The sequence below is a fragment of the Geothrix rubra genome, assembly GCF_030268065.1.
In the GTDB taxonomy this organism is placed as follows: Bacteria; Acidobacteriota; Holophagae; order Holophagales; family Holophagaceae; genus Geothrix; species Geothrix rubra.
In genome coordinates this window covers 1-55983 of the sequence record NZ_BSDD01000005.1, presented here as the reverse complement: position 1 = coordinate 55983, position 55983 = coordinate 1, and the positions used below count along the sequence as shown (strand labels likewise).

Annotated in this window: 51 protein-coding genes, 1 tRNA gene and 1 pseudogene (1 of these 53 only partly in view); 30 read left to right on the top strand and 23 right to left on the bottom strand. The window is 70.1% G+C overall.

What is annotated here, in order from left to right; translation table 11 throughout:
* A protein-coding gene (locus QSJ33_RS12610; protein WP_285726692.1) for a class I SAM-dependent methyltransferase crosses the window boundary here: on the bottom strand, positions 1-557 show its 5' portion. Its footprint begins 142 nt before the window's first position; 557 of the gene's 699 nt are visible here — the first part of the coding sequence; it begins with the start codon at positions 555-557; the stop codon falls past the left edge of the window.
* Between the two features lie 204 nt (positions 558-761).
* On the opposite strand from QSJ33_RS12610, the gene QSJ33_RS12605 reads away from it, so the two are divergent.
* Positions 762-2546 carry an acyl-CoA dehydrogenase family protein gene (locus tag QSJ33_RS12605; protein ID WP_285726689.1) on the top strand — a complete coding sequence of 595 codons (1785 nt, stop codon included), beginning with the start codon at positions 762-764 and terminating at the stop codon, positions 2544-2546.
* Positions 2547-2606: 60 nt separating this feature from the next.
* On the opposite strand, the gene QSJ33_RS12600 is transcribed toward QSJ33_RS12605, so the two are convergent.
* The 3 genes from QSJ33_RS12600 to QSJ33_RS12590 form a co-directional block, all read right to left on the bottom strand.
* Complete coding sequence (locus QSJ33_RS12600) at positions 2607-4526, bottom strand: DUF6600 domain-containing protein (RefSeq protein WP_285726687.1); 1920 nt, start codon at positions 4524-4526, stop codon at positions 2607-2609.
* Positions 4527-4613: 87 nt separating this feature from the next.
* Positions 4614-5285 carry a hypothetical protein gene (locus QSJ33_RS12595; RefSeq protein WP_285726685.1) on the bottom strand — a complete coding sequence of 224 codons (672 nt, stop codon included), beginning with the start codon at positions 5283-5285 and terminating at the stop codon, positions 4614-4616.
* Positions 5261-6040 carry a TatD family hydrolase gene (locus QSJ33_RS12590; RefSeq protein ID WP_285726683.1) on the bottom strand — a complete coding sequence of 260 codons (780 nt, stop codon included), beginning with the start codon at positions 6038-6040 and terminating at the stop codon, positions 5261-5263. The genes QSJ33_RS12595 and QSJ33_RS12590 overlap by 25 nt, the downstream gene beginning before the upstream one ends.
* 86 nt (positions 6041-6126) lie before the next feature.
* Between QSJ33_RS12590 and QSJ33_RS12585 the strand changes: the two genes are divergently transcribed.
* The 3 genes from QSJ33_RS12585 to mobA all read left to right on the top strand — a co-directional run bounded on the left by QSJ33_RS12585 (position 6127) and on the right by mobA (position 10878).
* Positions 6127-9189, top strand: coding sequence for a sensor histidine kinase (locus QSJ33_RS12585; protein ID WP_285726680.1), 3063 nt, complete (start codon positions 6127-6129; stop codon positions 9187-9189).
* 82 nt (positions 9190-9271) lie between these two features.
* Positions 9272-10318 (top strand): GTP 3',8-cyclase MoaA, encoded by a 1047-nt coding sequence (gene moaA, locus QSJ33_RS12580; RefSeq protein WP_285726679.1) that lies wholly within the window; start codon positions 9272-9274, stop codon positions 10316-10318.
* Positions 10315-10878 (top strand): molybdenum cofactor guanylyltransferase, encoded by a 564-nt coding sequence (mobA, locus tag QSJ33_RS12575; protein WP_285726677.1) that lies wholly within the window; start codon positions 10315-10317, stop codon positions 10876-10878. Before moaA ends, mobA begins: the two co-directional genes overlap by 4 nt.
* A gap of 13 nt (positions 10879-10891) precedes the next feature.
* Here the strand turns inward: mobA and QSJ33_RS12570 are convergent, their stop codons facing one another.
* A complete protein-coding gene (locus tag QSJ33_RS12570) occupies positions 10892-11272 on the bottom strand; it encodes a (2Fe-2S) ferredoxin domain-containing protein (RefSeq protein ID WP_285726675.1) in 381 nt (126 codons plus the stop codon).
* 204 nt (positions 11273-11476) lie between these two features.
* Between QSJ33_RS12570 and QSJ33_RS12565 the strand changes: the two genes are divergently transcribed.
* The 10 genes from QSJ33_RS12565 to QSJ33_RS12520 all read left to right on the top strand — a co-directional run bounded on the left by QSJ33_RS12565 (position 11477) and on the right by QSJ33_RS12520 (position 20628).
* Positions 11477-11938, top strand: a complete 462-nt coding sequence (locus QSJ33_RS12565) for an RrF2 family transcriptional regulator (RefSeq protein WP_285726673.1) — start codon at positions 11477-11479, stop codon at positions 11936-11938.
* A 117-nt stretch (positions 11939-12055) separates the two neighbouring features.
* Complete coding sequence (locus QSJ33_RS12560) at positions 12056-12379, top strand: c-type cytochrome (RefSeq protein WP_285726671.1); 324 nt, start codon at positions 12056-12058, stop codon at positions 12377-12379.
* Positions 12380-12441: 62 nt separating this feature from the next.
* A complete protein-coding gene (locus QSJ33_RS12555; protein ID WP_285726669.1) occupies positions 12442-14157 on the top strand; it encodes a DUF3373 family protein in 1716 nt (571 codons plus the stop codon).
* A 61-nt stretch (positions 14158-14218) separates the two neighbouring features.
* A complete protein-coding gene (locus tag QSJ33_RS12550) occupies positions 14219-16405 on the top strand; it encodes a molybdopterin-containing oxidoreductase family protein (protein ID WP_285726667.1) in 2187 nt (728 codons plus the stop codon).
* A gap of 19 nt (positions 16406-16424) precedes the next feature.
* Complete coding sequence (locus QSJ33_RS12545) at positions 16425-16970, top strand: 4Fe-4S dicluster domain-containing protein (protein ID WP_285726665.1); 546 nt, start codon at positions 16425-16427, stop codon at positions 16968-16970.
* Between the two features lie 9 nt (positions 16971-16979).
* Positions 16980-17963 (top strand): NrfD/PsrC family molybdoenzyme membrane anchor subunit, encoded by a 984-nt coding sequence (gene nrfD / locus QSJ33_RS12540; RefSeq protein WP_285726663.1) that lies wholly within the window; start codon positions 16980-16982, stop codon positions 17961-17963.
* A gap of 14 nt (positions 17964-17977) precedes the next feature.
* Positions 17978-18568: a TorD/DmsD family molecular chaperone gene (locus QSJ33_RS12535; protein WP_285726661.1), complete on the top strand. Its 591-nt coding sequence runs from the start codon at positions 17978-17980 to the stop codon at positions 18566-18568.
* Positions 18569-18621: 53 nt separating this feature from the next.
* The gene (locus QSJ33_RS12530; RefSeq protein ID WP_285726659.1) at positions 18622-20001 is read left to right on the top strand and encodes a sigma-54-dependent transcriptional regulator; all 1380 of its coding nucleotides are present in this window, start codon (positions 18622-18624) and stop codon (positions 19999-20001) included.
* A 113-nt stretch (positions 20002-20114) separates the two neighbouring features.
* Positions 20115-20516, top strand: coding sequence for a helix-turn-helix domain-containing protein (locus tag QSJ33_RS12525; protein ID WP_285726657.1), 402 nt, complete (start codon positions 20115-20117; stop codon positions 20514-20516).
* Positions 20517-20551: 35 nt separating this feature from the next.
* A tRNA-Pro gene (locus QSJ33_RS12520) sits at positions 20552-20628 on the top strand.
* Between the two features lie 219 nt (positions 20629-20847).
* Here the strand turns inward: QSJ33_RS12520 and QSJ33_RS12515 are convergent.
* From QSJ33_RS12515 to QSJ33_RS12500, 4 genes are all read right to left on the bottom strand, one after another.
* Positions 20848-21576: a protein-L-isoaspartate(D-aspartate) O-methyltransferase gene (locus QSJ33_RS12515; protein WP_285726655.1), complete on the bottom strand. Its 729-nt coding sequence runs from the start codon at positions 21574-21576 to the stop codon at positions 20848-20850.
* 43 nt (positions 21577-21619) lie between these two features.
* Positions 21620-24019, bottom strand: coding sequence for a VIT and vWA domain-containing protein (locus QSJ33_RS12510; protein ID WP_285726653.1), 2400 nt, complete (start codon positions 24017-24019; stop codon positions 21620-21622).
* Positions 24020-24088: 69 nt separating this feature from the next.
* The gene (locus QSJ33_RS12505) at positions 24089-25096 is read right to left on the bottom strand and encodes a hypothetical protein (protein ID WP_285726651.1); all 1008 of its coding nucleotides are present in this window, start codon (positions 25094-25096) and stop codon (positions 24089-24091) included.
* Positions 25093-25680 (bottom strand): RNA polymerase sigma factor, encoded by a 588-nt coding sequence (locus QSJ33_RS12500; RefSeq protein WP_285726649.1) that lies wholly within the window; start codon positions 25678-25680, stop codon positions 25093-25095. Before QSJ33_RS12500 ends, QSJ33_RS12505 begins: the two co-directional genes overlap by 4 nt.
* Positions 25681-25741: 61 nt before the next feature.
* On the opposite strand from QSJ33_RS12500, the gene surE reads away from it, so the two are divergent.
* Genes surE through QSJ33_RS12485 form a run of 3 tightly spaced genes read left to right on the top strand, consistent with a single transcriptional unit; the run spans position 25742 to position 27283 of the window.
* Positions 25742-26491, top strand: a complete 750-nt coding sequence (surE, locus tag QSJ33_RS12495) for a 5'/3'-nucleotidase SurE (RefSeq protein ID WP_285726647.1) — start codon at positions 25742-25744, stop codon at positions 26489-26491.
* A 4-nt stretch (positions 26492-26495) separates the two neighbouring features.
* Positions 26496-26768, top strand: a complete 273-nt coding sequence (locus tag QSJ33_RS12490; RefSeq protein WP_285726645.1) for an acylphosphatase — start codon at positions 26496-26498, stop codon at positions 26766-26768.
* Between the two features lie 2 nt (positions 26769-26770).
* Positions 26771-27283 (top strand): adenine phosphoribosyltransferase, encoded by a 513-nt coding sequence (locus tag QSJ33_RS12485; RefSeq protein WP_285726643.1) that lies wholly within the window; start codon positions 26771-26773, stop codon positions 27281-27283.
* A gap of 139 nt (positions 27284-27422) precedes the next feature.
* Here QSJ33_RS12485 and QSJ33_RS12480 read toward each other — a convergent pair whose 3' ends face one another.
* Positions 27423-28079 (bottom strand): Crp/Fnr family transcriptional regulator, encoded by a 657-nt coding sequence (locus QSJ33_RS12480; protein ID WP_285726640.1) that lies wholly within the window; start codon positions 28077-28079, stop codon positions 27423-27425.
* Positions 28080-28191: 112 nt separating this feature from the next.
* Between QSJ33_RS12480 and ric the strand changes: the two genes are divergently transcribed.
* Complete coding sequence (gene ric, locus QSJ33_RS12475; RefSeq protein ID WP_285726638.1) at positions 28192-28896, top strand: iron-sulfur cluster repair di-iron protein; 705 nt, start codon at positions 28192-28194, stop codon at positions 28894-28896.
* Between the two features lie 174 nt (positions 28897-29070).
* On the top strand, positions 29071-30702 hold the full coding sequence (gene ipdC / locus QSJ33_RS12470) for an indolepyruvate/phenylpyruvate decarboxylase (protein WP_285726636.1): 1632 nt from the start codon (positions 29071-29073) through the stop codon (positions 30700-30702).
* On the opposite strand, the gene QSJ33_RS12465 is transcribed toward ipdC, so the two are convergent.
* Together QSJ33_RS12465 and QSJ33_RS12460 are read right to left on the bottom strand one after the other, a co-directional pair.
* Positions 30699-31583, bottom strand: a complete 885-nt coding sequence (locus QSJ33_RS12465; RefSeq protein ID WP_285726633.1) for an NAD-dependent epimerase/dehydratase family protein — start codon at positions 31581-31583, stop codon at positions 30699-30701. The genes ipdC and QSJ33_RS12465 overlap by 4 nt on opposite strands.
* 147 nt (positions 31584-31730) lie before the next feature.
* Positions 31731-33809 (bottom strand): sensor histidine kinase, encoded by a 2079-nt coding sequence (locus QSJ33_RS12460; protein WP_285726631.1) that lies wholly within the window; start codon positions 33807-33809, stop codon positions 31731-31733.
* On the opposite strand from QSJ33_RS12460, the gene QSJ33_RS12455 reads away from it, so the two are divergent.
* Together QSJ33_RS12455 and QSJ33_RS12450 are read left to right on the top strand one after the other, a co-directional pair.
* Positions 33808-35082, top strand: coding sequence for a DNA methyltransferase (locus tag QSJ33_RS12455; protein ID WP_285726629.1), 1275 nt, complete (start codon positions 33808-33810; stop codon positions 35080-35082). The two genes, QSJ33_RS12460 and QSJ33_RS12455, sit on opposite strands and share 2 nt — an antisense overlap.
* A gap of 1 nt (position 35083) precedes the next feature.
* Complete coding sequence (locus QSJ33_RS12450) at positions 35084-35863, top strand: class I SAM-dependent methyltransferase (RefSeq protein WP_285726627.1); 780 nt, start codon at positions 35084-35086, stop codon at positions 35861-35863.
* A 95-nt stretch (positions 35864-35958) separates the two neighbouring features.
* Here QSJ33_RS12450 and QSJ33_RS12445 read toward each other — a convergent pair whose 3' ends face one another.
* The 7 genes from QSJ33_RS12445 to rpmB form a co-directional block, all read right to left on the bottom strand.
* Positions 35959-36567: an OmpW/AlkL family protein gene (locus QSJ33_RS12445; protein ID WP_285726625.1), complete on the bottom strand. Its 609-nt coding sequence runs from the start codon at positions 36565-36567 to the stop codon at positions 35959-35961.
* 157 nt (positions 36568-36724) lie between these two features.
* A complete protein-coding gene (gene cydB / locus QSJ33_RS12440) occupies positions 36725-37750 on the bottom strand; it encodes a cytochrome d ubiquinol oxidase subunit II (RefSeq protein ID WP_285726623.1) in 1026 nt (341 codons plus the stop codon).
* 9 nt (positions 37751-37759) lie between these two features.
* Positions 37760-39079 carry a cytochrome ubiquinol oxidase subunit I gene (locus QSJ33_RS12435; RefSeq protein ID WP_285726621.1) on the bottom strand — a complete coding sequence of 440 codons (1320 nt, stop codon included), beginning with the start codon at positions 39077-39079 and terminating at the stop codon, positions 37760-37762.
* Between the two features lie 38 nt (positions 39080-39117).
* The gene (locus QSJ33_RS12430) at positions 39118-39597 is read right to left on the bottom strand and encodes an RrF2 family transcriptional regulator (RefSeq protein WP_285726619.1); all 480 of its coding nucleotides are present in this window, start codon (positions 39595-39597) and stop codon (positions 39118-39120) included.
* A gap of 158 nt (positions 39598-39755) precedes the next feature.
* Entirely contained in the window at positions 39756-40172 is a 417-nt protein-coding gene (locus QSJ33_RS12425) for a GNAT family N-acetyltransferase (protein ID WP_285726617.1), read from the bottom strand.
* Positions 40169-40864 (bottom strand): tRNA (adenosine(37)-N6)-threonylcarbamoyltransferase complex dimerization subunit type 1 TsaB, encoded by a 696-nt coding sequence (gene tsaB, locus QSJ33_RS12420; RefSeq protein WP_285726615.1) that lies wholly within the window; start codon positions 40862-40864, stop codon positions 40169-40171. Before tsaB ends, QSJ33_RS12425 begins: the two co-directional genes overlap by 4 nt.
* A gap of 116 nt (positions 40865-40980) precedes the next feature.
* Positions 40981-41172, bottom strand: a complete 192-nt coding sequence (gene rpmB, locus QSJ33_RS12415) for a 50S ribosomal protein L28 (protein ID WP_285726613.1) — start codon at positions 41170-41172, stop codon at positions 40981-40983.
* Positions 41173-41324: 152 nt separating this feature from the next.
* Here rpmB and QSJ33_RS12410 point away from each other — a divergent pair, with 152 nt between their 5' ends.
* The 4 genes from QSJ33_RS12410 (at position 41325) to QSJ33_RS12395 (ending at position 47356) form a co-directional block, all read left to right on the top strand.
* Positions 41325-42158 (top strand): DNA-processing protein DprA, encoded by an 834-nt coding sequence (locus tag QSJ33_RS12410; RefSeq protein ID WP_285726611.1) that lies wholly within the window; start codon positions 41325-41327, stop codon positions 42156-42158.
* Between the two features lie 150 nt (positions 42159-42308).
* A complete protein-coding gene (topA, locus tag QSJ33_RS12405; RefSeq protein WP_285726609.1) occupies positions 42309-44786 on the top strand; it encodes a type I DNA topoisomerase in 2478 nt (825 codons plus the stop codon).
* Positions 44787-44856: 70 nt separating this feature from the next.
* The gene (locus QSJ33_RS12400; RefSeq protein WP_285726608.1) at positions 44857-46521 is read left to right on the top strand and encodes a hypothetical protein; all 1665 of its coding nucleotides are present in this window, start codon (positions 44857-44859) and stop codon (positions 46519-46521) included.
* Between the two features lie 4 nt (positions 46522-46525).
* On the top strand, positions 46526-47356 hold the full coding sequence (locus QSJ33_RS12395) for a hypothetical protein (protein ID WP_285726605.1): 831 nt from the start codon (positions 46526-46528) through the stop codon (positions 47354-47356).
* 438 nt (positions 47357-47794) lie between these two features.
* Here QSJ33_RS12395 and QSJ33_RS12390 read toward each other — a convergent pair whose 3' ends face one another.
* A complete protein-coding gene (locus tag QSJ33_RS12390) occupies positions 47795-48796 on the bottom strand; it encodes an oxidoreductase (protein ID WP_285726603.1) in 1002 nt (333 codons plus the stop codon).
* Between the two features lie 282 nt (positions 48797-49078).
* Here QSJ33_RS12390 and QSJ33_RS12385 point away from each other — a divergent pair, with 282 nt between their 5' ends.
* A complete protein-coding gene (locus tag QSJ33_RS12385) occupies positions 49079-49504 on the top strand; it encodes a hypothetical protein (protein WP_285726601.1) in 426 nt (141 codons plus the stop codon).
* A 12-nt stretch (positions 49505-49516) separates the two neighbouring features.
* Here QSJ33_RS12385 and QSJ33_RS12380 read toward each other — a convergent pair whose 3' ends face one another.
* Both QSJ33_RS12380 and QSJ33_RS12375 read right to left on the bottom strand, forming a co-directional pair.
* The gene (locus tag QSJ33_RS12380; protein WP_285726599.1) at positions 49517-49984 is read right to left on the bottom strand and encodes a hypothetical protein; all 468 of its coding nucleotides are present in this window, start codon (positions 49982-49984) and stop codon (positions 49517-49519) included.
* A 228-nt stretch (positions 49985-50212) separates the two neighbouring features.
* Complete coding sequence (locus tag QSJ33_RS12375) at positions 50213-50569, bottom strand: antibiotic biosynthesis monooxygenase family protein (RefSeq protein WP_285726597.1); 357 nt, start codon at positions 50567-50569, stop codon at positions 50213-50215.
* A gap of 98 nt (positions 50570-50667) precedes the next feature.
* On the opposite strand from QSJ33_RS12375, the gene QSJ33_RS12370 reads away from it, so the two are divergent.
* Entirely contained in the window at positions 50668-51459 is a 792-nt protein-coding gene (locus QSJ33_RS12370; RefSeq protein ID WP_285726595.1) for an AraC family transcriptional regulator, read from the top strand.
* 48 nt (positions 51460-51507) lie between these two features.
* Here the strand turns inward: QSJ33_RS12370 and QSJ33_RS12365 are convergent, their stop codons facing one another.
* Complete coding sequence (locus tag QSJ33_RS12365; protein WP_285726592.1) at positions 51508-52335, bottom strand: hypothetical protein; 828 nt, start codon at positions 52333-52335, stop codon at positions 51508-51510.
* Between the two features lie 254 nt (positions 52336-52589).
* Here QSJ33_RS12365 and QSJ33_RS12360 point away from each other — a divergent pair, with 254 nt between their 5' ends.
* From QSJ33_RS12360 to QSJ33_RS12350, 3 genes and pseudogenes are all read left to right on the top strand, one after another.
* Positions 52590-53183, top strand: a complete 594-nt coding sequence (locus QSJ33_RS12360) for a hypothetical protein (RefSeq protein ID WP_285726591.1) — start codon at positions 52590-52592, stop codon at positions 53181-53183.
* Positions 53184-53879: 696 nt separating this feature from the next.
* Positions 53880-55340, top strand: coding sequence for a collagen-like domain-containing protein (locus tag QSJ33_RS12355; RefSeq protein ID WP_285726589.1), 1461 nt, complete (start codon positions 53880-53882; stop codon positions 55338-55340).
* 35 nt (positions 55341-55375) lie between these two features.
* Positions 55376-55983, top strand: a pseudogene (locus tag QSJ33_RS12350) (hypothetical protein); the annotation flags it as partial.

Below are 55983 nucleotides of genomic sequence, written 5' to 3'. Positions count from 1 at the left end.
GTGTAGGCGGAGGCGTCGCCGCTGATCCAGCCGCCGATGCGGGGCAGCACCCTCAGGCTGTACCAGTCGTACGCCTGCCTCAGCCCCGGCAGGACCGGGGTGCTGAACTCCAGGATGGTGAGCTGGCCGCCGGGCCGCAGCACCCGCAGGAACTCGGCGTAGGCGCGGACCCGGTCCTCCACGTTGCGGATGCCGTAGCAGATGGTGATCCCGTCGAAGGTGGCATCCCGGAAGGGCAGGCGCTGGGCATCGGCGTCGCTGGAGGCCCAGATGCGGTCGACGAGGCCCTTGCGGGCGAACTTGGGCGGCCCGAGGCGCAGCATGGCGTGGGTGAAGTCCGTGCTCACGACCTCCGCCCCGCGCCGGGCCAGGGCCACGGAGGAATCCCCCGTGCCGGCCGCCACGTCCAGGAAGCGCTTCCCGGGCGCCGCGCCCGACATCCGGGCCATGCGCCACCACCACCAGAAGTCGGCGCCCCCCGAAAGGACGTGGTTCAGCACGTCATACCTTCCGGCGATGCCCGAGAACATCTGTTGGACCTGCCTGCCTTCCGGCATCGCGCCTCCCTGGAACCTCCATTGAACCAGACCCCGGGTGCGGACGCTTGGTCCAGCCCCGTCCCGCGCCGGAGGAGGGCGGCTGCAGGCGCGGCCTGGATCCCGCCACTAGCGCCTCGGGAGGACATTGACCAAAGGTAGAGGCTAGCCAAGGAATCGCCGGGCCTCCATCTTGGGACCTACCCAATCCGGAGGACATTCCCCATGAGTACGACGGCCATCGAGCACATCAAGGGCGGCAGCTTCCTGCTGACCCCCCTGGGCGACCTGCCCCAGTTCACCCCCGAGGAGTTCGGGGACGAATCCAAGGAGTTCGCCCGGGCGGCCCGCGACTTCATGCAGGGGGAGGTGATCCCCCGGGACGAGGAGATCGACAAGCTGGACATCCCGCTCACCATCAAGCTCATGAAGCAGGCCGGCGAGCTGGGCCTCCTGGGGCTCGAGGTCCCCGAGGCCTACGAGGGCATGGACGTGGACAAGCGCACCGCCATGCTCGTGCTCGAGGAGATGAGCAAGCAGGGCAGCTTCGCCGTGAGCTACAGCGCCAACACCGGCATCGGCACCCTCCCCATCGTCTACTTCGGCACCGAGGCCCAGAAGAAGACCTACCTGCCCAAGCTGGCCACCGGCGAGTGGCTGGCCGCCTATGCCCTCACCGAGGCCGGCAGCGGCTCCGATGCCCTGGGCGCCAAGGCCACCGCGGTCCTCGACGGCGACCACTGGGTGCTCAACGGCACCAAGATGTGGATCACCAACGCCGGCTTCGCCGATGTCTTCGTGATCTTCGCCAAGGTGGACGGCCAGCACTTCAGCGCCTTCATCGTCGAGAAGACCGACCCCGGCATCAGCACAGGCGCCGAAGAGAAGAAGATGGGCATCAAGGGCAGCTCCACCCGCACCGTCATCCTGGAGAACTGCCGCATCCCCAAGGACCGCCTCCTGGGGGAGATGGGCAAGGGCCACAAGATCGCCTTCGGCATCCTCAACATCGGCCGCTTCAAGCTCGGCCTGGGCAGCCAGGGCGGCATGAAGCGCATCCTGGAATACACCATCAAGTACACGAGCGAGCGGCAGCAGTTCGGGAAGCCCATCAACGCGTTCGGGCTGATCCAGCAGAAGCTCGCCGACATGGCCACCAAGATCTTCGTCGCCGAGTCCCTGAACTTCCGGACCATCGGCTACCTCGATGACGCCCTCCACGCCACGAGCTGGGACAGCCCCACCGCCGGCGCGGACAAGATGGCCGCCATCGACGAGTACGCCATCGAATGCAGCATCTCCAAGGTCTGGGCCAGCGAGGCGCTCTTCTCCGTGGCGGACGAGGCCGTCCAGGCCTTCGGCGGCTACGGGTTCAGCGCCGAGTACCCGCCCGAGAAGGCCGAGCGGGACTGCCGCATCAACCGCATCTTCGAGGGCACCAACGAGATCAACCGCCTCCTCATCGCCGGCACCCTGCTGAAGCGGGCCATGAAGGGCGAGCTGCCGCTCATGCAGTTCGGGCAGCAGGTGGCCAAGGAGATCGCCAATCCGCCGAAGGCCGGCGATTTCACCGGCCCCCTCGCCCGTCTGAAGCACGGCGTGGAGTTGAGCAAGCGCCAGTGCATGCTGGCCGCCGGCCTCGCGGTGCAGGTCCTGGGGCAGAAGCTGGTGGACAACCAGGAGGTCATGGCCCGCATGAGCAACATGCTCATGGAGATCTACGCCATGGAGAGCTCGGTCGTGCGCGCCGAGCGGATGCTGGAGAACGGCCACCGCTGGGCCGAACTGGCCCGCGACTTCACCGAGCTCTACGTCAACGAGAGCTGGCACCGCGTCCACGGCGATTCCCGCATGCTCTGCGCCGACGTGGTGGAGGGGGAGGCCCTGCGGCACGCCCTGGCCGGCATCAAGGCCTTCGCCGAGTTCCACCCCACGTCCAGCGCCCGCCTGCGCGGCCGCATCGCGAGCCAGCTCATCCAGAAGGGTTGCTACCCCATCGAGATCATCTGATCCGCTGCCGCCGTACATGCGAGGGCCCCGCATCGCGGGGCCCTCGTCGTGTCCGGGGGGTCAGCGCCGGATATCCCGGCCGCGCCCTTCCCCACCCGAGGGGCGGGGTTCGGGGGCACGCTCCCGCGGGGCCGGGGCCTCGCGGCGCTCGGGCGCCGGGGCGGGCCGGCTCTCGAAGCCCCGCTCCCGGGGGGCTGGCGCCTCGCGCCGTTCGGGCGTGGGGGCGGGCCGGCTCTCGAAGCCCCGTTCCCGGGGGGCAGGAGCCTCATAGCGGCGCTCGGGGGCGGGCGCCGGGCGGCTGTCGAACCCCCGTTCCCGGGGCGCCGGAGCGGGACGGTCCTGGTTCGGCGCCGGGCGGCTCTCGAAGCCCCGCTCCCGGGGAGCCGGGGCGGTGCGGTCGGGAGCGGGGGCGGGACGGCTCTCGAAGCCGCGCTCCCGGGGCGAGGGCGCAGGGCGGTCCTGGCCCGGGGCCGGCCGGCTCTCGAAGCCGCGCTCCCGGGGCGAGGGCACGGGGCGATCCTGGCCCGAAGCCGGTCGGTTCTCGAAGGGAACCCGCTGGGGGCCGGCCTGGACGGCGCCGGGACGCCCATCGACGCCGCGGGGCGGCGCCATGTCACGCCGGAATACGGTGCGACCGGTGGTCGCCTGGGCCTGCCGCTCGTAGGCCACCATGCGGTCCCGGTGGATTTCCGGCCGGAAGGCCGTCTGGATCTGCCCGGGGTTCCGGAACTCCGTGGGGGACACGATCAGCGGGCTCCGACGCCAGGGCGGGGTCAGGTCGCGTCCGCCTCCGGTCCAGGCCGTGCCGCCGGTGCCGCCGCCGAAGGTGCGGAGCACGTTGGCGTCCGAGTAGATGCGGCCGCGCACATTCACCACGTTGATGTAGTTCACGGACACCACGTTCCAGCAGTAGCCGCCGCCCCAGGCGCCGTAGCCCCAGTGGCAGGGGGTGTTGTAGTAGCCCAGGGGGGCCCAACCGCAGTACCCGGAGGAGTAGTTCCAGGCCACCCAGGCGGGACTGTAGTACACGCCGGGGATCCAGAACCAGCCCACCCCCACGCTCCAGTGCCAGCGGCCGTGGTGGTAGGCCACGTAGGCCCAGGGCTCGGCGGAGATCCAGGTCATGCCGCCGGAGTAGGGGGCCCACCGGCCGTCATAGTACGGCCGCCAGTCCTCGGCCACGCCGTCGGGCTGCCACACCCAGCCGTACTCGCTGGAGTTCACCCAGTGGCCGTGGTCGTCGAGCTCGTCGGAATAGTAGCGGAGCTCGGCGGGCACCCGGTCCCAGCTCTCGCCGCGGCGCACGACCAGGGCCCGGGCGCTCCACCGGTCGAAGTCGTCGCCGTCGTAGGTGTTGAAGCCGCGCACGCGGTCCAGGCTGTCCTCGGGACTGTAGACCGTGAGGCGATCCCCCGCGGCGACGGTCGTCTGGTCGCGCTGGTTGGCGAACGCCACGTGGCCGCTGTAGACCAGCAGGCGCGTGGTGCGGTCCCGCTCCGCCTCGATGCTGAAGGCGCCGTCGTCGAGGCAGGTGGCATAGCCGGAGGGGGTGTCGACGCGGAACCGGGCCTCGGAACGGCCCCCGAGCTGGATGCGGAGACGCCCGTAGTCGAGGCGCAGGAGCACCTGCTTCTCGCCCTTCTGGGTGGTGAACAGGGCCGCCACGGTGAACCGGGTCGCGCCGGCGAAGGCGATGCGGGAGCCGTCGCCCAGTTGCAGAACACCACGACCGCGGCTTTCCACCACGTCCCCTTCGCCCACCGGGGTGCCCCGGCTCAGGTCCTCGTCGAGGTCGCCCTTGCGGATGCGCACATCGCCCTCGAGGACCCTCACCATCGCGTAGCGGTCGGGGTTCTCGCCCTGGTAGCTGCCGTCTTCGCTGGCGGGGGGGGCGACCGTCGTCTGGGGCGCGGCGGAGAGCAGGGCCGCAGGCAGCAGCGCCGCCGCAAGCCATCGGGAATTGCGGAAGGTCTCGTTCATGGCCTGCCTCCATGGGCTTGGATGCCGCCTGGTCCAGGATCGGTTCCGATCAAGGGACACGCTAGGGGCGTGCCAAGTTGACGGCGCTCAGTCGTGGGGGAAAGGGGCCAGGGCCGTGCCCTTCGGTCCCGGGTCCGCCCGGGGGCCCAGCCCCGCCAGCCGGGGCAGGAGGCCGATCCAGGGGAGCGCCCAGCGGGAGGCGCCGCCCGGCTCGGCCCGACCGGCCACCACCTCCAGCCGGTCCGGGAGGAAACGCAGGGTGAGGTCCCGGCCCGGAGGCAGCGGCAGGTAGATGGTCCGCCCGGTGGCGGGGTGGATGACTGCGAGGAGGCCCTCGCCATCCTCCATCACCCAGCAGAGCCCCTGCAGGAAGGGGCGGAAGTCCTCCGAGCACCAGCGCAGGGCGCCGAGCCCCTGCCCCAGGGGCGTCTCCGCGGGGAAGCGCCAGGTGCCGGTGGCGGATGCCAGGGGCACGCCGCCATCCCGCCAGGCCCGCAGGGGCCGGCCCGGCAGCCCCTCCTGCAGGCGCACCAGGCCCCGGCCATCGACCACCCGCACGGTGCCGTCGGGGGTGATCTGCAGGGAGAGGGAGCCTTCGGAAGCCGTCGGGCCGGGGGCTCCCGGTTCCGCGGCCGCCCTCGGCGCGGGCTGCCAGGGCAGCGGCAGGACGCCCTCCCAGGGCAGCTGGGGGTGGGCCTGGGCGGCCAGGCCTGGGGCGGCCAGGGCCGCGGCCGTCAGGAGGAGGGTGCCCAGCCGCACAGGGCCTCCAGGTTGCGGGTGGTGAGGTCCGCCAGCTGCGCGGAGGGGATGCCGCGCAGGGCCGCCACCGCCTCGGCGGTGAACCGCACGAAGCCCGGCTCGTTGGGTTTGCCCCGGTACGGGACCGGGGCGAGGAAGGGGGCGTCCGTCTCCACGAGGATGCGGTCGGCCGGCGCCCAGGCGGCGACGTCGCGCACCGCCTCGGCCTTCTTGAACGTGGTGATGCCCGAGAAGCTCAGGTAGAAGCCCAGGTCCAGGGCCCGGGCGGCGAAGGCGCGGTCCTCGCTGAAGCAGTGGATGATGCCCCGCACCTCGTCGGCCCCCTCCTCCCGCAGCAGGTGCAGGGTGGCCTCGGGGGCCGAGCGGGTGTGGATCATGAGCGGCTTCCCGAGCCGCTTCGCCAGGCGGATCTGGGCGCGGAAGGCGGTCTCCTGGTCCTCCCGGGGACTCAGGTCGTAGTGCCAGTCCAGCCCCGTCTCGCCGAGGAACCGGACGGCGGGATCCGCGGCCAGCGCGGCCAGGCCGGCCTCCACTTCCGGCGTCCAGGTCCGGGCCTCGTGGGGGTGGACGCCAAGGCTGGCCTGCACGCCAGGCACCGTCCGGGCAAGATCCAGCACGAGGCGGGAATCTTCCAGGTCCGTTCCAACGGCGATGAAGCCGGTCACCCCCTCCGACCGGGCGCGAGCCAGGGTGGACTCGATGGCCCCGGGGGCCAGGTAGCTCCCGGTCAAGTGGCAATGGGCATCGACGAGCATGATCCTCCCGGCCCACCATGTTCCCACGTCCACCGGAAGTCGAGGAGGATCCCCCTTCAGCCGATAGGCCCTTCATCACAGACCCGATGCCCCACGTCCGTTCCCTCCTCCGTGCCCTCTGCTGGCTGGCCCTCGGGTGGTTCTCCCTCCCGGCCGCCGGACAGCAGCTGGCCTTCCGGCACTTCGGGCTGCGGGACGGCCTGCCGCAGAGCCAGGTCACGGCCCTCCTGGAGGACCACCGCGGCTTCCTGTGGGTGGGCACCAACACCGGCGGCGTGGCGCGCCTGGGGGCCTCGGGGTTCCAGCCCTTCGGCGCGGCCCAGGGCCTGAAGGCCCGGTTCGTCCAGGGGATGGTGGAGGACGGGACCGGCCACATCTGGGTGGCCAGCGAGAACGGCGTCTCCGAGGTCCAGGGCGACACCGTGGCCAACTACGGCCCCGATCAGGGGCTCGGCCGCTCCCCCACCCTGTCGCTGGCCCTCGACGGCTCCGGACGGGTGCTCGTGGGCAATCGCCTCGGGCTCTATCGCCAGGGCGACGGGGGCTTCGAGCCGGTGCCCCTCCCCCCGCCCTTCGCCGGCCAGCCCATCCGGTTCCTCGCCCGTGACCGGGCGAACGGCCTCTGGCTGGTGAATTCCGCCCGCCAGGTGGGCCGGTGGGATGGCCAGGCCCTGCGCCTGTATCCCCTGCCGCCGGGCCACGGGAAAAGCCCGGTCCGGGATCTCCAGGTGGATCCGGCCGGAGGGGTCTGGATCCTGCTGGAGGACGCCCTCCTCCGGATGGAGCGCGGCGCCTGGGTGCAGGAAGCCCTCCCCGCCCTGCCCCCGGCCCCCAAGATGGCCAGCCTCCGCTTCGACGCCCAGGGCGGCGGCATGCTCGTGTCCCTGGGCGGGGATGGGCTCCTCATCAGGCGGCCGGGGGCGCCGGACCGCCTCCTCACCGCCGCGGACGGCCTTCCCCGGGACCGGATCCTCGTGGCTCTCCGCGATCGGCGCGGCATCCTGTGGGTGGGCTCGGACGGCGACGGCCTCGCCGCGCAGGTGCTGCCCGGGCTGGCCGCCCTGGACGGCTCCGCGAGCCTCACCGGAAAGGATCTGGCCGCAGTCATGGCCATCCGGGAGCTGAGCCCGGGCCGGTTCCTCCTCGCCACGAGCACGGGCCTCTACCGGGTGGACGAAGGCCGGGGCATCACCGCCCGCTGGACCCGGACCCAGGGCCTCCCGGCCGACCAGATGTGGTCCCTCCTGCCGGACGGGAAGGGCGGGGTGTGGGTCGGCACGGACCGGGGTCTCGCGCACTGGCAGGACGACCGGGTGGCCCCGGCAGGCCCCCGCGAGATGGCCCGCACCAGCGTCCTCTCGCTGGTGCGCGACCGGGGCCGCATCCTGGCCGGCACCGAACAGGGGCTCTTCGTGCTGGACGGGGAGGGCCGCCTGCTCTCCCACGCGAAGCTCCCCGCCGAAGCGGGCAGCACGGAGATCGCCGACATCCTCCGGTACCGCGGCCAGCTCCTCCTGGCCTCGCCCCTCGGGCTGTGGCGCCTGGCGGGGGAACGCCTCGAGCGGGTCTACCAGGATGCCCCCTTCGCCTCCGTCACCGTGACCTGCCTGACCGCCGACGACCAGGGCCACCTCTGGGTCGGCACCATGAACGGCCTGCACGTGCTGTCCGGCGGGAAATGGACCACCTACGGCGTGGCCCAGGGACTGGGCGACGACAGCCTGAACTTCATCGCGGACCTGGGCCGCGGATGCATGGCCTTCGGCCACAACCGGGGCGTGGACATCCTCGAGGGGAGGGACCTGCACCACCTCACCCGCAGCCAGGGGCTCATCTCCGACGAGACCAACCACAACGGCTTCCTGGTGGATGCCCGGGGCCGCCTGTGGATCGGCATGATCGGCGGGGTGAACATCCTCGACCAGCCCTCCGCGTTCCGGAACCCGCCCCTGCGGCCCCCGACGGTGCTGGAGATCCGCTGGCCCGGCGGCGTCGTCGGCCTGCCCGGCGAGGTCACCGTCCCCCCCCATCCCGACTACCTCGAGATGAGCTTCGACACCGGCGAGCCCATCGCCCCGGCCCACCCGCGGTACGAGACCCTGCTCGAAGGGGTGGATCCCGGCTGGCGGCCCCTCACCCAGCAGGGCCTCCTGCTCCACTACCGGAACCTCGGCGCGGGCGCGTACCGCCTCCGCCTCCGGGTCTCGGAGGAGGGCGGCCCCTGGGTGGAGGCGGCCCCCATCCGCATCACGGTGCAGCCCGCCTGGTACGAGGCCTGGGTCGTGCGCATCCTGTTCCTGCTGCTGGTGCTGACCCTCCTCGGCGGCCTGGTCTGGCTGAGGATCCACCGCCTCGCGCGCCGGAACCAGGCGCTCGAGGACACCGTGGCGGCCAGGACGCGGGTCCTGGAACGCCAGAACCGGGCCCTGGAGCAGGCCCACGGACAGATCAAGCGGAGCCTGGAGTCCCGGCTGAAGCTCATGGACATGGTGACCCATGACCTGCGGTCCCCGCTCACGAGCATCATGCTCACGCTGGACCGGCTCCGGGACCTGGCGCCGGATCGCGGCGCGCTCATCGACATCATGGACCGCGAGACCAACCGCATCGAGACCCTGGTCCGCAACCTGCTGGACCAGAGCCGCTCCGAGGCGCTGCTCCACAGCCTGAACCTCACGCCCACGGTGCCCATGGAGGTGACCGAGGGCTTCGAGGATGTCCTTCGCCTGAAGGCGGAGGCCCGCGGCCTGGCCTTCCGCCTGGAGGTGGCGCCGGAAACCGCCCGGGTGCGCATCCACGCCGACACCGCCACGCTCCACCAGGTGATGCTGAACCTCTTCGAGAACGCCCTGAAGTTCACGCCCACGGGAGGCGAGCTGGGCATCCGCTCCACGGTCGATCCCGTGGAGGGGCTCTGGTCCCTGGAGGTCTGGGACACGGGACGGGGCCTCGATCCGAAGCAGATCCAGGACATCCTGGAGCCCTTCCGGCAGGTGAAGGCAGGGGACGCCGCCCACGGCTGGGGCCTGGGACTCTCCATCTGCCAGGACATCCTGGAGGTCCACGGGGGCCGCCTGCACATCGTCAGCGAACCCGGCAAGGGCGCCAGCTTCCGCATGGTGCTCCCGCTCCTGCCCGAGGGTCCCTGACCGGCCCCGCCGTGTGACCAAAGCCATAATCGGGAGGCCCGCCTCCGGAACGGGCGCATCCTGGTTCCCATCCGGAGCCGCCGTGGAATCCGCCTTCCCCATCCCGTCCCAGAGCCAGCCGCCGCGGATGCTGCGGCTCAAGGACGGACTGAAGGACGGCCTGGGCCGGGCCATCACGTACCTGCGCGTCTCCGTCACCGAGCAGTGCAACCTCGCCTGCGTCTACTGCAAACCCCGCACGGGTGCGATGGAGCGCGCCGAGCCCCCGGCCATGAGCCGCGACGAGGTGGTCCGGCTGGTCCGGGTGTTCACGAGCCTGGGCATCCGGAAGGTCCGGCTCACGGGCGGCGAGCCCCTCATGCGCCGGGACCTCGAGACCATCGTCGCGGGCATCAGCCCCGAGGTGGAAGGCCGCGTCCACCTCACCACCAATGGCCTGCAGTTGGCCCGCCGGGCCCGCGGACTCCGGGAGGCCGGGCTCCTCGGCGTGAACGTGAGCCTCGATGCGGCCGAGCGCTCCAGCTTCGAGCGCCTCACCCGCAAGGACGGCCTGGCGCGAGTGCTGGCCGGCCTGGAGGCCGCCCGGGACGCCGGACTGAAGACCAAGCTGAACGCGGTGGTGCTGCGGGGCTGGAACGAGGACCAGATCGTGCCCCTCGCCCGCCTCGCCCTCACCGAGGCCGTGCAGGTGCGCTTCATCGAATTCATGCCCTACCAGGGGAACGGCTGGGGCCGGGAGCAGTTCATGCCCGCCGCCGAGATCCTCGGCACCATCCAGGCGGGCCTCGGCACCGAGCTGGAGGAGGAGCCCGCCGTGGGCCTGGAGGAAGGACCGGCCCGGATCTTCCGCATTCCCGGCGCCCCGGGGAAGGTGGGTGTCATCTCCACCCTGAGCGCGGACTTCTGCGACCGCTGCAACCGCGTGCGCCTCACGAGCCGCGGCCAGCTGAAGGCCTGCCTCTTCGGCAACCAGCCCGTGGACCTGCTGGAGCCCCTCCGCAACCACGCCTCCCACGAGGAGCTGGCCCACCTCATCCGCCAGGCCCTGGTGGAGAAGCTGGACTGCCATCCCATGCGCCAGGGCCAGTTCCCGCAGCTCGACAAGGGCATGTGGCAGGTGGGCGGTTGACGGGCCTCCTGCTCCTGACCGGGGGGCAGAGCCGCCGGATGGGCGCACCCAAGCACAGCCTGCCCCATCCGGAGGGCGGCACCTGGGGCAGCCACCTCGTGCGGGTCTTCGAGGCCGTGTGCCCCGGCGGCCCCGTGGTGGTCCTGGGGGAACCCCTGCCGGACCGGCCCGACCTTCCCCGCCTCGACGATCCCCGGGAGGGCCCCGCCGTCGCGCTGCGGACCTGGTGCGCGGCCCCCGCCCCCGAAGCGGTCCGCTGGTGGATCGTGGCCTGCGACCAGGTCCGCTGGACCCCCGACCGCCTGGCGGTCTGGCTCCGACGCGCGGAGGCCGCGGATCCCGGCGCCGACCGCTGGGTGATGGCCGAGCACGGAGGGTGCCTGCAGCCCCTCGGCGGGTTCCTCGGGGGGAGCCTCCGGCCGCTCCTCGCCGGATCCTGCGAGCGTTCCCTCACGGGGCTCGCCCAGGCGGCCCCCCGCCTGGTGCTGCCGGCCGATGGCCCCGAATGGCAGGACCTCGATACGCCCGAGGAGCGGCGGGCCTTCGAAGGCGAACCCTAGCCGCCGGGTGGGCTCAGGCGCCGAGGCGCTTGCGCACCAGCCGCGCCACGGGGACGCCGCCCTTGAGGTGGCTCTCGATGATCTCCGGCACATCCGCCACCGTGACGTGGGCGTACCAGATGCCATCCGGGTACACCAGCACGGCGGGCCCGATGGCGCAGAAGCCGACCGACCCGCAGTGGAGACACTGGACCTCGCCATCAGGATTGCGCTTGGTGTAGAGCAGTCCGCCCTCGATCAACTGGGCCTTGAAGGCCTCCAGGACGGCCTCGGATCCATTGGCAGCGCAACTCTTGGACGTGCAGACGAAGACCTGCCGCTGGAGCGGGTGGGCCATGACGGGCGCCAGGGAGGCGTCCAGATCGGGGGTGGGGACCGAGCCTTGATCAGACATGGAGGGCTCCTGAAGGCAACAGCTTACCAGGGGATGAATTGAGTTTGAGTGTGTTTTCATGTGCTGCATTAATTAATATTTAATAAATATTACTTAGTAGTTATTTAATTAATAGTGATGATGGTCACGAACGACTTGACCTCGTTGCTCACCGCTTCATCCTCTATATCGAACCCGCAAGGGTCCGCAATCGGACGGATTCAGATGCTCCCCCTCTCCCAGACAGCAGGCTACGCGGTCCTGGCCCTCAGCTGCCTCGAGGACCCGGGCGGCGATCCGGCCCTGGTGCAGGATGTGGCCGCCCGCACCGGCATCCCCCGCGCCTACCTCTCGAAGCTCATGAACAGCCTCGCGCACAAGGGCCTCATCAAGGCCAAGCGCGGCAACAAGGGCGGCGTCATCCTCGCCCAGCCCGCCGGCGAGATCAGCCTCGACGTCATCGCCGATGCCGTGGACGGCGAGGCCTGGCGCAATGGCTGCCTCCTGGGCTTCAGCTCCTGCTCCGACGAGCGGGGCTGCCCCACCCACGCCTTCTGGAAGGAGGAGCGGGAGCGCATCCACGCCCACCTGAAGCAGAACACCCTCGCCGACATCGCCCGCTTCGAGCGGAGTTCCCGCACCTGGCGGCTGATGGATTCCCTCCTCCCGGACAGCGTCTCGCCCTAGCGGGCGCGCCGGCCACCCCGAACCCGCATTCCCTCCCCAACCCGGAGTCCCCGTCCTCCCAGGCCCCAAGCCACCGACGCACTCCACTTCCTCAACCCACCAGAAAGGATGTGCTCCATGCGGAACACCCTGTTGTCACTCCTCGCGCTGGCCGCGCTGGCCGCGCCGCTGTCCGCCCAGGGCAGCGAGCTCAAGGGCAAGTTCTTCTTCAAGAAGACCTGCAAGACCTGCCACGTCGCCGGCAAGCCCGGCAAGGAAGTCACCCCGCTGACCAAGACCCAGGCCCAGTGGAAGGCCTACTTCGCCGCCGACAAGCACAACAAGGGCAAGGAGAAGCTTGGCACCGGAACCGACCTCAAGCCCGAGCAGATGAAGGATGTCATGACCTTCCTCATCCAGCACGCCTCCGATTCCCCGCAGCCCATGACCTGCGGCGGCTGAGTACCGTTCGACGAATACCCCCCTCCCCTATCCCTGAATCCCCGAACCACGGAGACGAACCGATGAAATCCTCCCGCATCATGCTCGCCCTGGTCGCCGCGCTGGCGCCGGCGGCCCTGAGCGCCCAGTCCAGCGACGACGTGCACAAGCAGATCGAGGGCCTCAAGCAGCAGATCCAGGCCCTCGAAGAGAAGGCCGATGCCGCCAAGGAGATCGACGCGCGCCTGACCAAGGTCGAGACCAAGATCGCCCCCGACAACATCCAGTGGGGCGGCGACCTCCGCACCCGCTTCGACAGCGCCCAGTGGCACTTCAAGCCCTACCAGCAGTTCATGGGCTTCGCCCAGAACCCCGGCATTCCCGGGAACCCCTACCCGTTCATCCCCCTGACGCAGCAGGTCCCCGCGCAGGATTGGACCAACTCCGTCCAGTGGTCCACCCGCCTGCGCCTGACCATGGGCATCACCATCAACGAGCACGCCAAGATCATGGGCCGCCTGGTGATGTACAAGGTCCACGGCGGCTCCGATGTGCCCGTGTTCAACGGCTCCCCGAACACGGTGGCCAATTCCTTCAACTCCGGGAAGATCCCCAGCACCGACGTGCTCCGCGTGGAACGCGCCAGCCTCGTCTACCACTTCCCCCTGGGCATCCTGTCCATCGGGCGCCAGAACACCACGGACGGTCCTCCGTTCGAGGTCCGGGACGGCGGCGAGCGCGAGGCCACCCCGCAGGCCCTGGCCGTCAACGCCACCATCGACGGCATCGGCTGGAAGTTCGAGCTCGAGAAGATCGGCCTTCCCGAAGGCACCCTGCTGGGCATCTGCTACGGCGTGGGCTACGAGAGCGGCTTCGGTGGCGGCGGCCTGGTGAAGACCAACGCGGCCCCCGTGGGCTTCAACTTCACGAACGTGGATTGGGCCTCCCCCACGCAGCCGAACGCCCAGAAGGCCACGATGCAGGTCAACAGCATCGGCCCCCTGAAGGACACCACCGTCCTGGGCGCCATGTATGACATGCCCCTGCTCTTCCAGATCGGGGACGTGGTCCAGAGCGCGAACTTCTACCTGGGCTACAACCGCTTCGGCAACATGACGGACATCCCCTTCGGCACGCTCACCAACTTCCCCGTGCCCGCCATGCCCGGCATGGGCGGCATGCCCAGCGTCGAGTACGTCACCGCCACCAACAACCTGGGTGACATGGACCAGTGGACGGCCACCTGGAAGCACCGGGTCGGCGAGAAGTTCACCTACTTCATCAGCGGCGGCTACATCAAGAGCCATCCGAATGGCCGGAGCTCGCAGTATGGCGCCTACTGGACCATGAACCCAGCGGACCCGTCCACCACGACTCAGCTCGCCGGCTTCGGCGGGCTGATGGGCGACCCCATCAACAGCCACACCGCCACCGCCTACTACACCGGCATGCGCTGGGATCCCATCGAGAAGCTCGGGATCGGCGTGGAGTTCAACCACGGGTCGCCCCGCTGGTTCACCTACAGCCCCGCCACCGGCGAATACACCGAGAAGCTGGGCGCCCGCGGCGACGTGTGGGAAGGCTACATCCACTGGCGCTTCGCCAAGAACGCGGCACTGCGCCTCGGCTACATCGACTACAAGTACTCCCACGCCTTCAGCGGCTGGCAGATCGGCCCGGCCGCCATGCCCGGCCAGAGCTGGGAGGATTCGTACGACCTGAGCAAGAACCCCATGCTCCAGTACGGCTTCCCCGCGACGGTCAAGAACACCTACGCCGCCATCGAAGTGAAGTTCTAGCCACTGACCGGGGCCGGAGGCACTCCCCTCCGGCCCCATCCTCTCAACCACGGAGACCACGATGGGAACCATTCGCATGGATCGCCGGCTGTTCCTAAAGACGGCAGGCGCCACCGCCGGAGCCGTCGCCGCCACACAGGTGGGATGCTTCAAGTACTTCAAGAAGGGACGCAGCACGGCGGCCGACACCAAGGAGATCCCGACGACCTGCGAACTCTGCCCGAACAAGTGTTCGGCCATCGCCGTGGTCGAGGGGGGTTTCATCCGCAAGCTCAACCCGAATCCCGAGAACCCCAAGTCCCGCGACATGCTCTGCGCCCGCGGGAACGCGGCCGTCATGCAGGTCTATGATCCCGACCGGATCAAGCAGCCCATGATCAGGGTCGGCGCCCGCGGTGAGGGCAAGTGGAAGCCCGTCAGCTGGGATGAGGCCTTCGACTACACCGCCAAGAAGCTGGCCGAGATCAAGGAGAAGTACGGCCCCGAAGGGACCCTCTGGGCCTCCACGGAGGGCTTCCAGGAGAAGTTCTTCATGAACCTGGGGCAGGCCTTCGGGTCTCCCAACATCGTGCGCCACCCGACCCTCTGCCTGGCCTCCGTGAACCTGGCCTACGGCACCACCTTCGGCACCGTGCCCAGCTTCGACATGCTCAACAGCAAGTACGTGATCATGTCCGGAGCCAACCGCTTCGAGAGCATCATCACGCCCGACACGATGGACCTCATCGGCAGCGTGATGGAGCGCAAGGCCAAGCTGGTCTACCTCGATCCCCGCTTCACGGTGACCGCCGCGAAGGCCGACGAGTGGTACCCCATCAAGCCCGGCTCGGACCTGGCCTTCATCCTCGCGATGCTGAACGTGATCATCGCCGAGAAGCGCTACCACAAGGACTTCGTGGACACCTACACCCTCGGCTTCGACCAGCTCGCCGAGCACGTGAAGCAGTACACGCCCGAATGGGCCGAGAAGGAAACGGAGATCCCCGCCAAGGACATCATCCGCATCGCCCGCGAGTTCGCCGATGCCGGCACCCGGGCCCTCTACTACTCGGGCCGCCGGTCCTCCTGGTACCAGAACGACTTCCAGATGCGCCGGGCCCAGGCCATCCTCAACACCATCGTCGGGAACTGGGACCAGATGGGCGGCATGGTGCCCAACGCCTCCCTGCCCAAGGGCGAGTTCCTCTTCATGCCCTGGGACGACCCCAAGGCCTCCCGCGTGGACGAGGTCAAGACCAACTTCCCCCTGGCCGCCGCGAGCGATGGCGCCTACCTGAAGCTGCGCGAGAACGTCCTCTCCGGCAAGCCGTACCCCGTGAAGGGGTGGATGGTCTACAAGCAGGATCCGATGAACGCCCTGCCTGACCAGAGCAAGACGATGAAGATGATCGAGCAGATGGACTTCATTGGGGTCATCGACCTGCAGATGAGCGACATGGCCTGGTATGCCGACGTGGTGCTCCCCGAGAGCGCCTACCTCGAGCGGACGGACCCCGTGGAGGTGATGCCCGGCATCTGGCCCGCCGTGGTCTATCGGCAGCAGGTGGTCAAGCCCATCCACGACACCAAACCCAACCTCGAGATCGTCCAGGGCATCGCCAAGCGCCTGGGCCTCTCCGACTACTTCGACTACACCATCGACCAGTGGGTCGAGGCGGAGTTCAAGGACCTCCCGATCCCCATGGCCGCCGAGCACATGAAGAAGCACGGCGTCTGGGCCGCCACCGGCGAAGCACACTACGGGAAGACCCTGACCCCCGACCACCGGTTCGTGACCAAGTCCGGGAAGATCGAGATCTACTCCGAGCGCCTGCAGGAGAACGGCTACGATCCCCTGCCGGTCTACACGCAGATCGCCCAGCCCCCGGCGGACCGCTTCCGACTGATCCTCGGCCGGGTGGGCTACTTCACGCACGCCAACCAGTCCAACAACGTCTGGCTGCACGAGTTCATGCCGGAGAACGACCTCTGGATCAACCCCGTTCCGGCCGCCCGCCTGGGCATCAAGCACGGCGACTTCGTGAACGTCTCCAGCAGCGTCGGCACCGCCAGGATCAAGGCGCGGGTCACCGAGGAGATCCGTCCCGACTGCGTGTTCATGCTCCACGGGTTCGGCAAGAAGTCCAAGATGCAGAGCCTGGTCTACAACGTCGGCGCCAGCGACGCCGTCATCCTGGAAACCGCCTGGGACAAGGTATCGGGGAACGCCGCGTTCCACGAGACCTTCGTCAAGGTCAGCAACGCGTAGAGGGGGGTGAGACATGGCCATGAAGAAGAAGCGTTACGCCCTCGTCATCGACTCCAGGAAGTGCCTGAACTGCAAGGCCTGCGTCGTCGCCTGCAAGGCGGAGAACAAGGTCCCGGTGGGCCATTTCCGCAATCGGATCAATGAAGAGCGGAAGGGCGAATACCCGACCCTCAGCATCAACTTCGAGCCGGAGCAGTGCCACCACTGCGACCAGCCCTCCTGCGTCCGCGTGTGTCCCACCGGCGCCTCCTGGCAGCGCAAGGACGGCATCGTCCTCGTCAACTACGACGAGTGCATCGGCTGCCGCTACTGCATGATCGCCTGCCCCTACGACGCCCGGTACTTCAACGAGGAGGAGGGCGTGGTGGACAAGTGCACCTTCTGCGTGCAGCGGGTGGACAAGGGCGAAGTGCCGGCCTGCGTGGAGACCTGCCCCTCGAAGGTGCGCGTCTTCGGCGACCTGGAGGATCCCAAGAGCCGGATCCGCGAGCTGCTCGCCACGCGCCGCTACAAGGTGAAGGAACCCCAAACGGGCAACGGCCCCCAACTCTATTACCTGCTGTAGGAGGAAGCCATGCACGAAACCAATTGGGGACTCCTCATCGTCGTCTACCTCTTCCTGGGCGGGCTCTCCGCGGGCCTCTTCTTCGCCTCGGGCCTCGCCAACTACCTCAAGGTGGACGACAAGCCCGCCTATGCCCGGGTGGCCCGCATGGGCGCCCTCCTGGCGCCCTGGCCGGTGGCCATCGGTTCCGGCCTGCTCATCCTCGACCTGGGTAACTGGTACCGGTTCTACAAGCTGTTCATGCACTTCCGCTGGGAAAGCCCCATGTCCATCGGCTCCTGGCTGCTCACCATCTTCACGGTGGTCGCCTTCCTCTACCTCTACTCCTGGCTGAGCGAGGATGAGCGGAAGTGGATCTTCGGCAAGATCCCCGCCTCCTGGAAGCAGGTCCACCGCCTCAACGTGGACATCTCCGGCTGGCGCGAGACCCTCGGCATGATCGGCTTCCCCTTCTCCATCGGGGTGGGCATCTACACCGGCGTCCTGCTTGGTGCCGTGTCCTCCCGGCCCTTCTGGAACACGAACCTGGTGGCCCAGATGTTCCTCTTCTCCGCCCTCTCCAGCGGCGCGGCGGCCCTGCTGCTCGCCATGGTCCTGGACAAGAAGAACCCCATCGAGAAGCACGAGACCAAGTTCCTGGTCACCCTGGACGTGGTGTTCATCTCCCTCGAGCTGTTCATCATCCTGCCCTACCTGATCCACGGCGAGCTCTCCACCCAGGCGGTGAAGGAGGCTCTCAACCTGATCCTCGGCGGCCCCTTCACCTTCATCTTCTGGGGTCCCTTCCTGATCCTCGGGCTGCTGGTGCCCCTGGGCATCGAGGTCTATGAGCTGTTCCCCGCCATCTTCAAGGGCCGGGAATTCCACGGGAACCGCAACCTGGCCCTCACCGCCGCCGGCCTCGTGCTGATGGGGGGCTTCCTGCTCCGCTACATCTTCGTCTACGCTGGCCAGATGAGCAGCTTCCACAGCAAGATGGGGCTGCTGCAATAGAAAAGGGACATCCCATGGCGCTCGCCTTCCTGGCGGAACTCTCCGAAGTCCTCGCCGAAGTCTTTCTGGAACCGGACGCCGAACTGAACGAGAGGCTGGGGCAGCTGCTGAGCAGCGGCCCCGGCCCTTCGCTGCTCGGTCCCCTCCGCCGCATGGCCGATGCGGTCCAGGATCCCGAGACCCAGGCGGTGGAGTACGCCCGCCTCTTCATGCACAGCCGCGAGGCGGACGTCGTCCACCTCTACGGCTCCGTGCAGGCCCGGGGCTTCCTCATGGCCCCCGAGGTCCTCGGATCCCTGAAGGAGATCTACGACGGCGCCGACATCAGCCCCCAGGAGGATCTCCTCGTCCCACCGGACCACCTGGGCCTCGAGCTGGCCTGCCTCGGCTACCTCCTGGAACAGCTGGAGGACGCCGAAGAAGGCGAGGCCACCGAGCGCGAGCGCCTCACCAGCCTGGCCCGCCGGCTGCTCCGGGAGCACCTCGACCCCCTCGTCCGGGCCGTGAACACCCAGCTTCCGCAGATCCAGGCCCACCCCTACTACCTGGGCGCCGCGGAACTCGCCGAGGCGTTGCTCCGGGCCACGGAAGCCGAGCTGGCCTGATCGCGCCCACGCCCGCGCTGGACAGGGGCCTGGGGCCCGTCTAGCTTGGAATCATGCGCCCCCCCCTGACCATCCTGCTGGTGGACGACGAGCCGGGCATCCGCCGTTCCCTGGGAGAGGCCCTCAAGGACGAGGGCTACCACGTGGTCAAGGCCGAGCGGGGCGAGCAGGCCCTGGACCTGCTCCAGAACCCCGATGGCGAGGGCATCGACCTGGTGCTCCTGGATGTCTGGCTGCCCGGCCTGGACGGCCTGGAGACCCTGAAGCAGGCGCGCCTCCTGCGCCCCGCCCTGCCCGTGGTGATGATCTCCGGCCACGGCAGCATCGACACGGCCCTCCAGGCCACGAAGCTGGGCGCGTTCGATTTCCTGGAGAAGCCCATCGACCTGGACCGGCTGCTGCTGGTCACCGGCAATGCCCTGCGCCAGTCCCGCCTGGAACAGGAGAACCAGCGCCTCATGGAGGCCGTGGAGGGCGGCCGGTTCTTCCTGGCGGAGAGCCCCGCCATGAAGCGCCTGCTGTCCGACGTGCAGCTGGTCGCGCCCACCGAGGGCCGCGTCCTGCTCACCGGGGAGAACGGCAGCGGCAAGGAGGAGGTGGCCCGCCTCATCCACGCCCAGAGCGCCCGCCGGGACGCCCCCTTCGTGGAGGTGAACTGCGCGGCCATCCCCGAGGAGCTCATCGAGAGCGAGCTCTTCGGCCACCAGAAGGGGGCCTTCACCGGCGCCGTGCGCGACCAGAAGGGCAAGTTCCGCGAGGCCGACGGCGGCACCCTCTTCCTGGACGAGGTGGGCGACATGTCGCTCAAGACCCAGGCCAAGGTCCTGCGGGCCCTCCAGGAGGGCCGGGTCGAGCCCATCGGCGGCGGCGGGGCGGTGGGCGTGGATGTCCGCGTCATCACGGCCACCAACAAGGACCTGGCCGGGGAGATCGCCCGGGGCCGCTTCCGCGAGGACCTCTACTTCCGCCTGGCCGTGGTGCCCCTGCGCATCCCGCCCCTGCGCGAGCGGCCCGAGGACATCATCCCCCTGGCCGAGGGCTTCATCGCCCGCATCGCCCGCCAGTACGGCCGCCCCCCCAAGCGCCTGGGCCCCGACGCGAAGGACACCCTGCTGCGCCACGACTGGCCCGGCAACGTGCGCGAGCTGAAGAACCTCATGGAGCGCGCCGTCATCCTGGGCCGTGGCGCCGAGATCGGCCCCCGGGACCTCGGCCCCCTGGCCGTGCGCCACCTCGCCGAGCCCGATCCCTTCTCCTTCCCCGAGTTCCCCAGCCTCAAGGAGGCCCGCGACTGGTTCGAGGGCCAGTACCTCCAGCGCGAACTGAAGCTCCAGAACGGCAACATGACCCGTGTGGCCGAGCGCGTGGGCATGGACCGCTCCAACCTGTACAAGCGCCTCAAGGCCCTGGGCATCGAGCCCAGGGAGAGCTAGGTGGTCGCGACCATGCGGGTCGCGGAGCAGGCTCCAGTGGAGCCTGCGGAGCGGGGCCCTGCAGGGAGCGAATCAGGACCGGGTGGGTCCGACACGACCAGCGGAGGCAGGCCGTGAGTGACCGCAAGTGGTTCAAGATCGGAGAAGCCGCCACCCAGGTCGGGGTCTCGCCGAAGGAGCTCCGCTACTGGGAGGACGTGATCCCCGAGATCAAGGCCCGGCGCAGCCGGGGGAACCTCCGCTACTACCACGCCGACGAGCTGCCCCGGCTCAAGCGCATCAAGGCCTGGCTGGCCGAGGGCCTCACGGTGGCCGACTGCCGGGAGCTGCTCCTGCACGGCCACCTCGCCCAGCGCCTCGACCTCGGCCTGGAGCCCGACGAGGCCCCCGCCCCGCCACCCCAGAAGCCCAGGCCCACCATCCCCCGGCTCCTGCGCGCCAGTTCCGACCTCCAGCCCGCCATCCGCGCCCTCCGCACGCTCCTCGACCGCCTCTCCGCCCCGCCCCGTCCTTGACCCCCGGCCCCGACCGGGCTAGAGTCAATGGTTCACGGCGCGTGGCGCAGCCTGGTAGCGCACTACCTTGGGGTGGTAGGGGTCGGAGGTTCGAATCCTCTCGCGCCGACCAACACACCAGAGGGGCCCTCTTCGGAGGGCCCTTCTGGTGTGTTGCCCCATGGACCGGGAGGATTCGAACCTCCGAGTGGGACCGCGGAGACAGCGCGGGGCGCTGTCGGGAGCGGGACCGCGGCCGGCGCAGCCGGACGCCGTTCGAATCCCACCCGGGTGGGGCGGTTCCCGACACGGAGGGCGGCCGACCTCCGAGTGGGACCGCGACGCCGGCTCCCTACGGCTTCCCGGTCCCCTTCACCATCGGCACGAACCGCACGGGCAGGATGCTCTGCCGCTCGAGCCCGGCGGGGGTCCGCCGCAGCAGGATCAGGTCCTGCGCCCCCCAGGCCGGGCCCACGGGGATGATCATGCGGCCGCCCACCTTGAGCTGGTCCACCAGGGGCCTCGGCACCTGGTCGGGCGCGCAGGTGACGAGGATGGCGTCGAAGGGGGCCGCCTCGGGCCAGCCGAGGTGGCCGTCGCCGGCGCGCACCCGCACGTTGGCGTAGCCCAGGCGCCGCAGGTCCGCCTCCGCGCGGCGGGCCAGGGGTTCCACGATCTCCACGGAGTAGACCTCGGCGACCAGCCCCGACAGCACGGCGGCCTGGTAGCCCGAGCCCGTGCCGATCTCCAGCACGCGGTCGCCGGGCCTGGGATCCACCGCCAGGGTCATGAGGGCCACGATGAAGGGCTGGGAGATGGTCTGCCCGTAGCCGATGGGGAGGGGCGTGTCCTCGTAGGCCAGGGAACGCTGGGCCTCGGGGACGAACGCGTGCCGGGGCACCCGGCCCATGGCCGCCAGGACCCGGGGATCCCGCAGGCCCCGGGCGACGAGCTGGTCGCGTACCATGCCCGTCCGGGCCGCAGCCTGGGTCGCTTCGGAAGGCGCAGCGGGCGCCTGGGCCCGCTCCGGTCCACAGGCTCCGAGGACCAGCGCCAGGGCCGCGCCGAGGTGCCTTCGCATGGGTACGAAGGTACCCCGGCCGCGGCCCCGCGCCACCGTCCCCTCAGCGGCCTCCCGCCAGGGTGATCCGGACCTCCCCGGCCCGGCCGCCCCAGGCCTGCAGCCGCCAGGCCTCCAGCAGGGCCACGGCCCGCGCGGAGCCGGCGAAGCCCTTCTGGAAGGTGGCCGAGATCACCCGGCCGGCGGCGTCCAGCTTCAGGACCAGCACGGTGCCGGAGGGGAGGCCGGCCAGGGCCGTGCGCAGGTCCCTGCGTCCCAGCCTCGCCTGAAGTTCCTGGCGGAGGGCGGACAGGTCCGGCGCCGCCGAGGCCGACAGGGACCGGATGCGTGCCACCGGCAGCGCCTCCGGGGGCTCCCCCTCGCCGCGGCCCGCGGCCGAGGTGTCCCCGACCGCGCGACCCGGGTCCGCCTTCGCGCGGTACCGGGATTCCCGGGAAAGGGCCTGGTCCTGGGCCGCGGCCTCCACGGCCAGGGAGACCGGGGCCGGCGTCATCCTCTGCGCCGGGAGGGAGGCCAGGACGCCGCCCCCGATGGCCGCGTCGGACACGCCCTCGGGCAGGGGCAGGGGCTGGAGGACGGTGGCGCGACCGCCCGTGTTCCGCACCTGGGTGTCCACCGCCACGAAGGAGGTATAGGCGGTCAACAGATGGTAGGCCAGGCCGAGCCGGGTGACCTCGGCCTTCCGTTCCTCGTCCGCGCCGAACGGGTCGTAGTCGGCGAGCCGCTGGATGCGCTGGCGGGCCCAGAGCTGGGCGAGGGCCGGATGGGCCCGGTCCGCCACCTGCGCCACGTCGAAGGTCTGGTGCCAGGGGCCCGCGCCGGTCACGCCCGAGATCGTCACGGTCCCGCGGGCCGCGCCGGTCCACCTGCCGAGGCAGATCACGGGCCGGTCGGCGAGCACATCGGGCAGCTGGACCGGCTCGAGGTCCTTCACCGCGAAGCCGTTCGTGGTGAGCCGCACGTTCGTGAGCACGGGGGCGGACACGTAGGCGCGGAACCGCTCCGCCTCCGCGGCGGCCTGGTCGGGCCTCGTGACCACGAAGGCCTCGCCCTGCCCCGCGTGGGCCATGCCCTCGATGAGGTGGCGGTTCACGGAGGAGCCGATGCCGAAGGCGAAGAGGTTCGCGGACCCCAGGTTCTGGCGGATGAGGTCGAAGACCTGGCCATCGGCGCTGATGTAGCCGTCCGTGGACACCACGAAGGTGCGCGAGATGCCGGGCACCCGGGGCAGGCCCAGGGCCTTCCGCAGGGCGCTGGCCAGTTCCGTGCCCCCGCCGCCGTGTTGGGCGCCCACGAAGGCCAGGGCCTCCCGGGTGTGCTCCGGCGTGGCGGCCACCGAGCCCTCCGGCGACCAGAAGGCCGCGCTGCCCTCGAAGACCATCACGTTGAAGCGGTCCTGGGGCCGCAGGCCCTGGATCATCTCCTTCATCAGCCCCTTCGACACCTCCAGGGGGAAGCCCATCTGGCTGCCGGAAACGTCCATGATGAAGACGTACTCCCGGGGCGGCAGGTCCTTCGGCGCCACGCGCTTCGGGGGCTGGGCCATGACCAGGAAGGTGTTCCCGTCCTTCCCCTGGTCCAGCAGCAGACCCGACTGCACGGCGCCGCCCGCCAGCTGGTACTTCAGGATGAAGTCCCGGTTGCCGCCGTGGGCCTCCGAGGGATCCAGGCGCAGGGTGGCCCGGTCCTTGCCGTCGTAGGCGAGGGTGGTCCGGTGGGTGTCGCAGCCCATGCGGGCGATGGGCAGGCCCGCCGCCAGCGTGAGCGACAGGTCGAAGGTGGTGGCGGGCTTCTCCTCGGCGTGGGTGTAGGGATTGGCCACCCAGGCCTCGCCGGTGTCCGAGGCCGTGCCGGACCTGCCGGCGAAGCGGGGCCCCACCACCGTGGGGAAGACGAACTCGTAGGTGCCGGCCGTGGGCACCAGCAGCTCCGTGTAGCAGAGCTCCACCCGGATCTCGTCGCCGGGCAGGATGTTCGCCACGTTCATCTGGAAGACGTTGGGCCGCTGCTGCTCCAGGAGCGAGGCGCTGCGCCCCTCCTGCTTCGCCCGCTCATAGTCGGCCCGGGCCTGGCCCCGCTCCCTGATCTGGGCCCGCAGCACCCGCTCGCCGATGCGCATGGTCATGGCGTGCACCGCGCTGCGCGTGGAGCCGGGGAACACGTACAAGGCCTCCAGGGGCTTCGTGCCCGTGTTGCGGTAGACCTGGGTCACCGTCACGTCGGCCACGACGCCCGCGAGGGCCACCTGGGCGGACGTGGCCTTCAGCGGCAGCTGGTCCACGGCCGCCTCGCCCTTCACGAAGAAGTAGGGGGAGAGGGTGCGATCCCCCTTGGCCTCGGACTGGGGATCCGACGGCGGAGCCGGCGGGCGGCTGCGGGCGCCAGCCAGGGGCGACAGCCCCGTCCAGCAGGCGAGGAGAAGGGCGGGGGCGCGGTGCGGCATGGGATCCTCCCGGTGGGGCCGCGCGGAGGGCGCGGTTCAGGAGGGAATGCCGCGGGGCCCGCGTCTCTTTCAGGGCGCCGGTACCTTTTTCTCCGGCACGGGGATCCGGGTGCGGAACCCGTCCACGGGACCCTCGGCGGGGAGGCGCGCCGGATCGGTCACCGGCGCGTTCAGGATGTAGAGGTCGAGCGCCTCCCCGGGGACGGGACGGAACTCGAGCCGCCAGCGGATCCGCGGACCCTCGCGCCCCTCCGCCACGGGCCGCACCACCGCCACGCCCGCGGCCCCGCGCCGGAGGAGCAGCACCGGCTGTGCGGGGAGCGCAAGTACCGTCACCCGGAGCGACCCGTCCGCCCGGGCCGCCACGCCCCAGGCCGGCTCGGGGGCCGCCTGGGCCGCCGTGGCGCTGAGGCCCCCGGCCGCTGGAGCTGCTGGGGGCGGTGCGGAGGGGATCGCCGCCATCACCGCCTCGGCGCCCGCGGGCGCGCGGTCCGCCTTGGCCCGGGCCCGGGCGGCGTCCTCGGCCTTCGACCGATCCTCCGCCCGCTTGTCGTCGTGGGCCTCCGCGGCCCCGCCGGGGGCCAGGGCGGCGGCGGTCTCGAGAGTCCGGTTCGTGGTCGGAAGGGGCGCGGGGGCCGCCCGCTCCGGGGCGGGCGGCGTCGCCTTGCGGGCTGCCGGCGCTGGCGGTGTTGGAACGGCCGGTTCAGGGGCCTGGACCGTTGGGGCGGCGCCCTTGCCGAGGGGCGCCGGTCGGGGCGCCTCGACCCGCGGCACCGGGACCTCGCCGGGCCCGCGCAGCACGGCCAGCCCTGCCAGGCCGGCCACCAGGATGCCTGCCGCCAGGCCCAGGACGCCCGGCCGGCGCCAGAGGGGCATCCTCCGCGGGGCCAGGGCCGTCAGCAGGTGGGCCCGGGCGGCGGGGTCCGCCAGCAGCTCCCGCAGGGCCTCCTCGTCCGCCAAGGTGTCGAAGAGGTCCTGGTGCTCCAGGGCCGCCTCGTAGAGCGCCCGGCGCTCGGTCCCAGTGAGGGTGCCCGTGGCGTGCCCGCCCAGCAGCTTCTCGGCCTCCTCGCGCCTCACGGGCCCTCCCTTCCGGCCGCCGCCTCCCAGCGTCCGCCCAGCGCTTCCAGCAGCTGCTTCCGGCAGCGGTGGTCCCAGGTGTACACGGTGTTGAGGGTGGCCGCGCCCATCTGGGTCTGGATCTCCGCGAAGGTGCGGCCCTGGAGCTTGAGCCGGAACAGCTCCCGGCAGCGCTCCCCCAGGCGGGCGATGCCGCCCATGAGGCGCGTCAGCAGCTCCTTGCGCTCCAGCACGGCGGCGGGATCGGGGGCGTCCGAGGCGGGCGGGAAGGCGTCCACGTCCACCGCGTCGTACTCGCCCCGGCGGGCGGCCTTGCGGCGGGCGGCGGCCAGCTTGAAGCGCAGGATCTGGAAGGCCAGGGGCACCAGGTCCTCCGCCCGCTCCAGATGCCCGTACTTCGTGTGGAGCAGCACCAGCACCTCCTGGGCCAGGTCCTCGGCCTGGGCCCCTGCGTACCGGGATGCCGCGAAGGCCACGATCCTTTCGCGCAGGCGGACCAGGACCTCGGCCCTGGCCAGGGGCGCGGTCCCGGCCTCCGGCGCCGCCGGGGCGGACAGGGCATCGAGGGGGAGGTCGGCGTCCATGGGAGCGGCCCCATCCTCGCATCGTTCCAGGGCGTTCACCACAGCCGGGTACACTGGCGGCATGTCCGAACGCCTCATCCTCCTCACCAACGACGACGGGCTCTGGGCCCCCGGGCTGGCGGCGCTGGCGCGGGTGGCCGCCCGCTTCGGCCGGGTGGTCACCGTGGCGCCGGACCGCAACCGCTCGGCCATCTCCAGCGCCCTCAGCCTGCACAACATCCTCCGGCTCCACGACCTGGGCCAGGACCGCTTCACCTGCGACGGCACCCCCGTGGACTGTGTGCTGCTGGGCGTCTGCTCCGTACTCGACCGGCAGCCCGACTGGATCCTCTCCGGCGTGAACCACGGCTTCAACCTGGGCGAGGATGTCTTCTACTCCGGCACGGTGGGCGCGGCCTTCGAGGGCCGGCTCCAGGGCGCCCGGGCCGCGGCCTTCTCCATGCACCCCCAGGGCGACTTCGCCGTGGCCGAGCCCTGGATCGAGCGCTTCCTCCAGCGCTGGGAGGCCCTGGAGCTGCCCGCCAACCGCATCTGGAACCTCAACTTCCCCCACGGCGAGCCCAAGGGTTTCCGCCTCACGGGCCAGGACAGCCGGGCCTACCACGACATCGTGGAGAAGCGCACGGATCCCCGCGGCACGCCCTACTTCTGGATCGGCGGCGACATGGGCCCCACCTACGCGAAGAGCCCGGGTTCGGACGCCGAGGCCGTGCTGGACGGCTGGGTGAGCGCCACGCCCCTGCGCCTGGACCTGAGCTGCCCGGAGATCCTGGCCCGGGGCGCGGACTTCGAGTCCACCTTCAACGGGTGACGCCATGCGGGTGGCCTTCCGCGTCCGGGGACTGGTGCAGGGGGTCGGCTTCCGCCGCTTCGCGGAGCGGGAGGCCCATGCCCTGGGCCTGGAGGGCTGGGTGCGCAACGACCCGGATGGCGCCGTGAGCGGCGAGGCCGAGGGCCCCGAGGCGGATCTGGCGGCCTTCCGGGCCCGCCTGGCCGAGGGTCCGGCCTTCGGCCGGGTGGAGCATCTGGACTGGAGGGCCCTGGGTGTGGGATCCTCCCTTCCCCGTCCATTCGAGATCCGCAGGTAGCCATGTCCCTACACCAGTTCGTCCGCGACGTCCCCGACTTCCCCAAGGCGGGCATCCTCTTCCGGGACATCACCCCGCTGCTGGCCAACGCCGAGGCCTTCAAGCAGGCCGTGGAGGCCATGGCCCAGCCGGTGCTGAACCTCCAGCCGACCCACGTGCTGGGCCTGGAGTCCCGGGGCTTCATCTTCGGCAGCGCCCTGGCCCAGAAGCTGGGCCTGGGCTTCGTGCCCGCCCGCAAGCCCGGCAAGCTGCCCCTGCCCACCCACAAGGAGGCCTACGGCCTGGAGTACGGCGCGGACGCCCTGGAGATCCACACGGACGCCTTCGGCCCCGGCGACCGCGTGCTCATCGTGGACGACGTCATGGCCACCGGCGGCACCGCTGACGCCGCCCGCCGCCTCGTCACCCGCTCCGGGGCCCATCCCGTGGCCCTCACGGTCTTCATCGAGCTGACCACCCTGCCCGGCCGGGAGAAGGTCCAGGGCCTGCCGGTCTTCAGCGTCCTGCGGTACTGATCCCGTCCAGGGGGGACCGCCCGGCCCTGGCGGGCCGCTGCGTCCCCCCTGGGACCCCCGCGCCGGAGCTGGGCCAAGCCCGGCTCCGGCGCCGCCCCGTCTGAACGTTCCGTCGGCCCCGTCCCCGGCCGCCCGGCCCTCACGCCTCCAGGTCGCCCAGCACCCGGATCGTGGCGCCCTCCACGGCGACCAGGCCGGCGTCCCTCAGCTGGCGGAGCTGCCGGCTGAAGGTCTCCGGGGCCATGCCCAGCTGGGCGGCCTGCACCTTCTTCGGTACCCGCAGGAGGATCTCCCGGTTGGGCGCGCGGCGGGCCTCCTCCGCCAGCCAGGCCCGCAGGCGGCCGCCGGTGTCCTGGGCGCGCAGGGCCTGGAGCTGGAAGGTGAGCCGATGGTGCCAGGCGGCGAGGCTCTCCAGCATCCGCAGGCAGAGGTCCGCGTCTGAGCGCAACAGCGCCAGGAAGGCGGCCCGGGGGATCCGGGCCAGCAGGGTCCGCTCCAGGGCCCGGGCCGTGGCTGGAAAGGCGCCGCCGGCGAAGAGCGCCGCCTCCGCGAAGGACTGCCCCGGGCGCACGAAGTTCAGGGCCGTCTCGTCGCCGTCCTCCGCGGGGCGCAGGAGCTGGATGGCCCCCTCCAGCACCACGAAGAAGCCCGTGCAGGGCTCCCCCGCCACGAAGAGCACCTGCCCGGGGTCCAGGGTGCGGAGCTCCACCAGGGCGCCCACCCGGGCCAGCTGCGGGTCGTCCAGCGTCCGGAAGAGGGGCGCCTTGGCCCAGAGACCTTGGTACGGGGTGGCCATGGGCCATTGTGCCCCCACCGGACCCCGGACTCCGCATCTTGAGATCGGTCAAGGCGCCCCCGTCCCCCCGGCCGGACCCTGATTCCGTGCCCGAGGGGCCGAGGAGGATGCGATGAGTCATGCGTGGGAGAGCCGGAGCGTGGGCGAGCTGGTGCTGGAGAAGCCGAGCCGCTCGAAGGTGTTCGAGAAGGCGGGCCTGGACTATTGCTGCAAGGGGCACGAGGCCCTGGGCAGGGCCTGCGAGCAGAAGGGCATCCCGGTCGAGGAGCTCCTGGCGGCCCTCCAGGACATGGATGCGGAGGTCCCGCAGGACGAGGACCGGAGCTGGATGAAGGACATCCCGACCGCCGTGGAGCACGTCCTCCGGGTCCACCACGACTACACGAAGGAGGCCCTGCCCCGCCTGCAGTTCCTCACCGCCAAGGTGGCCAACGTCCACGGCCACGACGATCCCCGCCTCGTGGAGCTGGACCGCGCCTTCCAGGCCTTCGCCCAGGAGACCTTCGACCACCTCGCCAAGGAGGAGCAGATGCTCTTCCCCATGTTCCTGGCCGTGGCCAAGGGCGAGCGCTGGCCCATGCCCCCCACGGTGCAGATGCCCATCGCCCGCATGCTCCAGGAGCACCTGCAGCACGGGGAGAACCTCGAGCTGTTCCGGACCCTCACGGACGGCTTCGTGCCTCCGCCCGGCGCCTGCAACAGCTGGCGCGCCATGCTGGACGGCCTGGCCGAGCTGGAGTACGACCTCCACCGGCACATCCACAAGGAGAACAGCTGGCTCTACCCGGCCGCCATCGAGGCCGAGGCCCGGCTGTAGGACCCGGCCCGCCCGGCCGGAACGGGGCCAGCGGCCAGCGGCCGCGGGGCCCCGTTCCGGCCGGGTGCATTAATTCCTAATTAAAGATGGGAAATTCTTAATTGTGACCCCTGTCGCCGTCCCGCCCGGGGAGGCTGGTTCCGGGGCGTCCCGCCCCTTCCGGGGAGTCCGTCCATGAAGCTGGGAGTGGCGCTGCTGCAGGCCTTGAAGGACCGGGGCGCCGGCGAGGTGTTCGGCATCCCGGGCGACTTCGCCCTGCCCTTCTTCCGCTGCATCGAGGAGAGCGGGGTGCTGCCCCTCTTCACCTTCAGCCACGAGCCGTCGGTGGGCTTCGCCGCGGACGCGGCCGTCCGGCTGCGCGGGGGCCTCGGGGTGGCGGCGGTCACCTACGGCGCGGGGGCCCTCAACCTCGTCAACCCCGTGGCCCAGGCCTACGCCGAGAAGACCCCGCTGGTGGTGATCTCGGGGGCCCCCGGCCGCGGCGAGGTCGCGTCCGGCCTCCTGCTCCACCACCAGGCCAAGGCCCTCGACAGCCAGATGCGGGTGTTCCGCGAGATCACCTGCGACCAGGGCGTGCTCGACGACCCGGCCACGGCGCCGGAGATCATCGCCCGGGTCCTGCGCTCCTGCGCGGAGTACGCGCGGCCCGTCTACCTCGAACTGCCCCGGGACCAGGTGGACGCCCCCGTGGGACCCGTGCCCCTCCTGCCGCCCAGCCCCTTCGATCCCGAGGCTGTGGCGGCCTGTGCGGAGGAGATCCTGGCCCGCCTGGCGGCGGCGCAGCGCCCCGTGCTCCTGCCGGGGGTGGAGGTGCGCCGCCTCGGCCTGGAATCGCCCGTGGCCGAACTGGCCCGACGCCTCGGCGTGCCCGTGGCGACCACCTTCCTGGGCCGGGGCCTGATGGTCGACCAGGAGACCCCGCGCCTGGGCACCTACCTGGGCCTGGCCGGGGAGGCGGGCGTCCGGGAGGCGGTGGAGGGCGCCGACCTCGTGCTGATGCTCGGGATCATCACCAGCGACACCAACTTCGGCGTGAGCGGCCGCCGGCTGGCCCCCGGCGCCACCGTGCACGCCCTGGACCGCGAGGTCCGGGTGGGTCACCACGTCTACCGCGACCTGCCCCTGCCGGCCCTGGTGGAGGCCCTCCTGGACCGCGCCGGAGCGCGCCCCGCCCCGGCGGTCCCGGCCCCCCGGGAGCTCCCCGGGGACCTGGTGGAGGACGACGCCCCCGTGGCGCCCGAGGACATCGTGCGAGGGCTCAACGACCGCTTCCGCGCCTCCGGCCCCCTGCCCGTGGCGGCCGACATGGGCGATTGCCTCTTCTCGGCCCTGGACCTCCGGGAGACGGACCTGGTGGCACCCGGCTACTACGCCAGCATGGGGTTCGGCGTGCCCGCGGGCCTGGGCATGCAGGCGGCCACGGGCCGCCGTCCCATCGTGCTGGTGGGCGACGGGGCCTTCCAGATGACGGGCTGGGAGCTGGGCCACGCGCGGCGGCACGGCCTGGATCCCATCGTGGTGCTGTTCAACAACCGCGCCTGGGGGATGCTGGAGGCCTTCCAGCCCGGCGGCCGCTTCAACGAGCTGGAGGACTGGCACTACGCGGACCTGGCCGGCCCCCTCGGCGGCGACGGCTACCGCATCCGCACCCGGGCCGAGCTGGGCCGCGCCCTGCGCCGGGCCTGGGAGACCCGGGGCCGCTTCCAGCTCCTGGACGTGCACCTGGAGGCGGGCGCCGTCAGTCCCGCCCTCCGCCGGTTCGTGTCCGCCGTCCAGCGGCTGACGCAGGCTCCGGCCGCCTGCTAGGTCCCCAGCCCCATCTCCGCGAGGCTCGCCCGGAGGCCCGCCTCCGGATCCCGGGGCGCGACGCCCAGGTCCCGCACGAGGCGGTCGTTGCACACCCGGCGGGATTCGCGGAGGAAGGCCAGCAGGCCGGGGCTCAGCAGGTCCCGGGCCTCGGACCAGCCGACCTCCCGGGGCGGGGCCAGGCCGGCCAGGGCCGCCACCCGGGTCGTGAAGGCGGCCATGGGCTCGGGCCAGCCGTCCGTCACATTGAACACGCCGGAGACGGGCCGCTCCAGGGCCGCCTCGCAGGCCGCCACCAGGTCATCCACATGGATGCGGTTGCCGGGTCCCGAGTCCTCCGCCCGCAGCACCGGCTCGCCCCGCCGGAGGCGGTCCAGGGGCAGGCGGTGGGGACCGTAGATGGCCGCCACGCGCAGGATCGCGCAGCGGGCGCCCCGGGCCTCCGCCCAGCGCCGCGCCTGCCCCTCCGCGTCCAGGCGCTGGCGGGCGCGGTCGTCCCCGGGCGCGGGGGGCGTGGCCTCGTCCACCTCCGCGCCGCGCGTGTCCCCGTACACGCCCGTGGTGCTCACGTAGAGCAGCACCCCGGGCCGGGCCCCGCCCAGGGCCGCCAGGAAGCGCCGGAAGCGCCCGTCCGTGCCGCCGGCCCCGCCGGGCGGCACCAGGTAGACCACGGACCCGAGCGCCTCGGGCACCGGGAACGCCTCGCCCCCGTCGAGGTCCACGGCCAGGACCGGGACCCCCGACCGCGCCAGGGCCGCCGCGGAGGCCTCCGAGCGGACGAGGGCCAGCACCGGGCCCCGCGCCGCCAGGCGCCGCGCCAGCCGCGCCCCCGCGTAGCCGCAGCCCGCGAGGAGACAGGTGCCCACCGGGAGGTTCGCCATGGACCCAGCATAGCCCCCGGGTGTGAGAGGCTGGGGGCCCCGGACCGGAGCTCCCGTGCTGCCCCTCTTCAAGATCGTCCTGCTGGCCTGGCTGGTGCTGGGGCCCGTGGGGATCTGGCTGCGCCGGCGCCGGGAGCGGCGGCGGGCCTAGCCCTTCCCCTTCGGCAGCACCAGGCTGAACCGGCTGCCGGGGTCCAGGGGTTCGTAGCGGGCATCGCCGCCGTGGTCCTGGGCGATGCGGCGGACGATGGCCAGGCCGAGGCCCGTGCCCTTCCGCTTGGTGGAGAAGTAGGGCTCGAAGAGCCGCTCCCGGTCGGCTTCCGGCACGCCGGGGCCGTCGTCGGCGACGTCGAAGCGCAGGCGGTCCCCCTCGGCCTGGAGGCTGAGGTCGATGGCCCCGGGCCGGCCCTCCAGGGCCGCCAGGGCGTTGTCCACGAGGTTGATGAGGGCCCGCTTCACCATGTCGCCGTCCCAGAGGGCGCTGAGGGCCTCCTCCGGCACCTCCAGGCGCCAGCGGATGTCGGGATGATTCGGCTCGTAGAGCGCGGCCACCTGGCGCAGCAGCTCGGCGGGGTCGCAGGGAGCGAACTGGGGCACGGGCAGGCGGGCGAAGCGGCTGAAGCTGTCCACCAGGCGCGAGAGGCTGGCCACCTCGGCCAGGATCGTCTCGGCGCCCTCCTGCACGGAGGCCGCATCCAGGCGGCCGTCCCGGCCCCGCCGCAGCAGGCGCTGGGCCGTGAGCTGGATGGGCGTGAGCGGGTTCTTCACCTCGTGGGCCATGCGCCGGGCCACCTCCTGCCAGGCCGCGCGCTTCTCCGCCTGGGCCAGCAGGGAGAGGTCCTCCAGCACCGCCAGCACGCCGCCGCCCTGCAGGGGTTCCAGCACCGCCCGCACGGGACGGCCCTCGCCCTCGCCGCCCAGGCGCAGCTCCTCCTGGACGCCCCGGCGGGTCTCCCGCACCCGGGCCACCAGCTCCGGCAGCCGGCCCAGGCGGGGCAGCTGCATCACGCTGGCCCAGGTGGACTCGGCGGGGTCGAAGCCCTCCAGGCCCAGCCAGCTCAGGGCCGCGGCATTGAAGGTGCGCAGCTCCCCGTCCGCCCGCCAGCTCATGACGCCCACGGGCAGCGCCGCCAGCAGCTGGTCCTGGTAGGCGCGCTGCTGCTCCAGGCGGCCGGCCTGGGCCTCGATGGCGGCCCGGTTGGTCTTCAGGTCGCGGGTCATGGCGTTGAAGGTGCGGGCCAGGAAGGCCAGCTCGTCCTCGCCCAGCTCCGGCAGCTGCACGTCCAGGTCCCCCGCCCCCACCCGCTGGGCGGCCTTGGCCAGGGCCCGGATGGGTTCCGACAGCGACCGGGCCAGGGCCAGCCCCGACCACACGGCGAAGAAGAGGGTGAGCAGCGTCAGGAACAGGAAGGTGCTCTGGGGCAGGGTCTGCAGGGGATCCCGGGCGGCGCGGATCTGCTGGCTCTCCCGGAACCGGTGCTCCAGGGCCAGGAGGCGCTCCTGCACCTCCCGGGGGATGAACACCCCGGCGATCCAGAGGCCGTCGCCGCGGGGCACCGCCTGGAGGAGCCAGGCGCCCTCCCGCGTGGGCTGGGTGGTGGTGCCCGAGAACACCGCCAGCTCCGGGGGCGGCGGGCCGGGCAGCAGGTCGAGGGACCGCACGGTCCCCCCGCCGCCGGGCCCCAGGTAGGCCACCAGGTCCAGGCCCGCCGCGGCGCGGATCAGGGCCGGGTCGTCCGAGGGCGAGGCCAGCAGGCGCTCGGTGCCGAAATCCAGGCGGGCCCGGCTGGCGGCGCGGAGGTCGTCGGCGGCCTTCTTCCCCTCGCGGATCACCTGCTCCGTCTCGGGGCTGAACCAGCGCTCCACGTTCTTGTTGATGAAGTTCCGGCCCACGAGGAAGAGGATCAGGCTGGGCACGATGCCCACCACGAAGAGGGTGAGCACCAGGCGCGTGCGGAGGCGCGCCCCCAGGATGCCGCTGCGACGCTCGAAGTAGAGCTTCGCCACGCTGCGCGCCACGATGAAGAACAGGGTCCCGATGGCCAGGGCGTTGGCCACCCCCACAGCCATGAGCGCCCAGCGGGAGGGGGCGTCCAGGCCGGCGTCCGCGATGCGCCCGCTCAGCGCCTTGTAGCCCAGGATGATGATCACGATCAGGGCGCCGAGGCCCACCGCCACGTAGAGGCGCGTCAGCTCGGGGTGCCGCCGGGATCGGGAGGGGGCCATGCCCAGCAGGCTATCCTGGATCCTCGACGAGGGGCAGACGCGGATGACGGTGGGGATGGCGGAGGCGGAACGGCAGGCCTTCCTGGCGGGCTTCCTGCCGGCCCCGGAGGCGGCGGCCGTGTGGGACACGGTGGCGACCGCGGCCGGGCCCTACCCGCGCCTCGCCGCCGAGCTCTGGACCGCCCGCCAGCGGCAGGCCGCCAACCTCCACGAAGTGTCGTACCGCGCCTGCTACAAGCCCCAGCTCCCCCGCCACTTCATCGCGCGCCTCACGGACCCCGGCGACCGGGTCTACGATCCCTTCAGCGGCCGGGGCACCACCGCCGTGGAGGCCGCCCTCCTGGGCCGCCGCGTGGCCGCCAACGACGTGAATCCCCTCTCGCGCATCCTGGCGGCCCCCCGGCTGGCGCCGCCCGATCCCCTGGCCGTGGCCGCGCGCCTGGACCAGATCCCCCGCCGGGGCGCCGACGACGGCCTGGACCTCGCCATGTTCTTCCACCCGGACACCGTGGCCGAGATCCGCGGCCTCCGCGACTGGTGCCTGGACCGCGAGGCCCGGGGCACCCTCGACGACGTGGACGCCTGGATCCGCATGGTGGCCACCAACCGCCTCACGGGCCACAGCCCCGGCTTCTTCTCGGTCTACACCCTGCCGCCCAACCAGGCCGTCACCGCCGAGAAGCAGCGGCAGCTCAACGCGCGGCGGAACCAGGCCCCGGCCTACCGCGACACGCGGGCCCTCATCCTGAAGAAGACGCGGCAGCTCCTCGGGGGCCTGGACCAGGCCCAGCGCCGCAACCTGGCCGCCTCCGACCCGCAGCTCCTCACCGGCGACGCCCGGGCCACGCCGGAGCTGGCGGACGGCACCGTGCAGCTCACCGTCACCTCCCCGCCCTTTCTCGACGTCGTCGACTACGCCGGCGACAACTGGCTGCGCTGCTGGTTCAACGGGCTGGACGCCGAGGCCATCGGCCGGGGCCTCAGCACGCCCCGCACCGTGGCGGCCTGGTCCGGGGCCATGGCCGAGGTCTTCGCCGAGCTGTTCCGCGTCACCCGCCCCGGCGGCTTCGTGGCCTTCGAGGTGGGCGAGGTGCGCGGCGGGAAGCTGCGGCTCGATGAGGTGGTGCTGCCCCTGGGCCTGGCCGCGGGCTTCCGGGCCCACGGCGTGCTGGTGAACGCCCAGGCCTTCACCAAGACCGCCCACATCTGGGGCGTGGCCAACAACGGCAAGGGCACCAACAGCAACCGCGTGGTGCTCTTCCAGAAGGGCTGACATGGACGCCGGAACGCCCGATCCCTACGGCCGGATCCACTACCGCGGCCTCATCGCCTGGCCCGCGCGGCTGGCGCGCGAGGCGCCCCTGCTCCGCCGCGTGCTGGGGGATGCGCCCCTGGACCTGCTGGACCTGGGCTGCGGCACCGGCGAGCACACCCGCTTCCTCCAGGCCCTCGGCCACCGGGTGACGGGCGTGGACGCCTCGCCCTCCCAGCTCGCCGCCGCCCGAGAGGCCCTGCCCGCCGCCCCCGACCTGCCCCCGGCCCGCTTCGTGGAAGGCGACCTCGCGGCCCTGGCGGAGCTGGTGGATCCCGGCTTCGGGGGCGCGATCTGCGTGGGCAACACCCTGCCCCACCTCGCCACGGAGGCGGCGCTGGACCGCTTCCTGGCGGGCCTGGCGTCGCGCCTGGCCCCCGGCGCCCCCGTGCTGCTGCAGCTCCTGAACTACGACCGCATCCTCGACCGCAACGAGCGCACCTTCCCCGTGAACGTCCGGCCCGGGGAGGACGGCGAGACGGTCTTCCTCCGCCTCATGACGCCCCAGGCCGACGGCACTGTGATCTTCACCCCCGCCACCCTGCGCTACCGCCCCGGCGCCGAGCCGCCCCTGGAGCTGGTCGCGGCCCGGGAGGTGGTCCTCCGCGGCTGGCGCCGGGCGGAACTCGAAGCCGCCCTGGCCCGCACGGGTTTCACCGCGAACGACATCCTCGGCGGCATGACGGGCGAGCCCTGGAGCCCCACCGCCCAGGACCTGGTCCTCATCGCCTCCAACACCTGAAACACGAACCGCGAATGACGCGAATGGGCGCGAATTGAAAACAACCTCGTTTCATTCGCGTGCCTTCGCGCCATTCGCGGTTCCAGCTTTTCCGCTCAGAACCGGTAGCCGACGCCCACGCCGTAGAGCATGGGATCCACCTTCACGGTGGTCACCTTGGTGCCGCCGGCCTTCACGTCGCTGCGGAGCTGCACGTACTTCACGTCGAGGTTGATGAAGCACTGCTTCGCCACCTTGAAGTCCACGCCCGCCTGGGCGGCGGGGCCGACGCTGGACTTGTCCAGGTCCAGGGCCCCGCCCGCCAGCTTCACGTCGGAGATGAGCGTCAGGTTCAGGCCCAGGCCCACGTAGGGATCCACGGTCTGACCGGGGAGGAAGTGCCACTGGGCCGTGAGGGTGGGCGGCAGCTCCTTGAAGGTGCCGATCTTCGTGCCGGCCAGGGTCACGTCATGTTCCTGGGGGACGGTCAGCACCAGCTCGGCCGCCAGGTTCTTCGTGAAGAAGTAGCTGATGTCCACCTCGGGGATGGTCTTCGAGCTGACGTGGATGGCGTCGGCCGGGATGCCGGGGGCCGCGTCGGACTTGTCGGCGGGCTGGAGGGCGACGGCGCGGAGGCGCACCATCCAGGGGCCCTCCTGGGCGTGGAGCGGGGCAGAGCCCAGCAGCCCGGCGGCCAGGGCCACCGGCAGGACGTAGGTCTTCATGGGAATTCTCCTTGGAAGGCCCGGGGGCGGATCCCCCGGGGAGGGATGTCGTGGATTCAGAGACCTGAACGACGAACCGCGAATGACACGACGTCACACGAATGGAAAGGCAGACCTCGATTCGCGCCCCTTCGCGCCATTCGCGGTTCCAGCTTTTTCAGTACGCGGGCCCCTTGCGGATGCTCTCCGCCGTGAGCGTGTCGCGGAAGGTCAGGTACACCCACACCTGGTAGCCGATGACGATGGGCAGGAAGCAGAGCACCACGCCCAGCATGATCTTCAGGGTGAGCGGGCTGGAGGCGGCGTTGAAGGCCGTCACCGAGGCCGCGGGGTCCAGGCTGGAGGGCAGCAGGTCCGGGAAGAGGCCCGCCACGCCGAAGAGCACGGCGCCCAGGATGAGGGCCGAGGAGGCGAACCAGGCCTTCCACCAGGCGCCCTTCGCCGCGAAGACCCGCGTCAGCAGCAGGCCCGCCACCGCCAGCAGCGGCAGCACGAGGAGGACGGGCTTCGCCAGCACGTGCTGCCAGAGCCGCGTGCTGAACCAGGTCATCGCCAGGAAGGCCACGGCCACGACGGCCTCCACCCACCAGAGCGAGGTCGCGAAATACCCTGCCCGGGCCTGCAGGTCGCCCTCGGTGCGGGTGGCCAGCCACAGGGCGCCGTGGACCGCGAAGATCACCACGAAGAGCACGCCGCCCAGCAGGCCGTAGGGGTTCAGCAGGGTGAGCAGGTTGCCGTGGAAGAGGCCCGCGGCGTCCAGGGGCAGGCCCTGGAAGATGTTGGCGAAGGCCACGCCCAGCAGCAGGGCGGGCAGGAAGGAGCCCGCCACCAGGCAGGTGTCCCAGGTGGCGCGCCAGGGGGCGCTGTCCACCTTGTTTCGGAACTCGAAGGCCACGCCCCGCAGGATGAGCGCGAAGAGCAGCAGCATCAGCGGCGTGTAGAGGCCGGAGAACATGATGGCGTAGGCCCTCGGGAAGGCCGCGAAGGTCACGCCGCCCGCCGTGATGAGCCACACCTCGTTGCCGTCCCAGAAGGGGCCCATGGCGTTCACGAGGATGCGCTTCTCTGTCTCGTCCTTCGCGAGGAAGGGGAACAGCGTGCCCAGCCCCAGGTCGAAGCCGTCGAGCATGAAGTAGACGGCCCAGGCCACGCCCCAGATCACGAACCAGATGGTCTCGAACATCGTCGCCTCCTACTTCGCCGCCGCGGGCGCGGCCTCGGGGCCCTTGCGGGCGAAGGTGAACAGCAGGTAGAAGTCCACGGCGCCCAGCAGCGCGTAGACCAGGAAGAAGGCCACCAGGGACGTGCCCACCTGCCCGGTGGAGAGGGGCGACACCGCGTCGGAGGTCTTCATCAGGCCGTAGACGATCCAGGGCTGGCGGCCCAGCTCCGCGATGGTCCAGCCCAGCTCGTTGGCCAGGTAGGGCAGCGGGATCAGCCAGGGCAGCACCTTCAGGAACCGGGACTGCTCGGTGATGGTGTGGCGCTTGAGGAAGGCCCAGAGGCCCACGGCCAGGAAGAGGAAGGCCAGGCCCACCATGGCCCGGAAGCTCAGGAAGACCGGCAGCACCGGCGGGCGCTCGGCGGCCGGGTAGTCCTTCAGTCCCTTCACCTCGCCGTTCGTGGAGTAGGTGGCCAGCAGGCTGAGGCCGCTGGGCACGGAAAGGCCCTGCACGGCGTTTCGCTCGTGGGCGGCGTCGGGCCAGGCGATGAGGTTCATGGGCACGTTCCGGCCCGTCTCCCAGTGGGCCTCCATGGCCGCCAGCTTGGTGGGCTGGGCCTGGCTGAGGATCTCGGCGTTCATGTGGCCCTGGGCGATCTCGAAGAGCGCGAACACCAGGGTCCACACCGCGGCCACGCGGAAGGACTTCCGGAAGAACGCCGTCTCCTGCTTCCGGACCAGGTGCCAGGCGGAGATGCCCAGCACGAAGAAGCCCGCCGTCAGGTAGGCGCCGCCCAGGGTGTGGATGAACTCCAGGATGGCGAACTTCTGGGTGATGACGGCCACGAAATCCGCCAGCTCGGCGCGGCCGTGGCGCATGACGAAGCCCGTGGGGTGCTGCATCCAGGCGTTGGCCACGAGGATCCAGAACGCCGAGACGTTCGACGCGATGGCCACCAGCCAGATGGTGGTGGCGTGGGCCTTCTTCGAGAGCTTCTCCCAGCCGAAGAACCACACCGCGATGAAGGTGGACTCCAGGAAGAAGGCCGCCGTGGCCTCGATGGCCAGCAGCGAGCCGAAGATGTCGCCCACGTAGGCCGAGTAGCGGGACCAGTTCGTGCCGAACTGGAACTCCAGCGTGAGGCCCGTGACGATGCCCACGGCGAAGTTGATGAGGAAGAGCTTCCCCCAGAACTTCGTCATGCGCTTGTAATCCTCGTCGCCGGAGCGCACGTACATCGTCTCCATGATGGCGACGAGCATGGAGAGCCCCAGCGTCAGGGGCACGAACAGGAAGTGGAAGTAGGTGGCGACTGCGAATTGCAGGCGCGACAGGGCCAGGACATCCAAGGTGTCCTCCTTTCAGGGGTGGGTGTCGGGGGGTACGGCTAGGCGACTGGACAGGTGCTTGCCGTCTTGCGGACGGCGGCGTGGCGGGACAGGTGGGCGGCGAGGTGCCGCTCCGAATCGCGGGCCAGGGCGTCGAAGCGCACCCCGGCCAGGTGGGCCTCCAGGACGCGGGTGGCCGCGGCCCAGGCGTCCTGGACGGGGCAGGCGCCCGTGAAGGGGCAGGTGTGCCGGCCGTCCAGGCACTGGTTCAGGACCACGGGCCCTTCGACGGCGGCGATGACGTCCAGCAGGGAGATGGCGGCGGCGGCGCGGCCCAGGCGGATGCCCCCGCCCGTGCCCCGGGAGGTGCGCAGGATGCCCGCCTTCGCGAGGGGCCCCACGAGGCGGCGCACCAGGGCCACCGGCAGCAGGCGCAGGGCGGAGATCTCGGCGATGGACACCTGGGTGCCCTCCGGCAGCGCCGCCAGGTGCAGCACCAGCCGCGCCGCATAATCCGTCTGCCGTGAGATGCCGATCATGGAGCCCCGCAAGATGACCTGGCCAGTAACATTACCGATCCAGTCACCTTGGTCAACACCCCAAGGTCACCTATTTAAAGGAGTGTTGTATCCTTTTGTTTAATATTTTTGAAATCAATTTTTGAACGCATTGATTTTTTTGGAAATCACATGCGTTTTCAGGGCTCCCGCTGGAACAGGGCCGCGTCCTCGCCGTCGGGGTAGTAGCCCGGGCGGCGGCCGCAGGGTTCCCAGCCGCAGGCGCGGTAGAGCCGGATGGCGGCGGCGTTGGAGACGCGCACCTCCAGGAAGAGGTGGACGAGGCCCTCCTCCGCCAGGTCGCGCTGGCAGGCCTCCAGCAGCAGGCGGCCCAGGCCCCGGCCCCGGTGGGCGGGATCCACGGCGATGCGCAGCAGCTCGGCCTCGCCGGCGGCGGGCACGCGGCTCCAGCGGGCGAAGGCCACCCCGGGCACCACCCACAGGGCCTCGTGGGCGGCGGGATCCTTCCAGGCGGCGCCGAAGGCCGTGCGGTCCAGCCGCGCCACCCAGTCCGGCAGGGGCTCGCCGGGGGCCAGGCGCTGCACCGCGTCGCTCATCGCGCCACGCCCTTGCGCAGGGTCTCCGGCAGGTGGGCGGCGGCGTGGGGGAAGTTCAGCTCCGCGTCCGTCTCGCGCAGGTAGAAGGGCGTGAGGGGGTTCTCCGGCGGGCCCTGGGCCACGCGCCGGGCCACGGCCACCAGGCCCGCCAGCATGGCCGCGCCCTCGTCGGCCAACGTGATCCGTCCCGCGGGCAGCACCGCCGCCACGGCGGGCGCGAAGGCCTCCGGGGCCCACCAGGGCTCGCCCGTCACGCGGTCCGCCAGGGTGGCCAGGGGGTGCTTGGCGGCAGGCTCGGTGGCCTCGGCCTCCCAGCGCTGGTGGAAGGCCTCGCCCCGCTGGCCGTCCAGGAGGATCCACAGGGGCCCCGCCACGCCCGCCTGGCGCAGGGCCTCGGCCCGGAAGGCGAAGGCGGAGAAGCCCCAGGTGGGCAGGCCCGTGAGGCCCAGGCCCTCGGCCGTGGCCACGCCGATGCGCAGGCTCGTGAACCCGCCCGGCCCCACGCAGGCGGCCACGCCCGTGAGGTCCGCGGGCTTGCCGCCCGCCTCCGCCAGCAGGGCGTCCAGGGCGGGGATCAGCCGCTCGCTGTGCCCCCGGCCCGGGCCCGAGGTCACCCGCCGCGTCCAGGCCCGCGCCCCCTGGATCAGGGCGAGGTGGAGGATCTCAGTCGTCGTGTCGAGGGCGAGCAGCATGGGATCAGTGTAAGGGGCAGTGGGCAGTGGGCAGTTGGCAGTTGGCGGTTGGCCGCGGCGGGTCGGAACGCGAAGCGGCGGCCCGCAGGCCGCCGCTTCGGGGTGCTGCCTGGGACCTAGACCGCCTTCAGGACCTTGCCGGCCTGGATGCAGGAGGTGCAGACGCGCATGCGCTTGGGGGTGCCGCCCACGAGGGCGCGCACGCGCTGGATGTTCGGATTCCAGCGGCGCTTGGTGACGTTGTTGGAGTGGGAGACGTTGTTCCCGAACTGGGGCTTCTTGCCGCAGACTTCGCATTGACGGGACATGGGAACCTCACGGGCCAAAGGGCGGAACAGCCAAGAGAACCAGTCTAGCGGCCCATCCCCGGAACGCAAGGGGAAAGGGCGGTGCGGCCCCTCCCGCCCTTGCGTCCCGCGGCCCCTCCGGCCCAGGATGGGGACCACCTTCCCGGCACCGCATGGATCTCCGCCCCTGGGCCCTCGCCTTCACGCTGCTGGACTGGCCCGAGCGCCAGAAGGCCGCCCTCTGGGCCGAGCTGCAGGCGGACCGGGTGCCCCCGCTGCCCCCGGCCGCCGCCGACGCCCTGGCCGCCCTCCTGGCCGACCTGCCCCGGCGCCAGGCCGAGGCCGCCGAACGCGGCGCCCGGCTGCTGCTGCCGGGTGATCCCGGCGTGGACGCCCTCCTGGCGTCCCTGCCCTACCCCGTGGCCCTGTGGGTGCGGGGCACCCTGCCGCCCCCGGGTCCCCGCGTGGCCGTGGTGGGCAGCCGCCAGGCCAGCGCCCGGGGGAAGGCCCGCGCCCGGGCCTGGGCGCAGGCGCTCACGGCGGCGGGCGTGGCCGTGGTGTCGGGCCTGGCCCGGGGCATCGACGGCGCGGCCCACGAAGGGGCCCTCCAGGCCGGCGCCACCTGGGGCGTGCTGGGCTCGGGGCTGGACCACCCCTACCCGCCTGAGCACCGGCCGCTCATGGATCGCCTCGTCGCGGCCGGCGGCGGGGTGCTCACCCCCTTCCCGCCCGAGGCGCCGCCCCGGAAGTGGCACTTCCCCCGCCGCAACTGGCTCCTGGCGGCCTGGACCGAGGGCGTCCTGGTGGTGGAGGGGGCCCTGGCCTCCGGCTCCCTGGTCACCGCCCGCCTGGCCCTCGACCTGGGGAAGGAGCTCTGGGTGTGCCCGGGGTCACCGGAGGATCCCTCCGCCGAGGGGCCCAACGCCCTCCTGCGGGAAGGCGCGGCGCGGCTCTGCCGCTCCCCGGAGGACCTCCTGGAGGACCTCGGTGCGCTCCGGGTCACTTGACAAACCGCCGGCCATCGGTTCCATGCTTAGGGGCCGTTCAGGGCAGACAGCGTTTTTTCTGGCGCCCTGTGACGGCGCCTTCCGGCGCCCCCGGTTTGAGATGGAAAAGGTGTTCTGGATAGGCGGCTTAGCCCCCATAGGAGTCGTACCGTGACCAAGCTCGTGATCGTCGAAAGCCCCTCGAAGGCGAAGACCATCACCAAGTACCTCGGCAAGGGGTACAAGGTCATGGCCTCCGTGGGCCACATCCGGGACCTGCCCAAGAAGCTGGGCGTGGACATCGAGAACGGGTTCCAGGAGGAGTACGAGATCAGCCCGGCCAAGGAGAAGGTGGTCAAGGAGCTGCGGGCCGCCGCGAAGACCGCCGACGAGCTGGTGCTCGCCACCGACCCCGACCGCGAGGGGGAGGCCATCAGCTGGCACCTGCTGGAGGCCATCAAGCCCCCCAAGAGCCTCCCCGTGAGCCGGGTCCTCTTCAACGAGATCACCCCCGCGGGCATCGCCAAGGCCATGGCCGCCCCCACCGACATCAACAAGAAGCTGGTGGACGCCCAGCGGGCCCGCCGCGTGCTGGACCGCCTGGTGGGCTACAAGGTGAGCCAGGTGCTCTGGGACAAGGTGCGCCGCGGCCTCAGCGCCGGGCGCGTCCAGAGCGTGGCCGTGCGCATCATCGTGGACCGCGAGCGGGAGATCCAGGCCCACGTCCCCGTCGAATACTGGGTGGTGAAGGGCAGGTTCGCCGCCAAGCTGCCCCCCAGCTTCTGGATGAAGCTGGTGAAGCTCGGGGGCGAGGCCCTCCAGCTCGGCAACAAGGAGACGAAGCGCCGGGTGGCGGACGCCGCCCAGGCCAAGGATCTGAAAGCCAAGCTGGAGAAGGCCGCCTACACGGTGACCGGGCTCGAAACGAAGGAGAAGAAGCGGAACCCCGCCGCCCCCTTCACCACCGCCAAGCTGCAGCAGGAATCGGCCCAGAAGCTGAAGATGAGCGTGAGCCGCACCATGCAGAACGCCCAGCGCCTCTACGAGGGCGTGGACTTCGGCCAGGGGCCCGTGGGCCTCATCACCTACATGCGCACCGACTCGCCCCGCATGGCCCCCGAGGCCATCGACGCCACCCGCGAGTTCATCGCCAAGAAGTACGGGAAGGAGTACCTGCCCGCCAAGGCCCGCGTCTACACGGGCAAGGCCGGGGCCCAGGACGCCCACGAGGCCATCCGCCCCACGGACATCACCCGCACCCCCGAGAGCCTGCGGGGCCACCTGGAGCCCGACCAGTTCCGCCTCTACGCCCTCATCTGGCGGCGGACGATGGCCAGCCAGATGGAGGCCGCCCGCTTCGACGAGACCGTGGTGCAGACGGAAGCCGAGCTGGGGAAGAAGGAGACGGCCTTATTTGAAGCCAAGGGCGAGATCGAGCGCTTCCCCGGCTGGCTGGCGGTGTACCGGGCCGACGCCACCGAGGCGGACGCCGAGGCCATCGCCGATGCCGCCAAGGGCGACGAGGACGACGAGGGCGAGGAGGGCCTGCTGCCGGCCCTGAAGCTGGGCGAGCCCCTGAAGCTGGAGCAGCTCGACACCGACCAGCAGTTCACCAAGCCCCCCGCGCGGTTCAACGAGGCCACCCTGGTGAAGGAGCTGGAGGAGGACGGCATCGGCCGCCCCTCCACCTACGCCAGCATCATCGCCACCATCCAGGACCGGGACTACGTGAAGAAGCACGAGGGCCGCTTCAAGCCCACCGACCTGGGCATGACGGTCACCGACCTGCTGCTGCAGGGCTTCCACGACCTGCTGGACCCCAAGTACACCTCGGGCATGGAGGGCAACCTCGACCGCATCGAGGAGGGCAAGCTCACCTTCAAGAAGGCCATGACCGACTTCTACGGCCCCTTCGAGCAGGCCCTGAAGGCCGCCGGGCAGGACATGCAGAACCTCAAGGCCGGCGTGCCCACGGGGGAGAAGTGCCCCAAGTGCGGCGACCGGAAGCGCAAGCCCGGCATGCTGCTCAAGCGCATCGGCCGCAACGGCCTCTTCGTGGGCTGCACCAACTACGGCGCCGAGGCCGAGAAGGACCAGTGTGACTACACCGCCGACCTGGAGAAGATGGAGGAGCCGGAGGACGCGCCGGAGTGCCCGCTCTGCGGCACCACGCCCATGAACCTGCGCAAGGGCCAGTGGGGCCCCTTCTGGGCCTGCCCCAACTACCCCAAGTGCAAGGGCATCGTGAAGGCCGATCCCAAGGGCATCCCCGTGCCCCCGGACGAGCCCACGGGCGAGAAGTGCCCCAACTGCGGCAAGGGCTTCGTGAAGCGGCACGGCCGCTACGGCGAGTTCGTCTGCTGCGTGGACTACCCCACCTGCAAGACGGTGAAGAAGGAGATCCTCGCCGTCCCCTGCCCCAAGTGCGGCGGCGGCCTCAGCCCCCGCAAGACCCGCTTCGGCAAGGTCTTCTACGGCTGCGTGAACTACCCCAAGTGCGACTTCACCGCCTGGGACAAGCCCGTCCCCGTCACCTGCCCCGCGTGCAAGAACCCCACCATGGGCGAAAAGACCCGCAAGCCCCGCGGCAAGGATCCCATCCAGGTGCTCCTCTGCCCCAAGTGCGGGCATGAAGAGCCGATGGGATAAAAGCAGATACCACGACAAGCTTTCAAATCAATTGCCATATTCTCAAATAAGCGATTACAATCGAGGAAATATGAGCGAAAATCGATTTGAACAACATGCAGAGAAATTATCTCGAGATGAATTACTTGAATACTATAAAGATATAGACGATGGCACAATACTAAAAAAACTCACGGGTAGAGGTGCGAAATTGTTGAGCGCGCCCCGCGGGGCGGGCAAAAGCATGTTGTTTAAAAAAACATATTACAAATGTCTTGATTCCATTGATCACCCATTACCCGTCTACACAAATTATTCACAATATTTTAGAGTCGAGGATGCTGGTCACAACCGCCCAACAGCGTTAATAACCTTTCGCCGTTGGGTTCTAAGCAAAATAATTTTATCAAGCATCAACTCTACAGATTATCTTAACATTGCTGCTTTATCCATTTTAGAACAATTTGAAATCAATCCTACCCAATTAACGAGATTCGTCGAGTCACTCGAAGGTGGGACATTTGACGAAACCGAAATTGAATTAAGCCCGGACAAGACCTGTGAAATCTTGTTAGCTATCGCAAAAATGGCAAATAGAAAGCGCGTAATTCTGCTTTTGGACGATGCAGCTCATGCATTTACACCCGAATTTCAGCGAGAATTTTTCGATGTTTTTCGCGGATTAAACAAATTCCTTGTAAGTCCAAAAGCCGCTGTATATCCCGGTGTCACATCTTATGGCGCTAGATTTAATGTCGGACATGATGCCGAGATCATACCAGTAGGGCTTGAACCAGAAAACCAATCCTATCTTGAGCATATGATAGGACTCCTCGAAAAACGAGTTCTACCCGAAGAATTACAATTATTAAAAAAACAGGATGGCCTAATTGAACTACTCGCCTTTGCTGCTTCCGGGATTCCGAGGGCATTCATTTTAATGTGCAGTTACTATATCGACGCAGAAACCAGAAATCCGACTAAAGGCGCATCTCAAAATGGGTGGGAAGCGATCAACGAATGGAATCAATACATTGAAACGCTTTATGAGTCCATTTCTATTAAAGTGCCAAGATTTAAAAACTATATTCAATGCGGCAGTGAACTTTATAGATACTTTTTAGAAGCAATAAAAACATATAACTACAAAAACAATAAACACAGTATATATCTTGCAGTCGAAGAAAAAAATAGCGCTAGATATGACATGCTGATTCAATTCATGGAATATGCTGGGATTCTATTTAGAAGGAAGCAGATTTCTCAGGGTGAAAGCGGCCTATTTAATAGATACTTAATCCATCTGGGTCTCCAAATTCAGCATAAAACTTTGATTAAAAGCAGAGGTAGATCATATCGTCAACTTGTTGAATTTATACAACGCCCCGATAATGTAAATCATCGCATAAGTTACCTATCACTGCTCTCTGGAAAACTTGATGAACGATGCTCTTTAGAACTACCCCCCTGCCCCGTTTGCCGAACACCCAGACTAAATGGGGAAGCAAAATATTGTATGACTTGTGGATCAAGATTATCAGATACGAGCATATATTCAGAAATCATCAAACAACCAATCAATGTATTAAAAATAACTCAAAACAAAAAAGAAGCTCTATTAAGGTCTGGATATTTCAATACACTTGCGGACCTATTACCCGAAAATGCTATTGAACAATTATATAGAATTGATGGAATTGGGCGCCACTGGGCTAATGAGATCTGGCAACAAGCTCAAGAATTAACTCTGGCCTAATCATATGCCCATTCATGATCTATTCTCACCTAATACTGTTCTTCCCGAGGCCAGGGTAGAAACTACAGACTACTTTACGATTACCCCAATCCTTTACCCCTCCAGCCCAATTGATTCATACATTTCACAATCAAATGACATTATCAAATTAGCTACACCAGCCCAATTAAAAACTCACCCAAACCTTGGTGGATTAGTAATCCTTGGAATAGTATCTTTCGTAGAAAAATATGTGAGGACCATACTTAGCTCTCTCGTGGCGATTAACCAAAATTGCAGAAATAGATGCTATGATATGCAAATTCGCTTTGGTTCAATTGATTGGTATAAACATGAACAAATGGGCCTAGCACTTATAGACCGGGATCCGCTCTCTGGAAGCAAAGAAATAAAAGCAAAAATATTAAACATCATTGGCCTTGATATAAATAAAAATGAATCAGTGAAAGCTTCTCTTCAAGATTATGAAAACTTATGCGAAATTCGGCATTGTATCGTTCATGCAGCTGGGCACATAGGGGCTAACAATGCGCAAAAACTAAATTTACCTGAACCCTACAACTCATCTGTTGTCTCGGTGAATTTTGGAACAATACAGACATCAATCGCTTCCATGGAAAATTTAATTAGGTCACTCAATTTATTGATATGTGACCATGTTATTACTACCAATTTTATCCATGAAACCAATCCTATTTTTAGTAAAGATTGGTCTATTATTAATGAGGAGTTTAGTCGCACAGCTAGATTATTTTGGTGCGAATCCGATTTTGGCCCACTGGATGATATAAAAATTAAAACAACTTTCGATAACCTTCAATTGCGTTTCTTGTAAGATCAAATGTTTTATGCAGCTATGCAATTCGTAACCATAATCTCACCCCTCTTCTTCCACATAATTCCCTGCCCTACTCCTCGGACCGAACCCCGCCGTGAGCCGTTCGCTTAGGCTCCCCAGGCGTTCTGCAGGGTCGGGGTCAAGGAATTGTTGAAGCGGAGGACTTTGGAGGAGTTGAGGAAAACGGAGCAAGACAGGGCTTTATGTCCGCTTTTCTCCGCCCCACACCGCTGCCCCGCCTGCCTCCGCAGATACATGTCAGAGCGGCCCGGAATCAATCCAGAGAAAAGAAACAAAGCTGATCACCGATCAACACTGATAATAGCGGATAAACACCGATAAAAATAATGCAGGCCGTGAGGCGATTTGCCTTAATCAGTGTTCATCATGCCTTTTCGGTGTTCATCGGTGTTCCCGCCTTTTGCTTTTTTGGCCTCACCCCTCGAACCTCACCCCCGTGAGCTGCTCGCTCAGGGCCCACAGTCGCTCGGCGATCTGGGGGTCGATGGCGTGGGGGCGCACGCCGACGGTGCCGGGGGCCCCTAGCGGCAGGACGGGGGCCACGTCGCCGTCCTGGCAGTAGACGCCGCCCCGGCCCGCGAGCTGGGGGTGCGCCGCACACCACACGGAGGTGGCGGCGCCCTGCTCCACGGTCTTGAAGTCGCCGCCCTCGGCCACGGAGCGGCCCGGGGGCACAGTGCCGGGGCCGTCCGCCGCCGTGAGGCCGAAGGCCTGCCGGTCCTCCTCGGTCATGTGCTGGCCCAGGTCCGTGAGGATCACGCCGGGGTGCACGGCGAAGGCGCGCACGCCGTGGGGCTCGCCGCGCCGGTCCAGGGCCACGGCGAAGAGGACGTTGGCGCTCTTGGCCTGGCCGTAGGCCTGCCAGCGGTCGTAGGGGCGCCGCTCGAAGTTCGGATCGTCCAGGTCCACCCCCGCCCGCTGGTGGCCGCGCGAGGACAGGGCCACCACCCGGGCGCCCCCCGCCCGTCCGGCCTTGAGGAGCGCGGGCCAGAGCCGCGCCGTGAGCTGGAAGTGCCCCAGGTGGTTTGCCGCGAACTGCTGCTCGTAGCCCCGGGCGTCCCGGGCCAGGGGCGTGGCCATGATCCCGGCATTGGCGATGAGCATGGGCAGCGGCCGCCCCGAGGCCAGGAAGCCCTTCGCGAAGGCATCGATGGAGGCCGGATCCAGCAGGTCCAGGGGGGCCACCTCCACCCGGGGCAGCCCCGCCAGGGCCCCCTGGGCCTTGGCCAGGTTCCGGGCCGGCACCACCACCGTGGCCCCCGCCTCCACCAGGGCCCGGGTGGTCGCCAGCCCCAGCCCCGCCGAGCCCCCCGTCACCACCGCCACCCGCCCCCCGAGGTCGATCCCCCGCAGCACCTCCCGGGCCGTGGTCGCGGGTCCGAACCCGGAAGGCAGGGGCGTCTGGGGGCTGGGCATGGGGGCTCCTCCAAGAAACGCTTCGAGGGTACCTGGGATGCCGCCCGGCACCGGAACGCGCCAGGACCTGCGCCCTGGAATCCCATCGGGGAACAGATGAAAAACGGAACACCGATGAACACCGATCAAAGCTGATCAACACAGATAAGAACAAGGCAGGCCTTTACGCGGTTCTGTCTTGATCGGTGTTCATCATGCCTTTTCGGTGTGCATCGGTGTTCCCGCCTTTCTCCGTTTTCCGCCGCTCCCGCTAGGATGGTGCCACCCCTCCGGAGGCCAGCCATGCGGAACACCGGGATCATCCTGTCGCTGCTGGGGATCGCCCTGGGGGCGCTGGCGGTGGTGTTCTCGGTGGGCTACCAGCCGGCGCAGGGGTTCCTGGGGAGCCTGCCGGCCATGGAGGTGGTGCTGAAGCCGGGGACGCCGGTGACGCGGGCGGACGAGCCCCTCATGGCCGGCACGGCCTTCTACCACTGGGAGGACGCCGAGGGGAAATCCCAGACCAGCGCCCGCCCGCCCCTGCCCAGCACGGAGGTGCGGAAGTTCCGCGTCACCACCCAGAGCGGCAACCGCTGGAGCGACCGCCCCGGCCGCGTCCGCACGGAGCTCCAGGACCGCAAGGCCGTGCCCCTGCGCACCGTCCTCGCCGCCGCCCTCGTCCTCACCTTCCTGGGCCTGGGCATGGCCCTGCTGGGGCGGCGCCGGTAGCCGAGCCGCGGCCTACTGCAGGACGTTCTTCTTGAAGGTGGCGACGATCTGCCCGGCCACGGCGGGATAGACCTCGTCCATGCGGTGGTTGGTGGGGCCGACGCCCTCCACCTGGACCGACTCCACGCTCTCCCCGGTGGGATCCAGGATGGCGAACTCGACGACGAAGGTGCCGGTGCGCTTCTCGGCCCGGACCACCGTGACGCTCAGGTGGAAGGGGCTGTCGGGACGGACGACCTCCTTCAGCGACAGCTCCAGGGCGACGGCGAAGACCGCGACCCGCTCCGGGGCCTTCCAGCCGATCCGGCCGTCCCAGGACACGCCCTGCTCGGGCCGGAAGTCCGAGGGGAAGGCGAGGGCCAGCTGGGCGGCGTCCTTCCGGGGGACGGGGGCCTTGACCGTGTCGAAGGACGGCGCGGCGGACAGGAGGGAGCCGCCGAGGGCCAGCACGGCGAGGCGCGTACACAGGGGCCTGGTCATGGGCGGTGCCTCCCTTGACACGTTGCAAGCAGGGTTGAGGGGCTGCGGAACCGGGATGGGGGGGGAAGGTCGGATTCCCTTCCCCCGCCTATCGGCAGATCCACCGCGGGCGTGAGCGATTCCCGCCCTTTCCGCCGTCCTTTCGCACCCGCGGCCGGCGCCCCGCGCCGCGCCCGCACGCCCCCTGGATTTCCCCGGCCCGCGCCGGCCCCTGCGGCGGGTCTTCCCTCACGAGAGGCCCGCCGGCGCCGCGTAGTCGGCCCGCACCAGCTGCACGCCCCAGCCCGCCAGGGTGCCGGCCAGGTCGAGGCCCAGCTGCTGGTGGTGCGCCCGCACCGCCAGGCCCGCGGCGTCGAGGGCCTCCTGGCTGTCCCAGGCGGCGAGGGTGACCAGGTTGTAGGCGCCCTCGCCCCGCCGCTTCTCCAGCACCACGTGGCCCTGGAAGCCGGGCAGGGTGCGGAGGAAGGCCAGGTTCTCCGCCATCCGTTCCAGGAAGGGGGCCCGGGCGGCCTCGGGGAGGAGGAAGGCGTCGAGGCGGACAGCCTGGGCGGGCGTGCGGCCGGGATCGAGGGTGAAGGCGGTCATGGGGGTCTCCTTGGGGCGGGCGGATCGCGCCGCTCCCCGATGGTTGTCGTGACGGCCTCCCGGAACTTGTATGAATTCAGGAACTCCGCCCCGCTAGCATGTCCCCCATGCAGGTCCACACCTTCGCCCCGGGCGAGGCCCTCGCCCCCTTCGTCCGCGCCTTCCAGGTCCTCGAGGCGGACGCGGAGACCCTGCGGATGCTGCCCCCGGAACCGGGACTGGTGCTGGGCTTCCGCTACGCGGGGGCCTCCCGGCTGGTGGAGGGCGCCGCCCGGATCGCCGTGCCCGACCACGTGGTGACGGGCCTGCGGGCCACGGCCCGGCACATGCTCACGGACCGGGGCAGCGGCCTCGTGGTGGCCAGGTTCCGCGCCGGGGGCGCCGGGGCCTTCCTGGAGCTTCCCCTGCACCGGCTCTTCGGGGCGACCGTGGCCCTGGAGGACCTGCTGGATCCCGGCGAAGTCGCGGCGGCGGCCGCCCGCATCCGCGCCGCTGCCAACCCCCGGGCGCGGGTGGAGGCGCTGGAGGCCTTCCTTTGCCAGCGGCTGGCGCGCCGGGACTGGCGGGGGGACGCCCTCGTGGGCGCGGCCCTGCGGGCCCTCCGCGCCGACCCGGGCGGGACGCGGGTGGGCCCCCTGGCCCGCGGGCTCGGCGTGAGCGTGGACGGCCTGGAGAAGCGCTTCCGCCGCAGCGTCGGCGCCTCCCCCAAGCAGCTGGCCGCCATCCTCCGCCTGCGCGGGGTGCTCCGCGCCCACGGACCCGGGGCCTCCCTCACCCGCCTGGCCCTCGATGCCGGCTACTACGACCAGGCCCAGTTCACCCGGGCCTTCACCGCCGCCGTGGGCGCCCCGCCCCGGGCCTTCCTCCAGGGCTCCGAGTTCTGCCTGTGAGCCCAGGACGGGGCGGAAGGGCGGCCCACGACCGCCCTTCCCCGCCGCCTACTTCCCGGGCTTGGGGGTCCAGAAGGCGGGATCGCTGGCGACGGTGTCGGGGCCGGGGTAGCTCAGCTTCGGATTGAAGGCGTAGAGCTGGTTCTCCACCCCGGCGACGGTGTCGGTGAAGACCTTCTGCATGGCCTTCTGGCCCTCCTCGCCCAGGGCTTCCATGAAGGCCTTGTCGGCGGTGTCGAAGGCGTCCATCTCGCCCAGGTTCTTCAGGGGGCGGAGCACGATGTAGGTGGGCGACCAGGCGCCGGCGGCCACCTCGTAGAAGGCGAAGGAGGCGGGGTAGTGGCTCTTCCCGTAGGCGGCCAGGGCCGTCTTCACCCCCGCCTCGAAGGCCTTGCCCTGCCCCTGCTTGAGGCGGAAGGTGCGCACCCGCATGTAGCGCATCTTCCCGATCTCCACCGGCGGGCCGTAGCCCAGGTCCGGCCGCAGGGTCCCCAGGACGCTGCGGGTGCTGCTGAGCTGCTCGCCATCCTGCTGGGCGACCTTCTCCACCTCCAGCTTCAGGGCCGGATCCCGGTCCAGCTCGCCCTGCTTGGCCTCCCAGTCCGCGTAGGACCCGTAGCCCATGATGAACAGGGCCTCGGAGGGCCCGGTGAGGGCGCTCATGCCCAGGTAGTGGTCCGTGGCCTTGCCCCGGGCGAGGGCGCGGGACCAGGCGGATTCGGTGGCCTCGTGGGCGGCGCCGCGCCCGGGCTTCACCGCCTCGTGGACGAACAGCATGAGCGGGGGCGGCGGCATGGGCCCGCCCTGGGCCAGCAGGGCCGGGGCCACCAGGAAGGCCAGGCGGGAGACGAGGGAGCGGAGCGTGGTGTGCGTCATGGAAGCCCACCTCCAGAGGGCGGCCCCGAGGGTAGCCCGGGCGGGTTGTGGGAGACCAGTTAATTTTATGTTGGAACAAGCTGTATAACCCGTATTAATCCAAATAGAAACCATCCCATCCCTATTAAAAAATGACATGGATCCAGGACCAGACGGGGCCCGGGGCCAGCCGGATAAACCTGTTACCACAGGCTTGACGGGACGCAAAAGGCGTCGTGAAATTAGGTCTCATCCTCTTTTTTTGAAAGCCTCCCATGCACAAAGACAGGCGTTCTCTGGCTGCGGCCCTGGCGGTCGTTCTGGCCCTGCCCCTGGCGGGCTGCTTCGGCGGAAAGCACGACGAAGGCCACAGTTCGACGGGGTCCTTCCAGGTGCAGGTGACGCCCGCGGGCCTGGTCATCCCGGCCGGGGGCGGCGGCTTCGTGACGGTGACGGCGCCCCGGCCCCTGCCCCACTTCCTGGACTACCAGGGGCCCCTGACCCTCACGCTGGACGGCGCCCCGGCGGGCGTCACGGGAAGCGGCAGCATCGCCGCGGACCATTCCTCGGGGACCCTGGCGCTCCAGGTGGACGCCTCCGTGGCCCCCCGGACGATCCAGGGCCTGCGGGTGGTCGCCCGCGGCGGAAGCGCGGTCGCCGAGGTGACCTTCGCCCTCACCGTCGCCCCGCCCCTGCCCCCCGGCCAGATCCGGGCCGACCTGGTGCAGGCCAGCGGGCGGGCCCAGACGGGCGGGACCCTGGCCAACACCCCGGTGATCCAGGAACCCGTCGCGGCCCGGTCCGCCACGGACGCGGCCCAGGTCGTGGCCGTGCGCCACGGCTTCGACCCCACCGCCGCCTCCCACTGAGCCCCCCCGTCCCCAGCCCCTCCCCGACGAGCCGCCCATGTCCCTTCGAGCCACGTTCGTGACCCTGGCGCTGGTCGCGCTGACCCCGGGCCTCCACGCCCAGGGGGCCGCCGCCGTCGCCCCGCCCAGCCCCGCCGTGGCCACCCAGGGCCGCCTCACGGAGGCCGGCCTGCCGGTCACCGGCACCCGCAGCTTCACCTTCTCCATCCTCGACGCCCAGGCCAACGAACTGTGGAACTCCGGCCCCCAGGACGTCTCCGTGGACAACGGCCTCTACGCCGTGGAGCTGGGCGGCACGGGCATGCCCGCCATCCCGGCCTCCCTCCTGGGCACCCCCAACCTCAGGCTCCACCTGGTGATCAACGGCGTGGCCCTCACGCCCGACACCGACCTGGTGCCCGCCCTCCAGGCCCGCAGCGCCTTCGAGTTCTCCGGCCCCCTGGCCGGCGACGTGGGCGGCACGCAGAACGCCACCGTGGTGCTGCGCCTCAATGGCGTGCCCCTGGACACCACCACCGCCCCCGCCGCGGGCCAGTCCCTGGTCTACAACGGCTCCGCCTGGTCGCCCGCCACCGTGGCCGGCGCGCCCGGCCCTGCCGGTCCGCAGGGGCCCATCGGTCCCACCGGCGCGACCGGGGCCACGGGNCCCTCCAGGCCCGCAGCGCCTTCGAGTTCTCCGGCCCCCTGGCCGGCGACGTGGGCGGCACGCAGAACGCCACCGTGGTGCTGCGCCTCAATGGCGTGCCCCTGGACACCACCACCGCCCCCGCCGCGGGCCAGTCCCTGGTCTACAACGGCTCCGCCTGGGCCCCCGCCACCGTGGCCGGCGCGCCCGGTCCCCAGGGGCCGCAGGGGCCCATCGGTCCCACCGGCGCGACCGGGGCCACGGGACCCCAGGGCCCCATCGGCCTGCCCGGCATCGCCGGTCCCCAGGGTCCCGTGGGCGCCACGGGCCCCCAGGGCCTGACGGGCCCCGGCGGCCGGACCCTCCTCAACGGCACCGGGGCCCCCGCGGCGGCCCTGGGCGCGGACGGGGACTTCTACCTCGACACCGCCGCCAGCGTCCTCTACGGGCCCAAGGGCGCCCTCACCGCCGGCGCCTGGCCCGCCACGGGCACCAGCCTCGTCGGCCCTGCCGGGGCCACCGGTCCCCAGGGCGCCACCGGCGCGACCGGAGCCACTGGACCCCAGGGCGCCACCGGCCCCCAGGGCATCCAGGGCCTCCAGGGCGTGGCCGGCCCGCAGGGTCCCGTCGGCCCCACCGGAGCCACGGGACCGCAGGGGGCCACCGGCCCCCAGGGCCCGGCCGGGGTCGGGCTCAACCTGTTCGGCGACGGCTCGGCCGGCCCCCTGACCATCGGCCTGGGGTCCACCGTGGACTGGAGTTCCGCCCCTCCTGCCGGCGGGGTCTCCTTCACGAGCCTCACCGTGTCGGGCACGCTCATCGTGCCGAGCGGCCTGATCATCCGCGCCACGGGCGCCGTCAACATCAGCGGCACGCTCGTGGTCCTGGCGAACGCCGGCTCCCCCGTGGCCAGCCAGGCCCCGACGGTGAGCAACACGAACAGCACCGGCGGCATCGGCGGCGTGGCCGTCAATGCCCTGCTCGCGCGGCAGATGGCCGTGCCCCCCCTGCTCTTCGGCGGGGCCCCCGGCGCCGGGAACAACGGCCTGCCGAACCAGGGCGTGGCCGGCGGGACGCTGACCCTCTTCGCGGGGGACACCCTCACCGTCAGCGGCGTGGTGAAGGCCGACGGCACGGCCGGCTACACCGATGTCGACGCCACCAAGAACGTGGGCGGCGGCGGCTCGGGAGGGTTCCTGACCCTCGCCGCCAGGAACGGCATCACGATCCAGGGAACGGGCCTGGTGACCGCCCGGGGCGGCCAGGGCGGCGCGGGCAACGCCACGCTCAGCGACCGGCCGGGCGGCGGCGGGGGAGGCGGCGTCATCCACCTCATCGCGCCGACCCTGACGGGGGCCACCCTCGGCACCACCGTGCTCGTCAATGGCGGCCCCGCGGGCGCGGGCGGGGTGAGCGGCGGCTACTCAGGCGGCGGCGGCGCCTGCGGCGGCAACGGCGGGGACTCGGGCAGCGCAGGCAACACCGGCCTGTTCTTCCAGACCCTGGCCGACCCTTCGACGCTGACCTACTGAACCCGCCGCGCCATCCCCATCTCCTGCGAGGCTCCATGCCCTTCCGCCGCCCCCTCCTGACCCTGGCCCTGCTCGGACTGGCCGCCGGCCTCCACGCCCAGGCCGTCGCCCCGCCCAGCCCCGCCGTGGCCACCCAGGGCCGCCTCACGGAGGCCGGCCTGCCCGTCACCGGCACCCGCAGCTTCACCTTCTCCATCCTCGACGCCCAGGGCAGCGAGCTGTGGAACTCCGGGCCCCAGGACGTCTCCGTGGTCAACGGGCTCTACGCCGTGGAGCTGGGCGGCACCGGCATGCCCGCCATCCCGGCCTCCCTCCTGGGCACCCCCAACCTCAGGCTCCACCTGGTGATCAACGGCGTGCCCCTCACGCCCGACACCGACCTGGTGCCCGCCCTCCAGGCCCGCAGCGCCTTCGAGTTCTCCGGCCCCCTGGCCGGCGACGTGGGCGGCACCCAGAACGCCACCGTGGTGCTCCGCCTCAATGGCGTGCCCCTGGACACCACCACCGCCCCCGCCGCGGGCCAGTCCCTGGTCTACAACGGCTCCGCCTGGTCGCCCGCCACCGTGGCCGGCGCGCCCGGCCCTGCCGGTCCGCAGGGGCCCATCGGTCCCACCGGCGCGACCGGGGCCACGGGACCCCAGGG

Bases quoted from the DNA above. Each gene is read 5' to 3' on its own strand.
- QSJ33_RS12385 (WP_285726601.1), top strand. From the start codon at position 49,079: ATGCGGAACACCGGGATCATCCTGTCGCTGCTGGGGATCGCCCTGGGG.
- QSJ33_RS12490 (WP_285726645.1), top strand. From the start codon at position 26,496: ATGCGGGTGGCCTTCCGCGTCCGGGGACTGGTGCAGGGGGTCGGCTTC.
- QSJ33_RS12535 (WP_285726661.1), top strand. From the start codon at position 17,978: ATGGCGCTCGCCTTCCTGGCGGAACTCTCCGAAGTCCTCGCCGAAGTC.
- QSJ33_RS12445 (WP_285726625.1), bottom strand. From the start codon at position 36,567: ATGAAGACCTACGTCCTGCCGGTGGCCCTGGCCGCCGGGCTGCTGGGC.
- QSJ33_RS12390 (WP_285726603.1), bottom strand. From the start codon at position 48,796: ATGCCCAGCCCCCAGACGCCCCTGCCTTCCGGGTTCGGACCCGCGACC.
- QSJ33_RS12485 (WP_285726643.1), top strand. From the start codon at position 26,771: ATGTCCCTACACCAGTTCGTCCGCGACGTCCCCGACTTCCCCAAGGCG.
- QSJ33_RS12450 (WP_285726627.1), top strand. From the start codon at position 35,084: ATGGACGCCGGAACGCCCGATCCCTACGGCCGGATCCACTACCGCGGC.
- QSJ33_RS12460 (WP_285726631.1), bottom strand. From the start codon at position 33,809: ATGGCCCCCTCCCGATCCCGGCGGCACCCCGAGCTGACGCGCCTCTAC.
- QSJ33_RS12605 (WP_285726689.1), top strand. From the start codon at position 762: ATGAGTACGACGGCCATCGAGCACATCAAGGGCGGCAGCTTCCTGCTG.
- QSJ33_RS12500 (WP_285726649.1), bottom strand. From the start codon at position 25,680: ATGGACGCCGACCTCCCCCTCGATGCCCTGTCCGCCCCGGCGGCGCCG.
- QSJ33_RS12570 (WP_285726675.1), bottom strand. From the start codon at position 11,272: ATGTCTGATCAAGGCTCGGTCCCCACCCCCGATCTGGACGCCTCCCTG.
- ric (WP_285726638.1), top strand. From the start codon at position 28,192: ATGAGTCATGCGTGGGAGAGCCGGAGCGTGGGCGAGCTGGTGCTGGAG.
- ipdC (WP_285726636.1), top strand. From the start codon at position 29,071: ATGAAGCTGGGAGTGGCGCTGCTGCAGGCCTTGAAGGACCGGGGCGCC.
- QSJ33_RS12455 (WP_285726629.1), top strand. From the start codon at position 33,808: ATGCCCAGCAGGCTATCCTGGATCCTCGACGAGGGGCAGACGCGGATG.
- QSJ33_RS12550 (WP_285726667.1), top strand. From the start codon at position 14,219: ATGGGAACCATTCGCATGGATCGCCGGCTGTTCCTAAAGACGGCAGGC.
- tsaB (WP_285726615.1), bottom strand. From the start codon at position 40,864: ATGCTGCTCGCCCTCGACACGACGACTGAGATCCTCCACCTCGCCCTG.
- QSJ33_RS12360 (WP_285726591.1), top strand. From the start codon at position 52,590: ATGCACAAAGACAGGCGTTCTCTGGCTGCGGCCCTGGCGGTCGTTCTG.
- surE (WP_285726647.1), top strand. From the start codon at position 25,742: ATGTCCGAACGCCTCATCCTCCTCACCAACGACGACGGGCTCTGGGCC.
- QSJ33_RS12465 (WP_285726633.1), bottom strand. From the start codon at position 31,583: ATGGCGAACCTCCCGGTGGGCACCTGTCTCCTCGCGGGCTGCGGCTAC.
- QSJ33_RS12395 (WP_285726605.1), top strand. From the start codon at position 46,526: ATGCCCATTCATGATCTATTCTCACCTAATACTGTTCTTCCCGAGGCC.
- QSJ33_RS12545 (WP_285726665.1), top strand. From the start codon at position 16,425: ATGAAGAAGAAGCGTTACGCCCTCGTCATCGACTCCAGGAAGTGCCTG.
- rpmB (WP_285726613.1), bottom strand. From the start codon at position 41,172: ATGTCCCGTCAATGCGAAGTCTGCGGCAAGAAGCCCCAGTTCGGGAAC.
- QSJ33_RS12480 (WP_285726640.1), bottom strand. From the start codon at position 28,079: ATGGCCACCCCGTACCAAGGTCTCTGGGCCAAGGCGCCCCTCTTCCGG.
- QSJ33_RS12375 (WP_285726597.1), bottom strand. From the start codon at position 50,569: ATGACCGCCTTCACCCTCGATCCCGGCCGCACGCCCGCCCAGGCTGTC.
- QSJ33_RS12560 (WP_285726671.1), top strand. From the start codon at position 12,056: ATGCGGAACACCCTGTTGTCACTCCTCGCGCTGGCCGCGCTGGCCGCG.
- QSJ33_RS12600 (WP_285726687.1), bottom strand. From the start codon at position 4,526: ATGAACGAGACCTTCCGCAATTCCCGATGGCTTGCGGCGGCGCTGCTG.
- QSJ33_RS12585 (WP_285726680.1), top strand. From the start codon at position 6,127: ATGCCCCACGTCCGTTCCCTCCTCCGTGCCCTCTGCTGGCTGGCCCTC.
- QSJ33_RS12510 (WP_285726653.1), bottom strand. From the start codon at position 24,019: ATGCCGCACCGCGCCCCCGCCCTTCTCCTCGCCTGCTGGACGGGGCTG.
- QSJ33_RS12590 (WP_285726683.1), bottom strand. From the start codon at position 6,040: ATGCTCGTCGATGCCCATTGCCACTTGACCGGGAGCTACCTGGCCCCC.
- QSJ33_RS12370 (WP_285726595.1), top strand. From the start codon at position 50,668: ATGTCCCCCATGCAGGTCCACACCTTCGCCCCGGGCGAGGCCCTCGCC.
- QSJ33_RS12410 (WP_285726611.1), top strand. From the start codon at position 41,325: ATGGATCTCCGCCCCTGGGCCCTCGCCTTCACGCTGCTGGACTGGCCC.
- QSJ33_RS12565 (WP_285726673.1), top strand. From the start codon at position 11,477: ATGCTCCCCCTCTCCCAGACAGCAGGCTACGCGGTCCTGGCCCTCAGC.
- QSJ33_RS12555 (WP_285726669.1), top strand. From the start codon at position 12,442: ATGAAATCCTCCCGCATCATGCTCGCCCTGGTCGCCGCGCTGGCGCCG.
- QSJ33_RS12400 (WP_285726608.1), top strand. From the start codon at position 44,857: ATGAGCGAAAATCGATTTGAACAACATGCAGAGAAATTATCTCGAGAT.
- QSJ33_RS12425 (WP_285726617.1), bottom strand. From the start codon at position 40,172: ATGAGCGACGCGGTGCAGCGCCTGGCCCCCGGCGAGCCCCTGCCGGAC.
- QSJ33_RS12530 (WP_285726659.1), top strand. From the start codon at position 18,622: ATGCGCCCCCCCCTGACCATCCTGCTGGTGGACGACGAGCCGGGCATC.
- QSJ33_RS12380 (WP_285726599.1), bottom strand. From the start codon at position 49,984: ATGACCAGGCCCCTGTGTACGCGCCTCGCCGTGCTGGCCCTCGGCGGC.
- cydB (WP_285726623.1), bottom strand. From the start codon at position 37,750: ATGTTCGAGACCATCTGGTTCGTGATCTGGGGCGTGGCCTGGGCCGTC.
- nrfD (WP_285726663.1), top strand. From the start codon at position 16,980: ATGCACGAAACCAATTGGGGACTCCTCATCGTCGTCTACCTCTTCCTG.
- QSJ33_RS12515 (WP_285726655.1), bottom strand. From the start codon at position 21,576: ATGCGAAGGCACCTCGGCGCGGCCCTGGCGCTGGTCCTCGGAGCCTGT.
- QSJ33_RS12365 (WP_285726592.1), bottom strand. From the start codon at position 52,335: ATGACGCACACCACGCTCCGCTCCCTCGTCTCCCGCCTGGCCTTCCTG.
- QSJ33_RS12430 (WP_285726619.1), bottom strand. From the start codon at position 39,597: ATGATCGGCATCTCACGGCAGACGGATTATGCGGCGCGGCTGGTGCTG.